General features: G+C 69.9%; 47 protein-coding genes (1 of these 47 running past the window's edge). 24 read left to right on the forward strand and 23 right to left on the reverse strand.

The genetic code is table 11. From position 1 onward, the window contains the following. The first annotated feature begins 365 nt into the window (after positions 1-365). The 3 genes from ACWGSK_RS00005 (at position 366) to ACWGSK_RS00015 (ending at position 5,449) form a co-directional block, all read left to right on the forward strand. Positions 366-1,733, forward strand: a complete 1,368-nt coding sequence (locus ACWGSK_RS00005) for a DUF222 domain-containing protein (RefSeq protein WP_452454787.1) — start codon at positions 366-368, stop codon at positions 1,731-1,733. 1,023 nt (positions 1,734-2,756) lie between these two features. Further along, positions 2,757-3,158 carry a DnaJ family domain-containing protein gene (locus ACWGSK_RS00010; protein WP_358506289.1) on the forward strand — a complete coding sequence of 134 codons (402 nt, stop codon included), beginning with the start codon at positions 2,757-2,759 and terminating at the stop codon, positions 3,156-3,158. 116 nt (positions 3,159-3,274) lie between these two features. Further along, complete coding sequence (locus ACWGSK_RS00015; protein ID WP_452454788.1) at positions 3,275-5,449, forward strand: tetratricopeptide repeat protein; 2,175 nt, start codon at positions 3,275-3,277, stop codon at positions 5,447-5,449. On the opposite strand, the gene ACWGSK_RS00020 is transcribed toward ACWGSK_RS00015, so the two are convergent. Both ACWGSK_RS00020 and xylB read right to left on the reverse strand, forming a co-directional pair. Next, the gene (locus ACWGSK_RS00020; RefSeq protein ID WP_452454789.1) at positions 5,450-7,147 is read right to left on the reverse strand and encodes a hypothetical protein; all 1,698 of its coding nucleotides are present in this window, start codon (positions 7,145-7,147) and stop codon (positions 5,450-5,452) included. It lies immediately after the preceding gene. Positions 7,148-7,233: 86 nt separating this feature from the next. Continuing rightward, positions 7,234-8,625 (reverse strand): xylulokinase, encoded by a 1,392-nt coding sequence (gene xylB / locus ACWGSK_RS00025; RefSeq protein ID WP_358506301.1) that lies wholly within the window; start codon positions 8,623-8,625, stop codon positions 7,234-7,236. Between the two features lie 168 nt (positions 8,626-8,793). Here xylB and ACWGSK_RS00030 point away from each other — a divergent pair, with 168 nt between their 5' ends. From ACWGSK_RS00030 to ACWGSK_RS00040, 3 genes are all read left to right on the forward strand, one after another. Continuing rightward, a complete protein-coding gene (locus tag ACWGSK_RS00030) occupies positions 8,794-9,195 on the forward strand; it encodes a hypothetical protein (protein WP_452454790.1) in 402 nt (133 codons plus the stop codon). Between the two features lie 234 nt (positions 9,196-9,429). Then, on the forward strand, positions 9,430-9,972 hold the full coding sequence (locus tag ACWGSK_RS00035) for a cysteine dioxygenase (protein WP_452454791.1): 543 nt from the start codon (positions 9,430-9,432) through the stop codon (positions 9,970-9,972). After that, positions 9,969-10,370, forward strand: a complete 402-nt coding sequence (locus tag ACWGSK_RS00040; protein ID WP_452454792.1) for a rhodanese-like domain-containing protein — start codon at positions 9,969-9,971, stop codon at positions 10,368-10,370. Before ACWGSK_RS00035 ends, ACWGSK_RS00040 begins: the two co-directional genes overlap by 4 nt. Positions 10,371-10,692: 322 nt before the next feature. Here ACWGSK_RS00040 and ACWGSK_RS00045 read toward each other — a convergent pair whose 3' ends face one another. Continuing rightward, positions 10,693-11,235 (reverse strand): winged helix-turn-helix domain-containing protein, encoded by a 543-nt coding sequence (locus ACWGSK_RS00045; RefSeq protein WP_452454793.1) that lies wholly within the window; start codon positions 11,233-11,235, stop codon positions 10,693-10,695. 240 nt (positions 11,236-11,475) lie between these two features. Between ACWGSK_RS00045 and ACWGSK_RS00050 the strand changes: the two genes are divergently transcribed. The 4 genes from ACWGSK_RS00050 to ACWGSK_RS00065 all read left to right on the forward strand — a co-directional run bounded on the left by ACWGSK_RS00050 (position 11,476) and on the right by ACWGSK_RS00065 (position 15,340). Further along, positions 11,476-12,336 (forward strand): MetQ/NlpA family ABC transporter substrate-binding protein, encoded by an 861-nt coding sequence (locus ACWGSK_RS00050; protein WP_452454794.1) that lies wholly within the window; start codon positions 11,476-11,478, stop codon positions 12,334-12,336. Positions 12,337-12,517: 181 nt separating this feature from the next. Then, positions 12,518-13,567 carry an ABC transporter substrate-binding protein gene (locus ACWGSK_RS00055; RefSeq protein ID WP_358506319.1) on the forward strand — a complete coding sequence of 350 codons (1,050 nt, stop codon included), beginning with the start codon at positions 12,518-12,520 and terminating at the stop codon, positions 13,565-13,567. A 137-nt stretch (positions 13,568-13,704) separates the two neighbouring features. Beyond that, positions 13,705-14,475 carry an ABC transporter ATP-binding protein gene (locus ACWGSK_RS00060; protein WP_452454795.1) on the forward strand — a complete coding sequence of 257 codons (771 nt, stop codon included), beginning with the start codon at positions 13,705-13,707 and terminating at the stop codon, positions 14,473-14,475. Beyond that, a complete protein-coding gene (locus ACWGSK_RS00065; protein ID WP_358506325.1) occupies positions 14,468-15,340 on the forward strand; it encodes an ABC transporter permease in 873 nt (290 codons plus the stop codon). The genes ACWGSK_RS00060 and ACWGSK_RS00065 overlap by 8 nt, the downstream gene beginning before the upstream one ends. Positions 15,341-15,393: 53 nt before the next feature. Here the strand turns inward: ACWGSK_RS00065 and ACWGSK_RS00070 are convergent, their stop codons facing one another. The 4 genes from ACWGSK_RS00070 to ACWGSK_RS00085 form a co-directional block, all read right to left on the reverse strand. Next, on the reverse strand, positions 15,394-16,554 hold the full coding sequence (locus ACWGSK_RS00070; RefSeq protein WP_452454796.1) for an iron-containing alcohol dehydrogenase: 1,161 nt from the start codon (positions 16,552-16,554) through the stop codon (positions 15,394-15,396). 199 nt (positions 16,555-16,753) lie between these two features. Beyond that, the gene (locus ACWGSK_RS00075; protein WP_067606094.1) at positions 16,754-17,347 is read right to left on the reverse strand and encodes a Dps family protein; all 594 of its coding nucleotides are present in this window, start codon (positions 17,345-17,347) and stop codon (positions 16,754-16,756) included. A 139-nt stretch (positions 17,348-17,486) separates the two neighbouring features. Next, positions 17,487-18,698, reverse strand: a complete 1,212-nt coding sequence (locus ACWGSK_RS00080; protein WP_358506331.1) for a cytochrome P450 family protein — start codon at positions 18,696-18,698, stop codon at positions 17,487-17,489. A 96-nt stretch (positions 18,699-18,794) separates the two neighbouring features. After that, the gene (locus ACWGSK_RS00085; RefSeq protein ID WP_452454797.1) at positions 18,795-19,952 is read right to left on the reverse strand and encodes a PucR family transcriptional regulator; all 1,158 of its coding nucleotides are present in this window, start codon (positions 19,950-19,952) and stop codon (positions 18,795-18,797) included. Between the two features lie 225 nt (positions 19,953-20,177). On the opposite strand from ACWGSK_RS00085, the gene ACWGSK_RS00090 reads away from it, so the two are divergent. After that, positions 20,178-21,002, forward strand: a complete 825-nt coding sequence (locus tag ACWGSK_RS00090) for an aldo/keto reductase (RefSeq protein ID WP_452454798.1) — start codon at positions 20,178-20,180, stop codon at positions 21,000-21,002. 11 nt (positions 21,003-21,013) lie between these two features. On the opposite strand, the gene ACWGSK_RS00095 is transcribed toward ACWGSK_RS00090, so the two are convergent. After that, positions 21,014-21,169, reverse strand: a complete 156-nt coding sequence (locus tag ACWGSK_RS00095) for a hypothetical protein (protein ID WP_452454799.1) — start codon at positions 21,167-21,169, stop codon at positions 21,014-21,016. After that, positions 21,166-22,083 carry a DMT family transporter gene (locus ACWGSK_RS00100; RefSeq protein ID WP_452454800.1) on the reverse strand — a complete coding sequence of 306 codons (918 nt, stop codon included), beginning with the start codon at positions 22,081-22,083 and terminating at the stop codon, positions 21,166-21,168. Before ACWGSK_RS00100 ends, ACWGSK_RS00095 begins: the two co-directional genes overlap by 4 nt. Before the next feature lie 68 nt (positions 22,084-22,151). On the opposite strand from ACWGSK_RS00100, the gene ACWGSK_RS00105 reads away from it, so the two are divergent. Next, on the forward strand, positions 22,152-22,751 hold the full coding sequence (locus ACWGSK_RS00105; RefSeq protein ID WP_358506343.1) for a TetR/AcrR family transcriptional regulator: 600 nt from the start codon (positions 22,152-22,154) through the stop codon (positions 22,749-22,751). Here the strand turns inward: ACWGSK_RS00105 and ACWGSK_RS00110 are convergent. Further along, a complete protein-coding gene (locus ACWGSK_RS00110; protein ID WP_358506346.1) occupies positions 22,742-23,620 on the reverse strand; it encodes a sulfotransferase family protein in 879 nt (292 codons plus the stop codon). The two genes, ACWGSK_RS00105 and ACWGSK_RS00110, sit on opposite strands and share 10 nt — an antisense overlap. Positions 23,621-23,785: 165 nt before the next feature. Here ACWGSK_RS00110 and ACWGSK_RS00115 point away from each other — a divergent pair, with 165 nt between their 5' ends. Next, positions 23,786-24,592 carry an SIR2 family NAD-dependent protein deacylase gene (locus ACWGSK_RS00115; protein ID WP_452454801.1) on the forward strand — a complete coding sequence of 269 codons (807 nt, stop codon included), beginning with the start codon at positions 23,786-23,788 and terminating at the stop codon, positions 24,590-24,592. A 31-nt stretch (positions 24,593-24,623) separates the two neighbouring features. Here ACWGSK_RS00115 and ACWGSK_RS00120 read toward each other — a convergent pair whose 3' ends face one another. From ACWGSK_RS00120 to yczE, 5 genes are all read right to left on the reverse strand, one after another. After that, positions 24,624-27,884 (reverse strand): NACHT domain-containing protein, encoded by a 3,261-nt coding sequence (locus tag ACWGSK_RS00120; protein ID WP_452454802.1) that lies wholly within the window; start codon positions 27,882-27,884, stop codon positions 24,624-24,626. 133 nt (positions 27,885-28,017) lie between these two features. Continuing rightward, positions 28,018-28,692, reverse strand: coding sequence for a uracil-DNA glycosylase (locus ACWGSK_RS00125; protein ID WP_452454803.1), 675 nt, complete (start codon positions 28,690-28,692; stop codon positions 28,018-28,020). A gap of 100 nt (positions 28,693-28,792) precedes the next feature. Further along, positions 28,793-30,415 carry a protein kinase domain-containing protein gene (locus ACWGSK_RS00130; protein ID WP_452454804.1) on the reverse strand — a complete coding sequence of 541 codons (1,623 nt, stop codon included), beginning with the start codon at positions 30,413-30,415 and terminating at the stop codon, positions 28,793-28,795. 203 nt (positions 30,416-30,618) lie between these two features. Then, entirely contained in the window at positions 30,619-32,424 is a 1,806-nt protein-coding gene (locus ACWGSK_RS00135) for a glycoside hydrolase family 15 protein (protein WP_358506568.1), read from the reverse strand. A gap of 381 nt (positions 32,425-32,805) precedes the next feature. Continuing rightward, positions 32,806-33,483, reverse strand: coding sequence for a membrane protein YczE (gene yczE, locus ACWGSK_RS00140; RefSeq protein ID WP_358506360.1), 678 nt, complete (start codon positions 33,481-33,483; stop codon positions 32,806-32,808). 155 nt (positions 33,484-33,638) lie between these two features. Here yczE and yczR point away from each other — a divergent pair, with 155 nt between their 5' ends. Beyond that, on the forward strand, positions 33,639-35,099 hold the full coding sequence (gene yczR, locus ACWGSK_RS00145; protein ID WP_358506363.1) for a MocR-like transcription factor YczR: 1,461 nt from the start codon (positions 33,639-33,641) through the stop codon (positions 35,097-35,099). Positions 35,100-35,127: 28 nt separating this feature from the next. Here yczR and ACWGSK_RS00150 read toward each other — a convergent pair whose 3' ends face one another. Next, positions 35,128-36,117, reverse strand: a complete 990-nt coding sequence (locus ACWGSK_RS00150; protein WP_358506365.1) for an aminoglycoside phosphotransferase family protein — start codon at positions 36,115-36,117, stop codon at positions 35,128-35,130. A 24-nt stretch (positions 36,118-36,141) separates the two neighbouring features. Next, the gene (locus ACWGSK_RS00155) at positions 36,142-36,963 is read right to left on the reverse strand and encodes an alpha/beta hydrolase (protein WP_452454805.1); all 822 of its coding nucleotides are present in this window, start codon (positions 36,961-36,963) and stop codon (positions 36,142-36,144) included. A gap of 356 nt (positions 36,964-37,319) precedes the next feature. On the opposite strand from ACWGSK_RS00155, the gene moaA reads away from it, so the two are divergent. The 5 genes from moaA to ACWGSK_RS00180 all read left to right on the forward strand — a co-directional run bounded on the left by moaA (position 37,320) and on the right by ACWGSK_RS00180 (position 47,387). Continuing rightward, complete coding sequence (gene moaA / locus ACWGSK_RS00160; protein ID WP_452454806.1) at positions 37,320-38,327, forward strand: GTP 3',8-cyclase MoaA; 1,008 nt, start codon at positions 37,320-37,322, stop codon at positions 38,325-38,327. Positions 38,328-38,447: 120 nt separating this feature from the next. After that, the gene (locus ACWGSK_RS00165) at positions 38,448-39,635 is read left to right on the forward strand and encodes an RtcB family protein (protein ID WP_452454807.1); all 1,188 of its coding nucleotides are present in this window, start codon (positions 38,448-38,450) and stop codon (positions 39,633-39,635) included. Between the two features lie 21 nt (positions 39,636-39,656). After that, complete coding sequence (gene mobA, locus ACWGSK_RS00170) at positions 39,657-40,238, forward strand: molybdenum cofactor guanylyltransferase (RefSeq protein WP_452454808.1); 582 nt, start codon at positions 39,657-39,659, stop codon at positions 40,236-40,238. A gap of 70 nt (positions 40,239-40,308) precedes the next feature. After that, positions 40,309-43,758, forward strand: a complete 3,450-nt coding sequence (locus tag ACWGSK_RS00175) for a HEAT repeat domain-containing protein (RefSeq protein WP_452454809.1) — start codon at positions 40,309-40,311, stop codon at positions 43,756-43,758. A gap of 161 nt (positions 43,759-43,919) precedes the next feature. Beyond that, positions 43,920-47,387: a hypothetical protein gene (locus ACWGSK_RS00180; RefSeq protein WP_452454810.1), complete on the forward strand. Its 3,468-nt coding sequence runs from the start codon at positions 43,920-43,922 to the stop codon at positions 47,385-47,387. Positions 47,388-47,447: 60 nt separating this feature from the next. Here the strand turns inward: ACWGSK_RS00180 and ACWGSK_RS00185 are convergent, their stop codons facing one another. Next, positions 47,448-47,660: a hypothetical protein gene (locus ACWGSK_RS00185; RefSeq protein WP_358506385.1), complete on the reverse strand. Its 213-nt coding sequence runs from the start codon at positions 47,658-47,660 to the stop codon at positions 47,448-47,450. A 550-nt stretch (positions 47,661-48,210) separates the two neighbouring features. Here ACWGSK_RS00185 and ACWGSK_RS00190 point away from each other — a divergent pair. Then, entirely contained in the window at positions 48,211-48,420 is a 210-nt protein-coding gene (locus ACWGSK_RS00190; RefSeq protein WP_358506388.1) for a dodecin, read from the forward strand. An 81-nt stretch (positions 48,421-48,501) separates the two neighbouring features. Here the strand turns inward: ACWGSK_RS00190 and ACWGSK_RS00195 are convergent, their stop codons facing one another. From ACWGSK_RS00195 to ACWGSK_RS00205, 3 genes are all read right to left on the reverse strand, one after another. Continuing rightward, the gene (locus ACWGSK_RS00195; RefSeq protein ID WP_452454811.1) at positions 48,502-49,284 is read right to left on the reverse strand and encodes a hypothetical protein; all 783 of its coding nucleotides are present in this window, start codon (positions 49,282-49,284) and stop codon (positions 48,502-48,504) included. A gap of 193 nt (positions 49,285-49,477) precedes the next feature. Then, positions 49,478-50,230: a cell wall anchor protein gene (locus ACWGSK_RS00200; protein ID WP_358506394.1), complete on the reverse strand. Its 753-nt coding sequence runs from the start codon at positions 50,228-50,230 to the stop codon at positions 49,478-49,480. A 95-nt stretch (positions 50,231-50,325) separates the two neighbouring features. Then, positions 50,326-51,864 carry an LCP family protein gene (locus ACWGSK_RS00205; protein WP_358506397.1) on the reverse strand — a complete coding sequence of 513 codons (1,539 nt, stop codon included), beginning with the start codon at positions 51,862-51,864 and terminating at the stop codon, positions 50,326-50,328. Between the two features lie 466 nt (positions 51,865-52,330). Between ACWGSK_RS00205 and ACWGSK_RS00210 the strand changes: the two genes are divergently transcribed. The 3 genes from ACWGSK_RS00210 to ACWGSK_RS00220 all read left to right on the forward strand — a co-directional run bounded on the left by ACWGSK_RS00210 (position 52,331) and on the right by ACWGSK_RS00220 (position 55,107). Continuing rightward, positions 52,331-53,239 carry an Lrp/AsnC family transcriptional regulator gene (locus ACWGSK_RS00210; RefSeq protein ID WP_358506400.1) on the forward strand — a complete coding sequence of 303 codons (909 nt, stop codon included), beginning with the start codon at positions 52,331-52,333 and terminating at the stop codon, positions 53,237-53,239. Between the two features lie 73 nt (positions 53,240-53,312). Further along, positions 53,313-54,194, forward strand: a complete 882-nt coding sequence (gene folP / locus ACWGSK_RS00215) for a dihydropteroate synthase (RefSeq protein WP_452455175.1) — start codon at positions 53,313-53,315, stop codon at positions 54,192-54,194. Between the two features lie 181 nt (positions 54,195-54,375). Next, on the forward strand, positions 54,376-55,107 hold the full coding sequence (locus tag ACWGSK_RS00220) for an RraA family protein (RefSeq protein WP_452455176.1): 732 nt from the start codon (positions 54,376-54,378) through the stop codon (positions 55,105-55,107). 15 nt (positions 55,108-55,122) lie between these two features. Here the strand turns inward: ACWGSK_RS00220 and ACWGSK_RS00225 are convergent, their stop codons facing one another. Further along, on the reverse strand, positions 55,123-55,824 hold the full coding sequence (locus ACWGSK_RS00225) for a FadR/GntR family transcriptional regulator (RefSeq protein ID WP_358506403.1): 702 nt from the start codon (positions 55,822-55,824) through the stop codon (positions 55,123-55,125). 189 nt (positions 55,825-56,013) lie between these two features. On the opposite strand from ACWGSK_RS00225, the gene ACWGSK_RS00230 reads away from it, so the two are divergent. Further along, a complete protein-coding gene (locus tag ACWGSK_RS00230; protein ID WP_452454812.1) occupies positions 56,014-57,270 on the forward strand; it encodes a CynX/NimT family MFS transporter in 1,257 nt (418 codons plus the stop codon). Here ACWGSK_RS00230 and ACWGSK_RS00235 read toward each other — a convergent pair. Beyond that, positions 57,267-57,671: the 3' portion of a response regulator transcription factor gene (locus ACWGSK_RS00235; protein ID WP_452454813.1), read on the reverse strand. The gene runs 198 nt beyond the window's last position; only the last 405 of its 603 coding nucleotides appear in the window; its start codon lies beyond the right edge, outside the window; it ends in the stop codon at positions 57,267-57,269. The two genes, ACWGSK_RS00230 and ACWGSK_RS00235, sit on opposite strands and share 4 nt — an antisense overlap.

Here is a 57,671-nt window from a genome sequence, read left to right on the forward strand (position 1 = left end):
CGCCCGGTCCGGCCGTAGCCGGCCGGATCCCTTCCCGCCCGTCTGGCTTTCTCGTGGGCCGCGTCGCCATTACGTGACGGGTCCGGTCACGAAGGACCCGCTACAGGTCGGGTGAGTGGTGGGGCGCGTCCCCGCGGTAGCCGGCTCTGGTCTTTTCAGCGATGATCTTGCTCGTAGCGCCATGTTGGGCGCCCAACATGGCGCTACGGACAAGATCAAAACCCGGATCCGCTTCGATTCCGGGCTGTGGATAACCAAGAATGGCCACCCCATCTATGGTAGGCGCATTCGCCGCCCTGGAAATAGGTTGAATATACCCGCCGGTAAGCCTGCCATTTTCTGGGGTGTTCGCATATAATCAGAGTATGAGCTTTCCTCCCCACGCGCCGCGCCCGGCCGGGAACACCCCGGTCGATCAGGCGATGGTGGGTGCGCGGGAGATGGCGGTGGAATTCTCCGGCCGGGATATCCCGTTCGGGTGTGAAACCGAGACGCTCGCCCAGTTTCGCCGGCTCAATGGGGAAGTCGACCGGATCCGCTACGGGATGTTGCCCGCCCTGGCCCGGATGGAGGCCACCGGCGCCTTGTTGGAAGAGGGTGGCCAGCGCAGTATCCAGGCGTGGATCACCCACCAGTGGGGGACCTCTCCGGCCGAGGCCAAGAGCCTTGCCACCCTCGCCCGAGCGTTGTACCAGCAGCAGCTGCCCCTGGTGGAAGAAGCGTTTGGGAAGCAGACTCTGTCTTTGGGTGAGGCGTGCGCGATCGCGACCTCCACCGAAAAGGCCACCACCGAATGGGCGAAGGTCCTGGAAACGGCGGATGAGGAATTCCGTGCCCAGCGTCCTTCGGTGGAGGGGTTTCGGGCCCGGTTGGAATACGGGCTGATCGCCTATAAGCAGGAGTGCCCGCAGGCTTCGGTGCGCCAGTTGCGGGACGCGGCGAAATGGTTCGTCGCCCGCCTGGACCCGGAAAAGGCCGACCGGGACTACGATGAAACGTTCGAGAACCGGGGCGCCCAGTTCTCGCCCACGTTCGAGTCCGGGTTTTTGCTGCGGATGTGGGGGCCGGGGGCCGATAACGAACTGATCCAGGCCGCCCTGGAGGCTTACACGCAGCCGTATGGGCCGGAGAACGCGGCGATGCCGAAGCATCAGCGCACTTATGACGCGATGATGCGGATCTTCGAGACCGCTCTGACCCACCGGGGTTGCTCCAGCCTGAGCCGCCAGCCGTTGGCGACCCTCAACATCACCGTCCCGCTGAAGCGCTTCCTCGGAGACGGCACCGCAGAGCCGGCCGTCACCGAGGATGGTGTGGTGTTGCCCGATCAGATGGTGGCCCGCCTGACCCCCCACAGCTGGCTGCGCCGGTTCGTGACCGACGCCCAGGGCCGGACTCTGTTGGATGTGGGGCGTAAGCAGCGGTGCGCTCCGGACCCGGTCCGCCAAGCGGCCGGGTTCAAGAAGTCCTACTGCGAGTGGCACGAGGGCTGTGATGTGCCGCGTAGCTGGTCGCAGTACGACCACATCGTCCCCTTCTCCCACGGCGGGGCCACCAGCGCCGACAACATGCAGATCCTGTGCTCGACCCACAACAGGCTCAAGCACCGGTTACAGGCCAAGGTGAACCGGCAGATCTGGGAACACCACCACGCCCAGAACCGCCAAGAAGCAGGAAAGGAAGCCGGGTCCGGGGATGGGGAAGGAGAGCCAGCCCCAGCCACCGCCCCCTAACCACCGCGTACTTCCGCCAGGTGGAACACCACCCCGACGAGACCACCCCCGGTTGGGTGTCAGACCCCAAGGGCCCTATGCCCTGTGGGGATATCAGCATGCCCAGGGGCAGAAACACCGCGACCCCCACCCGGAGCCACATTCCGGGGCTGGAGTGGCTCCCATCGGGGGTGTCGGCACGACTCCCACCCCCGGTACTGGCTCCCGCCCCAGGTACCGGCCCACCCGCACCACCAACCCCATGTTGTCTCTTCATCATGATGATCTTGTCCGTAGCGCCATGTTGGGCGCCCAACATGGCGCTACGAGCAAGATCATCAGGGAGAGAGCTTCACCAGAGGTGGCTACCGCGGGGACGCGGCCCGCCCCGTGCCTCACCTGTAGCGGGTCCTTCGTGACCGGACCCGTCACGTAGTGGCGACGCGCTCAACGAGGACACCAGAGGGAAGGGAAGGGATCCGGCCGGCCACGGCCGGACCGGGCCCCGGGGGCCCGAAGGGCCCGGGGCCGTTGGGACCTCAACCACTCTCTCCCCCTTCCCCGATAGCCGCCAAACCGCCGCCCGCACCGCACGGGTCAAGGCCACTAACCCCATCGTCACAGAACCCGACATCGCCTTGACGCGTGCGGTGCGGGCGGCAACAATCACGCGGCGGGGAAGGAGGGAGAACCACCCGAACAACGCCCAACAACCCCCAGGACCCCGACCCGAGGCGCCCCACCAGCCACCCGAACAACGCCCAACAACCCCCAGGACCCCGACCCGAGGCGCCCCACCAGCCACCCGAACAACGCCCAACAACCTCAAGGTTCTCGACCCGAGGCGCCCCACCCATTCCCATCCGGACAAACCCCACCGACACCCCCACCGGTACGGATCGGTGCGGATCGGCTCGGGTCCGGCGCGTGCCGGGGATTTTTCCGGGGGCCATGTCGATCGTCCACTTCCACAAGGCAGGATGGTCTTGTGGGACGGCCCATACGGACGTGTACTCGCATGCTCACCCTGGAGGAGGCGGTTCAATGACGAAACGCAAGCCCACCGGTATGGAATTCGAGTCCTGGATCGATGTCCAGATCCGTGAGGCTCAGGAAAAGGGAGAGTTCGACGATCTTCCCGGTGCCGGCAAGCCCATTCCCGACATCGACCGCCCCTATGACGAGAACTGGTGGATCAAGCGCAAGCTCAAGCAGGAGAACGTCTCGCTGCTGCCGCCCACTCTGCGACTGCGCAAGGAAGCCGAGGACACCCTGATCGAGGCGCGCAAGGCCCGGACGGAGAAGCGGGTCAGGGAACTCCTGGAAGGCTTGAACAAGAAGATCCGGGCGATGAACACGAACGCGCCCCCGGGGCCGCCGCTCAACCTGATGCCCTATGACGTCGACGAGTTCCTTCGCGACAAGTGGGAGGGCCCTGGAGCCTGATCCCTCCCAGGTGCGAGTGGCCGACTGCGGCCGGCGGGGCCACCCGAACGGTCGGATGGGGCATGGCTGGATAGTCTTCCGGTACCCCAGCAGTCGCGCACCGTGAGGTGGACCCGTTGAGCGTCGAAACCCCCAGGGACAGCACGTCCAACAACGCCCGGGATGTCTTCGGAACGTTGTTCCAGGCGCGTGACATCACGGTCCACTACATCAACGGTGCCATCTCTGACGTCACTGATGTCTCCGACGACTCCGAACGCGCCTTCGATCTCCTGGTGCCTCCCTCCTATGTGGACCGGGATGAACCTCGGGCCGACGCGCAACGGATCATCGACGAGGACCCGAGTGCCTCGACCATGCTCACGGTGTCCAGCAGGATCCAGGGCGGGGGCACGACCGCCTTCGGCCTGAAACTCCTGCACGACGGTTTCGAGCGGGATCGTGCCCGTTTTCCCGGCGGCCACGTCCTGGTGGACCTGGTCCGGGAGGATCCGTGGATGGCCGTGGGCCGCCTGTTGCGTCTCATGGACATTGCGGAGGAGGACATTCCGGCCACCCTGGAGTGGCGTGTCCAGAAGCTGCACCAGAGCCCGCGATGGCGGAGCGGGATCGCCGTGATGGTGGATTCTCCGGGCAACTTCACCGACGTCCGCCTCTTCCTGGCGACCTCACCGGGAAGTCTCACCGTGGTCACCGGACCCCAGAACTTCGACCTGAGGACGCTGGGCCGTGACGACAGGAGGCTCCTGCGCCACGTTCAATGGCGCTCCATCCAGCTGGACGCCTTGTCGGACGAGGACGCCACGACGATGTTCCGCCTGCGGTCGGACCTGGCACCCTCCCGGCCACGGGAATGGGCGATGGTCGCCGACTTCGTGGCCGCGGCCGGAGGCAATCCCGGGCTCATCGCGGACTACGCCTTCGATGTCCACGTCGAACGCCAGTGCGGGGCACCGGACCCACTCGCCACCGCGCACCGGAACCACTTCGGTTCGGACGCCGTCCCGGGGCGGCGTCCGCGTGATCGTGTGGACTTCGCGGGACTCGATGATGGGCAACGTGCCTTGGCGGTCCGACTGGCCGGCCTCCCCGACGTCGATTTCGGTTTCGATCTGGCCGAGGCCCTCATGGCCGACTCCGCGAGACCGGAGGACGTGCGTGCGGGGCTGGGAATCCTGACGGAGAGGGGCGTCCTCGACACCGTCGTGACCGGCTCCGAACCCAGGTACCGCTTCATCACGCGCAGTATGCGGTCGACCTTCACCCCTGACACGGAGAAACCCTTGGACACCCCCCGGCGCACCCTCACCCACTACTACGAGATCGGTTACGCCGCGCACCGAAAGCTGATGCCGGGTCGCTGGCTCCAGGTCGAACTCGACGGCCGTTCGGCCTTCCCCGACGGCGCGCGGGCCGCTCGCTCCTTCGGGAGCATCGACGAGGCCCGACAGGCGCTGACCCCCGAACGTCAGACCCTGGTCAAGGTCGTGATCGACGCCGTGGCCGCGGGCCACTTCGCGATGGCCGCGGAACTGTGCGAGGTCCTGTGGCCCTTCTGGTTCCACTCCGGCTGGTTCACCGACATGGTCGATGCGCAGGCGCCCGTATTGCGGGCGACCCTGGACACCCACCACCTCGAACCCGCTCGGCTCTCCCGCCTGTGCGTGCAGACGGCCATCGCCTATCGCCGGGACCGGAACCCCACGGACGCGCGCCTTCAAGCGGAGCGGGCCCTGAAACTCGCCCAGGGCGAGCACCCGCTGGTGGTCCTCACCGCCCACGACGCGCTCGGGGACGTCGAGACCGACGCTGAAGAGTACGACGCCGCGATCGGGCACTTCGCCGAGGCCCGCCGCATCGCCGAAGGTCTGGACCCCGTCGATCTCAGGGCACTGCACATCATGGAACGCAAGGAGGGCGTCGCCCACCGGCGGGCGGGACGTCCGGCAGAGGCGGAGTCCCTGCTCCTGCACGCGAGAGGGCTGCTCGCCGAGGGCGACCACCAGAACCACGCCCGAACCGGCACGGCCCTGGGCGACCTGCGTCGGGACCAGGGCCGGGTCGAGGAGGCCCTGGAATCGTACGATGGCGCGATCGATCGCCACCGTCTCCTTGGTGACCTGCGCCGGGTCGGAGACGTGTACGTGCTGCGAGCCGACGTGAACCGGGTGCGGGACACCGTGGCCTCCCGATCGGACCTGGAGCGTGCGTTGGAGGCGTACGAGGCGGCGAACGCCGAGCGCGACGCGGCCGATGTCCGCGAGCGACTCGCCGTATGGTCCTTGGGTTGATCATCCTTCGCTCGATGCTCGGATGGTGAAGCTCGCCTCGTGCTCGCCCAGCAGGACGAGGAGTGATCCCTCGGGGGCTTCACCCTCGACCCATTGATGCCAGTACGCCGAGGCGGCGGTGGTGGGATCGTGTCGGTGTCCGGGGTCGTCCGCCACCAGCCTGATCCGTGTGCCGTCACGGTCGACGAGCAGGCAGTCGGGGCCGTCCGCGGCGACCGCGAGGTGGGCCCGAGGGTGATCGGACAACCTTGCCCGCAGCACTGCCCAGGAGGTACCCCCACCGGGGCTCCCCGAGTCGGGGCCGCAGAGGAGCAGGCAGGCGGCTTCGCTCCACCGGGCCTGGGTCTCGTCCGTATGGGTGACCAAGTGGGGGCGGTCCAGGAAGAGCCGTTCCCTGGTGATGGATTCGACGGGGTGGCGGCGCACCCGGAGCCCGGAACCCTCCTCTTGGACTGTGCTCCACAGTGGTGCGTGGTCGGTGGCGTCGGGCCAACCCCGTCGATAGGGGATGGGGACGTCGGCGGGGAGGGTCCGTACCGGGCGCTCGGGTTCGGGTAGATCCAGGAGCCGGTAGAAGGTCTCGCGCAGGATCCGTCCGGAGCCGCCGGGTTGGGAGTTGAGCCGGTCGGTGAAGGCCGCGAACCGGTCGGGTTTGTGGTCGGCGGCGTCGGCGAGGATCTGCGGGAGCAGGGGGAGGTCGGCGCGTAACCGGGTGGCGGAGCGGCCGAATCGGGCGATGGGGGAGAACGGATCCATCTCGGTGTCGGGAAAGGCCCCGAGCATGGTGTGGGTACCCAGGGACGCCCCATAGGCGGTGACGGATCCGTGGTCGCCGATGACGTGGTCGGCGGCCACGAGCGCGGCCTGCCAGCCCTGGCGGGGCGGAAGTACGCGCAGACCGGCGCGTTCGGCCTCGGCGAGCCAGGAACGTACCTGGTGGTGACCGTGGCCGTGCCAGGTGTTGGGGTGCAGGGCGAGGGCGACGCGGTACTCGTCGACGGGCAGTTCGGCGAGCAACCGGTTCAGGAGTTCGGGCCGGGAGCCGAGGAGGGAACCAGGCCCCCAGGTGGAGCTGACCACGACCAGTTTCCGGTGCCCGGTTTCGAGGTGGTCGCGGTAGCGGTCACGCCAGGGGAGTCCGGCCAGGATGCGGTCGTGGGAGGGGTCTCCGGCGATGAGCGCGGCGTTCACGGCCTCGGGGCAGCTCCGGCGGAGACGGTCGAGCTGTTCGGGGTGGGACAACACGAGCGTTCCGGGAACGAGGGTCCCGTCCCGCAGGAGGGTGGCCGGACCGAGCCCGAAGGCCGCTTTCCGCTTTCCGCTTTCCGCTTTCCCTATCTTATTGTACCCCGCGCCATGAGAGAAAACAATCAAAGGCGCGTTTATCAGGTGTAGGTCATCGCCGTAACTGGCCGCGATCGCCAGGTCGAATTCCTCCTCCAGTGCCTGTTCCCAGGGTGCGACGAGAGCACCGATGTCATCGAGGAATTCGGTGACGCCCTCGCGGAAGTTGGAGGTTCTGGCCCGGGTGAAGACGAGCTGGATCCTCGGGTCGGAATCGAACAGCGGAAGGACGTCGAGAAGCCTCGTCAGGGTGGTGACGGTGTGGGCCACGACGAGGATTCGGCGGGCGTCGGGATAGGTGGACCAGTTCGGCGCCGATCCGATCGGTACCCGCAACCGTTCCTCGACCGACATGCATGCTCCCGCAGCTCGAAAGTCCGGAGTGCCCCGGAACACGATGGAACAGCGTACCGAACCCGTGTTCCGGGGCCTTCGCGGGCCTATACCCCGTGAACGGTGTGCCGGAAGTGCGCGTAGCGTTCACGCAGTTCCGTTCCGGCCTCGGAGTTGTACGTGGACGACTCCTCCGGTGCGCCCAGGGTCCACACCGGCGGTGATTCCTCGCCGGACAGCGCCCAGGCGGCCTGGCGGGCGGCGCCCAACGCCACGTACTCGGCGGCCGGTGGAACCACCACGGGCGCGCCCAGGACGATGGGGGCGATGGCGCGGACCGCGGCCGACCGGGCGCCTCCGCCCACCAGCAGCACCCGTTCGGTGGGCACACCCTGCCCGGAGAGGGCGGCCAACCCGTCGGCGAGTCCGCACAACATCCCCTCCACGGCGGCGCGGGCGATGTTGGCGGGGGTCATGTTGTCCCTGCGCAGGCCGTGCAGGGATCCGGTGGCCTCGGGGAGTTCCGGGGTGCGCTCACCGTCCAGGTAGGGCAGCAACACCACGCCATCCGACCCCGGGCGCGCTCCCAACGCGAGGTGGTCGAGCCCGGCCAGGTCGGTGCCGAGCATCGCGGCGGCCGAGCTCAGTACCCGGGCGGCGTTGAGGGTGCACACCAATGGCAGGTGGCCGCCGGTGGCGTCGGCGAAACCGCACACCGTTCCGGTGGGGTCGTGGGTGGGGCGGTCGTGGGCGGCGAACACGGTGCCGCTGGTGCCCAGGGACACCACCACGTCGCCGGGGCGCACGCCCAGGCCGAGGGCGGCCCCCATGTTGTCTCCGGTGCCGGGCGCGATGAGCGCGCCCTCGGGGGTGTGGCCCACGGTCTCGGCGGGGGCGGCCACGCGGGGGACCTCCAGTTCCCGGCCGAACCCGCGCACCAGCAGGTCGGTGCGGTAGGTGTTCTCGGCGGGGGACCAGTAGCCGGTGCCGGAGGCGTCGCCGCGGTCGGTGGTGGGTGCCCGGCGGGCGCCGCCGAGCCGCCAGGTCAGCCAGTCGTGGGGGAGCATGACACCGTGCGCGCGGGCGGCGAGCTCGGGTTCGTGTTCGGCGAACCAACGCAGCTTGCCGACGGTGAAGCTGGCCACCGGCACGTTTCCCACGGCGTCGGCCCAGGCCTTGGGGCCGCCCAGTTCCTGGACCAGGTCGTGGGTCGCCCCGGCGGAGCGGGCGTCGTTCCACAGCAGGGCGGGGCGGATGACCTCCCCGTCCTCGTCGACCACGACCATGCCGTGTTGTTGACCGGCCACGGAGACCGCGGCGACGTCGTCGAGCAGCCCGGAGGAGGCCTCGCTCAGGGCGCTCCACCAGTGGCGGGGGTGGGTCTCGGTGCCGTCGGGGTGTGGGGCGCGTCCCTCGCGCACCACCTTGCCGGTGGTGCTGTCACAGACCACGACCTTGCAGGACTGTGTCGAACTGTCGATTCCGGCGACGAGTGCCATGTTCGCTCCGTGTGGGTGAGGGGGTCCTGGCCGGGGCTCGGCGGGCTCATTCTCGCACTCTGGTGACCCCTCTCACAGTCCGGGGTGCGCCTCGATGAATCACTTGCCCGAGCAGGTGGGCGTCAATAAAATTGAGTCCAGACAACTCAACGCGATGGGAGTGGTCCGATGCGCGTCACCGACGTCTTCGAAGGGGCCGAGCACACCCTGTGGGCGCAGCTCGCCGTGGATCCGGTCGTCCGGGTCGACAGTGGGCGTCGCGGCGCCGACCTCGTGGTCGAGGTCGAGCTTGCCCCGGGTGTGGATCCCGGTGGGGTCCTCGTGCTGCGAGAGGATCGTGCTCTGACGCTGGTGAACGCCTCCGATCGCGCGGTGTTGTACCGGATCCCCCTGGAGACCGCCGTGGGTCGCCCTGTTCGACGCGACCTCCCGGGTGGGCTGCTCCTCACCGCACCCTTGGCCGGCCCGGCCCCGGTCTCCGTGGCCCCTGGAGTGCGCCCGCCCGTCGGACGTCTGCGCGCCGCCCTGACCCGCCTGTACGACCGTCTTCGGGGATTTCTCCGGGTATGACGAGGGTGCCCCCGATCGAGCGGGGGCACCCTCCTTCCCGAGGTGGGGCGGACGTGAGGCCCGTCGAGTGCAATTGCCAACTAAACCTGTAGGGAATGTGGTTTACTGGCGTGCATGGAAGCTGGCGCACCATCACACCTTCGGCCCTGGTGGCGGCCGTTCACCTTCGATGAGCGCTGTCGGTGACAGGAGTCCCCGGATCACCACCGACAGCACGAGAAGGCGACAAGGACCATGACCATCAACGACATCGCCGCGCCCACGCCGCTCACCCTGGACCGCCTGTCCGGGTTGACCGCGAAGGTCGCGGAGGAGGTCCGCCAGGGGCTCCACGAGATCCACTTCGACGCCGAGAATCGGTGGTCGGTCCGGCTGCACGCCGACGACTACACCGACGTCTGGCTCATCTCCTGGACCCCCGACCAGTCCACCCGACTGCACGACCACGCCGGTTCGCTGGGCGCGCTCACCATCGTCACCGGCGAGCTGGTGGAGTACTACTGGGACGCCGGACCGCGCGAGCGCACCCTGGCCGAACCCGGGGGCGGTCGCTTCCCCCTCGGTCACGTGCACGACGTCGTCAACGCCTCCGACGGTCCGGCCGTGAGCGTCCACGCCTACTCGCCGCCGCTGACCGCCATGCACTACTACGAGATCACCGACCAGGGCTCGCTGCGGCGTACCGACAGCATCCTCACCACCGCGCCCGAATCGGGCGTCCCCACCCTGGAGACCGTCCCCTCCGAGGAGGCCGCGACGGGGGAGGGGCGGCGATGAGCGGGCCTTCGGTCAGCGCCATCGAACGGCTCCTCAACGAAAAGCGCGCCCGCCTGAAGCGGCTCGACCCGTACCGGGCCCATGTCGCCCAGTGTGAGGGCGCCCTGCTGGTGGACACGCGCCCCGTCATCGATCGGGAGACCGAGGGGGAGATCCCCGGCGCCCTGGTGATCGACCGCAACGTCTTGGAATGGCGTTTGGACCCCACCAGCCCCGACCGAGTGCCCGAAGCCGACTCCGCCGACCGCCGCATCGTGCTGTTCTGCAACGAGGGCTACGCCTCCAGTCTGGCCGCGGTCCAGCTCCAGGAGCTGGGGCTGGCCCACGCCACCGACCTGGACGGTGGTTTTCGCGCCTGGCGTGCCGCCGGCCTGCCGGTGACCGATCCACGCGGCTGACCCGCACCGTTTCCCGAAGGCCCGCGACGGCGTGACCCGCGTCGTCGCGGGGTCCGGCTCGACCCATACCCTTTAACTCTACTAAATAAGTAGGTTTAATCGAGTTGGGTCGACGCCTCCCCGCCACCCCCGTCACCCCAGGGCGCATCGACGCCCGGAGATCGAGAAGGACATGAGCGAGACACCCTCCACCCCCACACCCGAAAGCGCCCCCGCGCGGTCGGGGTTCCGACTCGGCGAGGACTGGGCCGCCACCATCACCGGCCTCGTCCTGCTCGGCCTGGGCCTGGTCGTCGTTCTAGGGTTGGCCGCCACCACCCGGTCAGTCCCCCCGCTCCGGCGCCGACGCCCGGGGGCCGCGATAGATGTACCCGACCTTGCGGACCGTGGCGATGCGTTCTCCGGCCGGTCCCAGCTTCCGGCGCAGTCGGTGGATGTGCACGTCGATGGTGCGCGAGTGCAGGTCCCGACTCACACCCCAGACCCGTTCGAGGAGTTCGGAGCGGGTGACCGCGCGGCCGGGGGCGGCGGTCAGGCAGTCCAGCAGCTCGTACTCCTGGTAGGTCAGGTCGATCTCTTGGCCTTGGACCCAGACCCGACGGGCGTTGCGGTCCAGCAACAGGACACCGTCGGTCGCCTCGGCGGTGGGATGCGCCCGGGGATGGGGTTCGTCCACGACGACCCCATAGACCAGCATGTACCGGCCGCTCTCGGGCAGGGGTAGGACGCCGAGCAGGGAGTGTTCCCCTTCGGGGGCCGTGACCTTCGGGGGGTGGCCCTCGGGGGAGCGGACGGCGGTCAGGGGTGGCCGCGTGAGGGTGGAGCGACCGTTGGTTCCGGGTGTGGCGGTGCGTGCGCTGAGCATGATTCCATGATGCGCCGTATTTCCCTTAATATCTACCTGATTAATAGGTAATCTCTGGGCTGTGGCCAAGGCCACGTTTCGGTCGGCGTTAATCGGATTATTCCTACCATGTAGGTTGGATAGGGTCTGATCGGCTCGTAGGCGCACCAAAGGGGCGTCCGAGTACACCGCGTCCAGGCCCGTCCCGGCCTCGGCCACCCCCCGCGATCCTCCATCCCACGATCACGAAGGAGCGCACTCATGCGCACGACCTCGATCCTCATCGGCGCGGCCGCCCTGACTCTCGCGGTCGCGGCCTGCGGTGCCCCCAGTGAGCAGGCCGCCGAGTCCACCGAGGACGGCCAGGCACCGCTCCGGATCGGTGTCAACCCCGTTCCGCACGGTGACGTCCTCGCCTTCATCGACGAGAACCTCGCCGAGGAGGCCGGGCTGGACCTCGACATCGTGGAGATCGCCGACTACAACACGCCCAACGCCCAGTTGGTCGACGGCGACCTGGACGCGAACTACTTCCAGCACCGCTCGTTCCTGAACGAGTGGCTGGAGAACGGCCCCGAGGCCGACCTCACCTACATCACCGACGTGCACATCGAGCGCCTGGGGCTGTACTCCGAGAGCGTGGAGAGCATCGACGACCTGCCCGAGGGCGCCGAGGTCGCGGTTCCCAACGACCCGGCCAACCTCAACCGAGCCCTGGGCATTCTTGAGACCGAGGGTCTGATCACCGTCGACCCGGAGGCCGGTGAGACCGCCACGGAGAAGGACATCACCGACAACCCGAACGACCTGACGATCACGCCGCTGGAGGCCGCCCAGCTTCCGCGCTCGATCACCGACGTCGACGCCGCGGTCGTCAACGGCAACTACGCCATCGAGGCCGACCTCGCCGAGGAGTCCAACCTCCTGGCCTGGGAGCCCGAGGGTGACGACTACGTCGAGAAGTACGCCAACGGCCTGGTGGCCTTGGACGAGAACGTCGACGACGAGCGGGTCCAGCTGCTGGCCGAGCTGCTCCACGACGAGCAGGTCCTGGAGTACATCCAGCAGGCCTGGCAGGGCGTCGTCCTGGCCGTCGACGCCGAGGGTCGGCCGGTCGAGTAACCGCGCGCCGTACGCCGTTCGGGGCGGTGGAGTCCTTCGACTCCACCGCCCTTTCGCGTGCCAGGGGCCGGATCCGAAGTGGCGCAGGTCACATGGGGGAATGGCGCCCTTCCTTCCCATTAATCCTACTCATTAAGTAGGATTTCCTTGTCCGGTCGACCCCACGACAGAAGAGGGCCCCATGAGCATGCGAACCTCCGCGCTTTCGACCGCCGCCGCGGCACTGGCGATCGGGCTGGTCGCGACCGGCTGCGGGGGCTCCGACGCCGACGCGGGCGGAGACGCCGACACCCTCACCCTCGGCTACTTTCCGAACGTCACCCACGCGCCCGCCCTGGTGGGTGTGGAGAACGGGACCTTCGACGAGGCGCTCGGCGACGTCGATCTGTCCACCCAGACCTTCAACGCCGGCCCGGACGCGATCAACGCGCTCTTCTCCGGCGAGATCGACGCGACCTTCATCGGTCCCAACCCGACGATCAACGGCTGGTCCCAGTCCGGCGGCACCGCGCTGCACGTCATAGCCGGCTCCACCTCCCAGGGTGCCGGTCTGGTGGTGCGCGAGGGCATCGACGACGTCGAGGACCTGCCCGGCCACACCATCTCCACGCCCCAGCTGGGCAACACCCAGGACGTGGCGTTGCGCTGGTTCGCCGAGGAGCAGGGGTGGGACATCGACACCGAGGGCGGTGGCGAGTTGTCCATCCTGCCGCAGGAGAACGCCGAGATCATCAACGCCTTCGAGCTCGGTGAGATCGACGGCGCGTGGGTGCCCGAGCCGCATCTGAGTCGGCTGATCCTGGAGCACGACGCCGAGTTGCTCGTCGACGAGAAGGACCTGTGGCCGGACACCGGCGGTGAGTTCGTCACCACCAACCTGATCGTCAACGCCGAATTCCTGGAGGAGAACCCCGATACCGTCCGGGACCTGCTGCGGGGCCACGTCGAGACGATCGACTGGATGAACGACAACTCCGAGGAGGCCCAGGAGGTGACCCTGGCCCACCTGGAGGCCCTCACCGGCGGAGACCTCTCCCCGGAGGTCGTCGCCTCCGCCTTCGACAACGTCTCGTTCACCGCCGACCCCATCTCTGCCTCGCTGCGAGGCGGAGCCGAGCACGCCGAGGCCGTCGGTCTGCTCGACCCGGTGGAGCTGGAGGGGATCTACTCGCTCGAAGCGCTCAACGAGATCCTCGCCGAGGAAGGACACGACGAGGTCGAGGGCTTCTAGCGCTTCCACAAAACCTACTTATTAAGTAGAGTTTTTCCGTGCCGCTTCAGACCTCGAACCCCCGACACGCGGGTCCGCCCGAACCCACCGAGAGCCGCCTCGGCCGCCCCGGTGGGCCTGGAAGGCGAAGGGAAACAATGAGCACCATCACCGAGACCCGCACCGACACCAACGCCGTGCGGATCGACGACATCTCCAAGGTGTTCGGGCGCGGCGGTGGCGCCGTCACCGCCATCGACGGGATGTCCGTCCAGGTAGAGGAGGGCGAGTTCCTGGCCATCCTGGGCGCCTCCGGATGCGGCAAGAGCACCCTGCTCTCCCTCGTCGCCGGACTGGAGGACCCCACCACCGGCAGCGTGGACGTGGGTGAACACCGTGTGGCCATGATGTTCCAGGAGGCCGCGCTCTTCCCCTGGCTCACCGTCGGCGCCAACATCGAGATCCCCATGAAGGTCAACAAGGTTCCCAAGGCCGAACGTCGCAAGCGTGTGGCCGAACTCCTGGACCTGGTGCGTCTGACCGGACTGGAGCGCAAGCGCCCGCACGAACTCTCCGGCGGCATGCGCCAGCGCGTGGCCCTGGCCCGAGCCCTGGCCCAGGACGCCGACGTCCTGCTCATGGACGAACCCTTCGGCGCGCTGGACGCCATGACCCGCGACATCCTCCACGACGAACTGGAACGGATCTGGCGGGAGAAGTCCCTGACCATCATGTTCGTCACCCACAACGTGCGTGAGGCGGTGCGCCTGGGCGACCGGGTCGTGCTGTTGTCCAGCCGTCCCGGGCGCGTCATCTCCGATTTCGAGGTGAAGGGTGAACGCCCCCGCCGCATCGACTCCGCCCTGATCGCCGAACAGGCCGCCGCCATCACCGACCGACTCCGTGAGGAGGTCTCACGCCATGCCTGAGACCCAGGACAGGGACACCGCCGTCCAAGGCCTGGACGCCCTCGAACTACAGCCCAAGCGTGGCAGCGACGAACGGAGCGTGGCCGAGACCGCGGGCAGGATCTGGGCGGCCACCTGGCCCAAGCTCGCCGCCGTCGCCTTGGTGCTGTTGGCCTGGCAGGCCGTGGTGTGGAGCGGCTGGCGTACCGAATGGGTCTTCCCCGGGCCCGACCGCGTCCTGCCCACCCTCTTCGGGGAGATCACCACCCCCGAGTTCTGGGAGGCCGTACGGGTCACCATGCGGCGGGCCTTCATCGGCTTCGCTCTGGCCCTGGCCGTGGGTGTGGTCGTCGGCCTGGCCGTGTCGCAGTTCAAGCCGTTGCGGGTGGCGATCGGCTCGCTCATCACCGGCCTGCAAACGATGCCGTCGATCGTGTGGTTCCCCTTCGCGATGCTGCTGTACGGCATCAGCGAGTCCGCGATCATGTTCGTGATCGTCCTGGGCGCGGCGCCCTCGATCGCGGGTGGTCTCACCTCGGGTATCGACTACGTGCAGCCGTCGCTGCTGCGCGCCGGCAAGGTCATGGGGTTGCGCGGGGCACAGCGGTACCGGCTGCTGATCATCCCCGCCGCGCTGCCGATGTTCGTCACCGGGCTCAAACAGGGATGGGCGTTCGCCTGGCGCTCCCTGATGGCGGGAGAGCTGCTGGTGATCATCAACCAGCAGAACTCGATCGGGTGGGCGCTGAGTCAGGCGCGCCAGCTCAACGACGCCGAACGACTGCTCAGCTACATCATCATCGTGCTGGCGATCGGGATCCTCATCGACGTGTTCTTCAACTGGGCCGACCGTTCTCTGCGCCGCAGGTGGGGCATCACCCGGTAGCGGGGCCGAAGGATAAGGGGGCCGCACCACGCGTGCGCGGCCCCCTCTCCCGATCAGCCGTAGACGGCGTGGTACAGCTCCACGACCTCCTCGGCGGTGGGCACCCGCGGATTGTTCCCCGGCGAACCCGACGCCAACGCCTGCCGTGCCATCAACGGCGCCAGCTCCCACCAACGCTCGGCGTCGATCCCGTGGGCGCGCGGGGAGGGCACCCCCAACTCCTCGTTGAGCAGTCGCAGCTCCCACACCAGCGCCCCGGTGGCCTCACCGTCCGTGCTGCCCGGCGCGGCCATTCCCATCGCCCGTGCGCAGTCGGCGTAGCGCTCAGGCGCCGCGCCCACCGAGAACTCCGTGACCGTCGGCAACAGCATCGCGTTGGACAATCCGTGCGCCACCTTGAAGTGCGCGCCGATCGGTCGACTCATCCCGTGCACCAGGGCCACGCTGGAGTTGGAGAAGGCCATACCGGCCTGCGTCGCGCCCGCCATGACCGCCTCCCGGGCGGCCCGGTCCGCGGGGTCGGCGTACGCCGAGCGCAGGTGGGCGAAGAGCGTGCGCATCGCGTCCCGGGCCAGACCGTCCGAGATCGGGTTGGCCTTGGTGCTCACGTACGCCTCGATGGCGTGGGTCAAGGCGTCCACCCCGGTGTCGGCGGTCAGCCGGGCCGGCATCTCCAAGGTCAGTTCGAAGTCCACGAGTGCCGCCCGCGGCAGCATCGCCAGCCCCGCGCACAGCATCTTCTCGTCGGTCTCCGCGTCGGTGATGATGCTGTAGCGGGTCGACTCCGAACCCGTGCCCGCGGTGGTCGGGACCGCGATCACCGGAAGGGCGGGCGCGTCGGTGACCACCGGGGCCTTGTAGTCGCGCATACGGCCACCGTGCGAGCCGAGCAGGGCGACGGCCTTGGCGGTGTCGATGGGGCTACCGCCGCCCACCCCCACCAACGAGTCGAAATCGCCCTCCCGCAACGCCCGCACCCCCGCGTCCACCACCTCGGTGGTGGGGTCGGGCACGGTCTCGGTGAACACCCCCGGCGAGATCCCGGCCCGTTCCAGCCGGCTCAGGATCTCGTGGAAGAAGGGTCGGGAGGCGACGAAGGGGTCGGTCACCAACAGGGGACGGGACAGGCCGAATGAGTCCAGGACCTCGGCCAACTCGGACGAGGCCCCCGCACCCACGCGTAGAACACGGGGCAGGGCCAGGGAAGCGGACACGTCGAGTACCTCCGGGGGATCGGGAGTACGGGCTTGGTACCCCGACCGAAAGCTCCGACGAGGCACGGATCAACGTCCCGGTACCTACCCTCTCGACCCGTTCGATTCCTCCCGGACGCGGTCCGTTTCCGGACCGCGACCTCGCCTCGACCCGGGGCCGGGCACCGCTATGGCGCCCGGCCCCGGTGGTCCGTGTGGATCAGCCGCTCACCAGCGGGGTGTCCACCAGGTGTTCGGCCACGAACCACGCCTCCAGCTCGTTGGTGCGGATCACGTCCGAGACCAGCACGTCGTTGGTGCCGTCGTCACCCAACTCCTGCACGCGCGCGGCCGCGTCGTGGGCCTCCTCCAGGATGGTCTCGTGGGCCTCCAACAGACGGGAGAGCATCGCCGGGACCTCCTCGGCCCCGTTCGGTGGACGTGGGATCCTCGTGATCTCCGCGACGTGTCGGGGGTCGCCCACCGCCACACCGCCCAGGGTCTGGACGCGCTCGGCGACGGTGTCGATCAGCTCCAACTGCTCGTCGGCGTGCTTGTCCATGAGCAGGTGCAGCTGGTAGAAGGTCTGACCGCGCATCAACCAGTGGTGCTTCTTGTAGAGGTCGTGCAGGATGCGGGTGTCGCACAGGACCTGGTTGAGTCGCTGGCACGAGTACATCCGGGTGTCGTAGGACAACCCGACCGGAAGTTGGCGGACCGTCCCGAACTGCTGGATCTCCTCGCCCCGCTGATGGAGCCACGGCTGGCTGCTGCGCGGCTTGGGCGTGTTCGTGCGCTGATCGGAGGTCGTCACGACCGATTCCCCCTTGCGAGTAGGTGGCGGAACGCGGTTGGACGCGTCCCGCCTGCCAGTCTCGGCCACCGACCGTTGTCACGGGAGAAACAGCACCCCATGGCAGGGCAAGACTTCACCCGGCCGGCCGGAACACGGTCTACCGGCCCGGGTCGAAGGTCACCGGCAGCGCGAACAGCCCGTGCATGATCATGCTCGGCCACCAGCGCAGCTCGGATTCGGGGACGGAGAGCCGTAGCCCGGGCAGACGGTCCAGGACCGCGCCCACCGCGACCCGCGCCTCCATCCGCGCCAGGCGAGCCCCGATGCAAAAGTGCGCCCCGTGCCCGAAGGCGAGGTGGGAGGAGCCACGTTCGAGGTCGAAGGTGTCGGGGTCCTCGTACTGTTGCGGGTCGCGCCCGGCGGCCAACAGCGACACCAGAACGGGTTCGCCCGCCTCCAGGCGCACCCCGCCCACGGTGGTGGGCCGGGCGGGGAAGCGCCAGGTCGCGTTCTGCAACGGGCTCTCCAGCCGCAACGATTCCTCGATCGCCGGGTCCAGCAGGGAACGGTCCTCGCGGACGCGTTCCAACCGGTCGGGATGGCGCAACAGGGTCAGCAGCATGTTGCCGATCAGCGCCACGGTCGTCTCGTGTCCGGCCACCAGCAACAGGAACGCGGTGGAGGTCACCTCGTCGCGAGTGAGGTCCCCGGCGCGGTGCGCCTGTACGAGGTCGTTGAGCAGGTCGTCGGTGGGCTCGGCCAGTCGGGCGTCCACCAACGACCCCAGGTAGGAGTCGAACCAGTCGGTCGTCGCGGCGATCGCCTCGACCTCTTCGTAGGACGAGGAATCGATCACCGCGGCCTGACGGTGGAACTCGGGCCGGTCCGCCTCGGGCACCCCGAGGATGTCGCAGATGATCGCGATCGGTAGCGGGTAGGCCAGGTCGCGCACCAGGTCGGGGTCGGGGGAGGCGACCAACGCGTCCAACAGCCGGGCGGTGACCCGTTCGGCGCTCTCCTCCAGTGCCCGCACGCGCCTGGGTGTGAAGGCGGCGCTCGCCGCCCGACGCAGCCGGGTGTGATCGGGGGCGTCCACGTTCACCATGCTGCGCCGCAGGCTGTCCCGGTGGTCGTAGGGCAGACCCAACCCGGCCTCGAACCAGGTCCGCTCACCCGCCAACGGGTCCTTGAGCATCTCGGGGTCGGCGAGCACGTCGCGGGCGTCACCGTAGCGGGTCACCACCCACGCCCACGCGCCGCCGGGCAGGTCCACCCGGTGTACCGGCCGGTTCTCGCGCAACCACCGGTAGGCGGGGTGCGGGTCGGCCTCGAACTCGGGGCCGTGCAGGGGCGGAGGGGTGGTGGTCATCGTGGGCCTTCCTCGGACGGGGGGCGGTATTGCCGCACGGTTCCTACCCATCCGTCCCGCCTTCCGCACCCGGGTTCCGGCCAGGGCACGGCGGGCTCAGGGCGCGATGGCGCAGGCCGTCTCCAACACGAATCGCGACCAGGGACGGTGCGGATCATGACCGGTCAGTTCACGGACCCGACGCAGTCGGTAGCGCAGGGTCTGGGCGTGCACGTGCAGCTCGTCGGCGGCGGTGGTGGCCGCCCCGGACCGGAAATAGGCGCCCAACGTCTCCAACAGGTGCCGGTGTTCGAGGTTGAGCAGTGGGCCCAGGACCGTGCGGCGCACCGTGGCCGGGGCGACGCCGCCACCGTTGAGCAGGGCGAGCACACAGGCGTCGGCCTCACGGAGCAGACCGTCGTCGCCCAGGGCGTGGGGTGGCGCGGTCTCCAGGGCGCCGTCCGCCAGCCGGTAGGCCGCCGACATGTCGCCGAGCGCGCGTGGCGCCAACGCGCATCCCCGTAGGCCCCGTTCCACCATCGCGGCGATCACGCGCGCGGCGTCCTGGGCCGCGACCAGTACCACCACCCGGCCCGAACGCGTGGTCACCAGCGGGTCCGCGCCGGTCACCTCCCGCAACAGGTCCAGGCCGGTCGCCACGGTCGCGCCCGACTCCCCGTCGGGTTCGACCACCACCAACGTCGCCGGGTCGGGTGGCGCGATGCCCAACGTGCGCGCCCGGTCGCGGATCGCGCCGGGGGAGGACTGGCGGCCGATGAGCAGGTCGTCGAGCAGGGCGCGGCGGGCCCGTTCCCGGTCGGCGTCGAGACGGTCGGCGGCCTCGACGTGGCCCTGGGATAGGCTCTCGGAGATCTGGTCGAGGGAGGTCAACCAGAGTTCGCCCAGAGCGAACACGTCGTCGGTGTCGAGCCGATCGCCCGCCCGCTCCCGGATGATCCGCACCGCGGCGGCCGAACCCACCCGGTGCGCGCGCACCACCGCGCCGATGGACCGGCCGTCGGCGGCGCGTGTCCGCCCGATGCCACGCAGCCGCTCCACGTCCTCCTCCGCAAGCCGGTCCGCGCCGCGCACCCATAGCTCCATCGAACGGGTGACCAACCACGACGTGATCGCCCGGACCTCCGCCAGCTGCGAGGTGTGCAGCGCCCGGTAGGCGGGCACCTGCGCGTACACCTCGGTGACGATCCGCTCGACCAGCGCGCCACGGTCCCGCCCGAGTTCCGCGCTGACCCGAAGCCGGTCCTCTTGTCCCATTCGTCCCCTCCCGGGTTCGGGCGGGCAGACTATCGCCCCCCCGCGCGGGAGTGGCCGGGTCCGGCCATCCGGGTGAAAAGCCCGGCCGACAGCGGCGCAGCCTCAGGTCCGCACCAGCGCCGACGTGGCAGTATGCGCACAGTGGTCGAACAGACCACGAATACGGGAGCAAGAAGGACGACGTACACGGCGATCGGCCGGTCGGACCGACGGGGGATGAGGACGATGACGGTTCCCACCATCACACTGAACAACGGGCTTCGCATGCCACAAATGGGCTTCGGCGTGTGGCAGGTACCCGATGACGCCGTGACCGCGGCGGTCATGGAAGCCTTGGCCGTCGGGTACCGCAGTATCGACACCGCGGCCTCCTACGGCAACGAGGCCGGTGTGGGGGAGGCACTGCGCCGTTCCGGGCTGGCGCGGGACGACGTGTTCGTCACCACCAAGGTCGCCAATCCCGACCACGGCTACGACCCCACCCTGCGCGCCTTCGACGCCAGCGCCGAACGTCTGGGGACGGACGTGGTCGATCTCTACCTCGTGCACTGGCCACAACCCGGGCACGACCGGTACGTGTCCACGTGGAAGGCGCTGGAACGCCTCTACTCCGAGGGCCGGGCACGTTCGATCGGGGTGTGCAATTTCAACCGCCCACACCTGGAACGTGTCCTGAGGGAGGGCGGAATCGCCCCCATGGTCAACCAGATCGAGTTGCACCCGCTACTGGCCCAGGCCGAACTGCGCGCCTTCGACGACGAGCACAACATCGTCACCGAGGCGTGGAGTCCCTTGGGCTCGGGACGGTTGCTGGACCATCCGCTCATCGTGGAGATCGCCCGGGAACTGGGACGGACCACCGCGCAGATCCTGCTGCGGTGGCACATCCAACTGGGCAACGTGGTCATTCCCAAGTCGGTCACGCCCGAGCGCATCCGCTCCAACTTCGAGGTGTTCGACTTCGAGTTGTCGCGGGAGGCGATGGAACGCATCGAGGGACTCGACGAGGGGCGTCGCTTCGGTCCCGACCCCGAGACCCTGGAGAGTTGAGGGGGCCGAGGTCAGCGCAGCTCGCGCACCCTGCGGGCGCCGGCCAGCATGGCCTCGGTTCCGTTGCGACGAGTCCGCGCGACGTATACGGCGCCACCGACGAAGATCGAGAGGAAGATCCCGACCACGACGATCAGGGCCAGGACGGACAGCACAGTAGAGATCATGCACTCATCGTAGCCGTACCCGATCGCACCAGCCATACCGCCATCAGGCACACGCCCAGGCCGGCCAGGGCGCCGGGGCCCACGGGGTCGCCGAACATCCACCAGGTCCACAACATCGTGGTGGGCGGGGTGAGGTAGAGCAGCGCCGAGACCCGGGCCACGCCGGTGCGCGCCAGGTTGACCCAGTACAACCCGTACCCGCCCAGGGTGGACAGCACCACCACCCAGAGCACCGCCGCCCAGAACCCCGGTTCCATGGGTGGGGCGAGGGTTCCGGTGACCGAGGCCAGACCCATGAACAGCACCGCGCTGACCGTGCACTGCACGGCCAACGCCTCGATCAGGTTCCCGCCGGGCCGGGTCCGACGCTCCACCAGGGTGGCCGTCACCAACGACAGCATCGCCCCCAACGGCAACAGGTAGGCCCACCAAGGGGCGGCTTGCGCGCCCAACAGGTCGGAGCCCACCGCCAACCCCACGCCGCCCAGTCCCACGGCCAGTCCCAGGACCTGCCGGCCGCGCACCGATTCGCCCAACAGGGGGATGGCCAGGGCCGTGGCCACCATCGGTTGCAGCGCGGCGACCAACGCGCTCGTACCGGCCGACACCCCGTGTTCGGCGGCGGCCACCACGCCGTACAGGAAACCGGCCTGCGCGAGTAGCCCGATGAGGGCGTGCAGGGCCAGGTCGCGACGGCGCACGCGCGAGCCCCGCCATAGGCACCAGGCGACCAACGCCGCGGCCACCAGGAGGAACCGCCAGGCCAGCAGGGTCGTGGAGGACGCGTACCGGGTGCCGAGCTCGGCTCCGACGAAACCCGAGCTCCACATCACCACCAACCCCACCGCGAGCAGCGGTGTGACCAGGTCGGTGCGGCGGGACGGGGCGCGGGGCGCGGTGGTGGAGAGACTCATGCCATGGAGGTAAACACACCGGTCGGTATACTCACCATGTAGTCGCCGGACCCGATCAGGGAGACGTCATGCACACCATCGAACAGCGCCCGCTCACACCCGCCGCCCGTCGGGTCCTGGAGGTCGCCTCCGAGCTCTTCTACAGCCGGGGCGTCAACGTCGTGGGCATGGAACTGATCGCCGAGGAGGCCGGAGTCACCAAGAAGACCATCTACGACCGCTTCGGGTCCAAGCAGCGCCTGGTCGTCGCCTACCTGCGCGCCCGCGACCTACGGTGGCGCGACTTCCTCACCTCACGGGTGGAGGCGCACGATCCGCCCATCGACCGGATCGTCGCCACCTTCGCCGCCTTGGACGAGTGGATGGACCGGGAGAACGAGCGCGGCTGCGCCATGGTCAACGCCTACGCCGAACTCTCCGACCCCGAACACCCCGGTCGCGCCGTGGCCCAAGAGCAGAAGCACTGGCTGCGGGACCTGTACCGGACCCTGGTCGCGCGGACCGGAGCCGGAGAGCCCGACGCCTTGGCCGACACCCTCGTCATGCTCCACGAAGGAGCGGTGGTCGCCCGCAACGTCACCGGGATCGCCGACGCCGCGCCCACCGCGAAGGAGGCCGCCCGGATCCTGCTCCGCGCACATGGGGCGGACGGCCCCGATCAGAGGTAACCCAGACGGGACAGCTCGTTGCGGGCCACCTCGTGCACGTCACCGTGGTCCCGGCGGGACAACCGCTCCTTCCACGAGCCCACCCCCGAGTCGTCGCTCAGCAGCTCGCCGGCCGACACCCGCGCCCCGGTGAACTCCCTCAGCTTCTCGGCGGTCTGCACCTCGCCGCCGCGCACGTCCTCGTACCGCAAAGTCAACAGTTGGTCTGGGCCGATCTCCCGGCGCAACCCGGCGGACATGCGCAACGCGCCCCGCCACCGCATCGCGCACTTGGTCGCCGTCGATCCCTCGGTGAACCGCTCCAGGTCCGACTCCTCGTCCAACCCGAAGAAGTGGTTGGGGAACTCGTGCTCCAACTTCATGAAACTGGGCTTGAGCCAGGCCAACGACAGCTCGTCCTCCAACATGTCCGCGACGACGTCACGGCCATCGCGGATGATCTGCACGAACAGGGCGTCGGAGAAGGCCGCGTGCAGGGCGCCGGCGCTGTAGAGCAGGTCGGGGCTGGCGTCGCCGTAACGGCGCACCCTGGAGCTGTGCTCACACGGCTCGGAGGCCGTGTTCGCGGGCACCCGGGCATACGGGCCCGGACACTTCGGGCAGGTCAGGGGGGTGAGCTGCCAGGCCTCCGCGTAGGCCTCCCGGAACAGGCTCGCGGTCGCCGAGGCCTTCTCCGAGGCGAGGGAGGGGCGTCTGGCCACCGCGTACACGGTGTTGAGCACCCCGGAGGAACCGGCTCCCACATGGAAGCCGGGCGCGCGGGACAGGGCACGGGCGATCAGCGGAACCCCGGAGTGAGGGGCGCCCAGCACGAACACCGGGCGTTGGACCTTGGTCCCGTTGACCACGAGAATGTAGGACTGCTTCATGATTGTGTGCATTTTGGCACCCTTTGCCCCCCTCGTGCGCATCGGTGGGGCAATGCGACCACCCGCCCCACACGTACCCGAGAGTACGACGTCGGCTTCCGCCCGGGCCCGCGGCTCGTGGCGGGCCGTGCGGAAGGGGGATCACGGGCGTTGTAAGAATGGAGTATGGCCTCGATGACCGACGACACCGCGAGCTTCGCCGACCCCGAGGGGTTCGAGCACGCCGCCGAACTCCTCACGTCCGCGCGACGCATCACCGTCCTGACCGGCGCGGGGGTGTCCACCGACTCCGGAATCCCCGACTACCGCGGTCCCCAGGGGTTGTGGACCAACGATCCCGACGCCCAGGCGTTGTCGGACATCGACTGCTACATGGGCGACATCGACGTGCGCCGCGAGGTCTGGTCGTCGCGCCGCGCCCACAGCGTGTGGAAGGCAGAACCCAACGACGCGCACCGCGCCCTGGCCGACCTGTCCGCGTCGGGCAGGTTGCGCGCCCTCATCACCCAGAACATCGACGGCCTGCACCAGCGCGCGGGGGTCCCCGACGAGCAGGTCATCGAGGTGCACGGCACGATGCTCCGGGTGATGTGCATGGAATGCGGGCTGCGCACCCCCAGCCCCGCCGTGCTCGCCCGCCTGGACGAGGAGTCCGATCCCCGATGTGTGGAGTGCGGAGGGATCCAAAAGTCCGACACCATCTCCTTCGGCCAGCGATTGAACCCCGAGGTCATCGAGAGCGCCGCCGAGGCCGCCCGCGACTCCGACGTGTTCTTGGCCATCGGTACGTCCCTGACCGTGCACCCGGTCGCGGGGCTGTGCGACGTCGCCATGATGTCCCGCTCCGCCCTGTGCGTCATCAACGCCGAACCGACCCCCTACGACGACTACGCCGGCGCGGTCCTGCACGACCCCATCGGCCGGGTCGTCCCCGCCCTGGTCAAAAGGGTCCTGGCGGACCAGGTGCACTGACCACGGAGCGCCGGTCCGTCGAACGAACTCCTCACCATCCGGAGGAACCCCACCACGCACCGGAAACGTCGGCGTCCTCCGCGGGTTCCTGCGATACCGGGGAAGACGGGTACGACACCGGGGGCAGTGGCGGGTACCGGAAGGTCCCCGCGGAGGGTGGGGCGGGGCTCGGCGCGTCGAATCCGTCCCGCTCCGCGTCCCTTTCCATGAACCTGAAGATCTCACCGCGCAGTCGACGGAGCGACTCCATGACCTCCGGTGTCTCGGCGGAGCGGTTCCCCGCCTCCCGGAGGGCGTCCTGGGCCATCCGGGCCAGGGTCTGGCGCTGTTCACCGTGCCGGGGCTCGGGCCAGGAACGCAGGTCCTCCAAGGCCTGTCGCAGGACGGTCAGGGTGACCCCGCCGGCGTCGAAGGCGAGCAACCGCCGATAGCGGGTGAGCCGTTCGTCGACCTGCTCCGCGGAAAGACCGTCGAGCGGCTCCAGGCGCAGCCGCAACACGTCGTGGGCCACCTCCCAGACCCCCTCCTCCCCGGGGTCCTTGGCCACGAATCTCCCCAGTTCGTGGGAGACGTGCTTCAAGTAGGGGGAGAGGGTCAGCGCCAACCGGGAACCGGTTCCGTTGACCCGCAGCGTCAGGGAACGCAGGAATCGGTGCGCGACCGTTCCCGCCGGGATCTCGATCTCGTACGGATTGATGTAGGACGGGGCCGCGTGGGCTTCGTGGCGCAGTTCGAAACCCGTGCACTCGCCGAGGTTGACCGGGCCGCCCCTCTCGCGTTCCAGGACCGAGACGGGGTCCTGGCTCTCCCAGAACCCCAGGTGTCGGACCCGCACCGTCTCCAGGATCCCGAACCACTGTGAGGCGGGCAGTAGACGCCACAGACCCACCATGCGGCGCCAGGTCTGGCGTGGGTCCGGCACGTCGTGGTAGAGCTCCGTCAGCGGAACCGGCTCCTCGGTGAGCAGAACCAACAGGGTGATCAGGTTCGCCGTGTAGCACGCCTCCCGGGTGGCGATCGGCAGCCGCTTGGGTTCGTACTCGGCGAAGGAACGGTTGGGGGCGGGGAAGGGTGCCTCGCGGAACAGGTCGATCAACAGCTCCCGCAGGTCGTCTCCGAGCCCGGGATCCTCCCGCACACGGGCTTGGAGCATCTCGTCCAGGAAGGACACCACCTTGTCCCGTCCGGCGAAGGCGGCGAAGGAGGACAGGGCGTAGAGCTCGCCGTCGTCCAACCGGGACGCCCGGTTCCGTCGGCGCGTGGCCCGGCTCCGATCCTCGGCGAGTTCCTCCAGTACCGCCACCACCAGGCGGGCCACCAGGTACTCGCCGAAGGTCGCGTGCAGGAACTCGAAGGCGCTGCTGGTGCCCTCCGCGGTTTGGGCGCGGTCCTCGTGGACGAAGAAGAACCGGCCCAGCACCTGGTGGGCGGGGGCGATGGTGCCGTGCAGGCCCGTGTCCTCGGGGCGTTCGGCCGCCTCGGGCATCAGAACGGACAGGTCGTATTCCAACTCCTCGGCGCGCACGCTCTGCAGGCCGCGGGCGAACATCGCCATCGCGACGACCTCCAGGCGGCGTAGCTCGTCCTCCACCGCCTCCTCGCGGGCCCGTCCGCCCAGGCGGGCGCGGTGCTTTTCCACCTCGCGTTTGGCGAACATCGTCAACAGGCGTTCGTACAGCTCGCCGTGGGAGAGCGTCTCTGAGTCCCGGCGCAGCGCGTTGCCGTGCGCGTCGTAGATGAGCAGCATCAACATCAACAGCGGCTGTTCCGCCAGCTCTCGGTAGTGGAGAAGGGACCGGGCCTCCAACGGCAGCAGGCCCTTGCGCTCGAACGCCTCGGCGTTGGCCTGGTTCCACACCCGCAAGAGCTGTTCGATCTGGCCGTCGTCGAAGGGCTCCAACCTGATGACCGTGGTCAGTGACGGAAACCGGGTCCGTTCGGTCACCAGGGTGCGGCTGGTGACCATCACGACCACCGGTTGCCCCAGTGCCTCCTGTTGTTGCTGGAACTCCTGGACGCGTTCCAGGTAGTCGGAGCGGTCCACGCCGGTGGCCTGGAGGAGTTCGTCGAACCCGTCCAGGATGATCACCGGCAGGGCGCCGTCGGCGTCGTCGGCCAGGTCCCGCCAGGAGATCGAGGTGTGCAGGTCGGCGTTGAGCCCTTCCTCGATCTGGGTGTGCAGGGGCGCGTTCGGGCTGACCGAGCGCAGCTCCACCCGGATGGGCAGGAAGTCCTCGGGGGGTAGCTGGGCGGCGAGCATCTCGGTGAACTTGGACTTGCCCGCGCCCGGATGCCCCAGGACCACCACCGGGTACTCGGTGGCGCGCGGATGCGTGATCAACGAGGCCACCAGGGTCTGGAGGTCGTCCTGGACGGGGAACTCCCGCCACCAGCGGTCGAGGGCGGGGGAGCTGCCGCTGTTGATCAGGGTGATGCGCCCGCGCGGGGGGATGTAGGCCTCGCGTAGCGAGGGCAGGGAAAGCCCGGAGGGGACTTCGTCCGACCGGAGCACGGGACGGTTGAGCACCGCCTGGTAGGAGGCGGAGAGCTCCCGTCGACGCCGCGAGACGGGGCGGTCCGAACCGATCCGGGTCAGCTGTTCGTGCAGGTCGGCCAGGCCGGTGCCGATCTCCCTCCGGTCGCGTTCGCGTTCGGACGTGTGCAGCCACATGGCGAACTCGGGGATGTCGGCCCCCAACCGCAGGATCCCCTCCTTGAACCGGGCCGAGGCATGGCGGGCCAGGGACCGTTGGAACCTCTCCTTCAGTGGGTGATCCGGGGTGAACCCGTTCCGTTCGGCCACGGCGAGTCCGAACACGAAGGACGTGAAGTCGCCCGTGGCGCCGGTCCGCTCCAGAGGCCAGTCGATCCCCGCGCGGCCCGACCCCGAGTGGGTGAAGGGGAACAGGACGCGGGTGCCCTGGCTCAGGTGCCGCCCCAACAGCGTGTACTGCTCCTCGGCGGTGATCTCCAGTTCGTCGATCCCGAACGGTAGGCCGACCTCCTCGAAGGCCTCCTCGGCCCCTTCGAAGAACGAGGTGATCACCAGGACCTGGTAGGCGGCCGAGATCTTCTCCGTTCGCGACATCCGGCTCTGGCCCTTGAGCTTGTCTCGGATGCCCTCCAGGGCCTTGCGTCCCTTGCCCACCAGCGCGCCGCGCACCCCGAACAGGTCCGGGACGCCTATCAGCCCCAACCCGCCGTCGGCGAGTTTCTCCGCCAGGTCCAGGACCTCGGAGTCGTTCTCGCCGAGGGTCCGAAGCGCGTCTTCGTAGCCGAGTCTTCTCGCCATAGCCGGGGGTGGCCTTTCCGGGTTCGAGGGGGTGGAACGCGGCGGACCCGGCGCCGGGGGAGGCACCGAGTCCGTGGGCTGGTTCGTGTTCGAGGGTGGAATTTGCGTGAGGGCTCCCAGGGGATGGGAGTGCCTAGGGCAGCCGCCAGTTCACCGGTTCGGCGCCTTGTTCGGCCAACAACGCGTTGGTCCTGCTGAACGGCCTGGAACCGAAGAAACCGTTGCGCGCCGACATCGGGCTGGGGTGGGCGGACTCCACGCAGGGGACCCCGGGCATCAGTGGCCGCAGGTTTCGGGCGTCGCGTCCCCACAGGATGGACACGAGCGGCCGGCCGCGGTCGGCCAGGGCGCGGATGGCCTGTTCGGTGACGGCCTCCCAGCCCTTGCCTCGGTGCGAACCGGGGTTGCCCGGAGCCACGCTGAGCACACGGTTGAGCAGCAGGACACCTTGCTCGGTCCAGGGAGTGAGGTCGCCGTTGGAGGGCATCGGCACGCCGAGGTCCTCACCCATCTCCTTGTAGATGTTGCGCAGGCTCGCGGGCAGACGCACGTCGGGGGCCACGGAGAAGCTGAGCCCCACGGCGTTGCCCGGGGTGGGGTAGGGGTCCTGACCCACCAGGAGGACGCGCACCTGGTCGAAGGGCTGCTGGAAGGCGCGTAGGACGTGGTCGCCCGCGGGCAGATAGGTGCGCCCGGCGGCCACTTCCTGACGGAGGAAGTCGCCCATCGCGGCGATCTGTGGGGCGACCGGCTCCAGCGCCTTCGCCCAGCCGCTGTCCATGATCTCGTTCAGGTCCCTGGATGACATGGCCAGAACACTAGTGCCCACCACCGACACCCGCGTCCGATTCCGCCGATCGATGGTGGTTTTCGCACGATCGCCACGGAACCCTTGGGGCCTCGAAGGATCAGGGGGTGTGGGCGCGCCAGAGGGTGAGGTGGGTGCGAATGCCACGAGTGCTCTCGGCCTCTTCCCCGTGGACGCGGACGTGGTCGGCGAGCAGCGCCTCGTACTCGCGCACCGCCTCCGCCGGGCGGCCGTCGTAGCCCAGGTAGGCGGCGCGGTAGTGGCGGGCGCGCAGGGTCACCGGGGCGTCCGCGCCGCGCAGTCGGGCAAGGTCCGGGATCAGCGTGCCGAGCAGGTCCACCGCGCGGCCCGACTCGCCGGCCTCGCCCACCTCGAACCCCAGGTACAGGCGTGCGGTGAGCACCTTGGTCGAGTCGGGTCCACCGACCGCGACCAGGTCGGGTAGGAGCGCTTCCAGGGTGCGGGCGGCCAGGACGTGGTCGCCCGCCCGGCCCGCGTTGGTGGCCAGGTAGTAGCGGGCCGCCAGGGTCTCGGGGTGGCGCGTCCCGTAGACCCGGATCAGGTCGGGCAGGAGCGTCTCGAACCCGGTGACCGCCTCGCCGTGGTCGCCGCCCTTGCCGGTGGCGTACGCCTCCCGACGGCGGGCGCGCAGCGTGTCCGGGTGGTCGGCCCCGTACACCGCTCGCAGCAGCGGGATCAGGGTGCGCAGCTCCTCGGCGGCGGTGTCGAAGTCGCCCTCGTCGACACGGTCCCTGGCGGCGTCCACCAACTCCGTGAGCCGGATCGGGTACGCGTCGCCGCTGATCTCCGGCTGTTGCCCCTGCTGTGCGCGGGGCGGGGTGGGCGTCGGCTTGGTGACCGGGATCGGAGCGGACCGGTACGGCAGGTGCGGGGCCAGACGGTCACGCACCTCCTCGGCCCCGGCCGGGCGTTGCTCGGGCTTCTTGGCGAGCATCTGCGTCACCAGTTCGGACAGCGCCGGCGGGATCTCCGGGCGCAGCGCGCAGGGTCGCCGGGGCTTCTGGTTCAGGTGCATGCGCAGCACCGTGAGCGGGCGGTCACTGTGGAACGGGGGCTCACCGGTCAGCATCTGGTACAGGATGGCGCCCAGCGAATACAGGTCCCCGGCCCGGTCCACACGGTCCCCGCGCACCTGCTCGGGGGGCATGTACAGCGGGGTACCGATCACCTGTCCCGTCCGGGTGATGCGGTCGTTCTGGGTCGCCGCGACCACCGCCGCGATACCGAAGTCCAGTACCTTCAGCCCGGGCCCGTCGGGGCCGTCCTCGATCACCATGAGGTTGCCCGGTTTGACGTCCCGGTGGACGATCCCGGCGGCGTGCGCCGCGCTCAACCCCGCCGCGGCCTGCGACACCAGCGACGCCGTCAGGTCGATCGGTATCGGGCCGTTGTCCTTGATCATCTCCGACAACGGACGTCCCGGCACCAGTTCCATCACCGTGAACACCACGCCCCCGGCGTCGTGACCGAAGTCGTGCAGGATCACCACGTTGGGATGCCCCGCCAGGCGTGCGGTCAGCCGTGCCTCGCGGCGGAATCGGGCCGCGACCTCGTCGGAGTCCGCGCGTCCGGGCTGGATCAGCTTCACCGCGACCGGTCGATCCAACAACTCGTCCACGGCCTGCCAGACCTGGCCCATCCCGCCCGCGCCCAGCTTGGACAGAAGGCGGTATCGGCCGCCCAGGACCCTCTCCTCAGGCACGCGTGACCCCCTGCGATCGGACTGAAAAACCCTCGCCCCTGACCGATGGCGGTCACGATGGCCTACGGGGCGTAAGCGTACAACCGCTCCCGATACGGTGTTCGAGGTGTCCGCGGGCACCTGAGGCCCGACTCGCACGTCGGACCGACGACGAACGCCCCCGCGCGCCGAGCGTACGAGGGCGTTCCGTTCCGCCGAGATCGCTACTCCGCGCGCCAGCCGCCCTGGCGGTCCTCTAGGTTCAGCGCCGTGGTCACCAACGGCACGTGGCTGAAGGCCTGTGGGAAGTTGCCGACCTGCCGCCCCGAGCGCGGGTCCCACTCCTCGGCCAGCAGACCCACGTCGTTGCGCAAGGACAGCAACCGCTCGAACAACTGCCTGGCCTCGTCCTGGCGGCCGATGGACAGCAGCGCGTTGGCCATCCAGAAGCTGCACGCCAGGAAGGCGCCCTCGTCACCGGGCAGTTGGTCGGCGGAGTCCTCCAGGTCGGTGCGGTAACGCAGCACGAACCCGTCCACCATCAGGTCCTTTCGGACCGCGTCGATGGTGCCGATGACCCGGGGGTCGTCGTAGGGCAGGAACCCGACCTCGGGGATGAGCAGCAGGGCGGCGTCCAGCTCCTTGCTGCCGTAGTACTGGGTGAAGGTGTTGCGCTGCGGGTCGTAGCCGTATTCGCACACCTCGGCGTGGATGGTGTCGCGCAGCGCCGTCCATCGTTCGATGGGCCCTTCCTTGCCGAACTCCTCGATGCTGCGCACGGCGCGGTCGGCCGCCACCCACGCCATCACCTTGGAGTGCACGAAGTGCTGCCGTGGTCCACGTACCTCCCACAGGCCCTCGTCGGGTTCGTCCCAGCACCACTCCAGGTAGTTGACCAGGGACCTCTGCAACCCCCACAGGTGGTCGCCGCCACGGATCCCGGATCGTCTGGCCAGGTGCAGCACGTCCATGACCTCGCCGTACACGTCGAGCTGGTACTGGCCCACGGCGGCGTTGCCGATCCGTACCGGGCTGGAATCCTCATAGCCCGGCAGCCAGTCGGCCTCCCACTCGGTGAGCCGTCGTTCGCCCCGGATGCCGTACATGATCTGCATCAGCTGGGGTTCGCCCGCGACCGCGCGGACCAGCCACTCGCGCCAGGCCTGCGCCTCGTCCTTGTACCCGGAACGGATGAGGGCTTCCAACGTGATGGTGGCGTCGCGCAGCCAGCAGTACCGGTAGTCCCAGTTGCGGACCCCGCCGATGTCCTCGGGCAGGGAGGTGGTGGGCGCGGCGACGATACCGCCAGTGGGCTGGTAGGTGAGGGCCTTGAGCACGATGAGGGAACGCACCACCGCCTCCCGGTAGGGGCCCTCGTACCTGCACTGGCTGACCCACTGTTCCCAGAAGCGCTCGGTGCGCGAGAGCGCCTTCTCGGCGTCCAGGTGGTCGGACTCCTCGACCTGGGAGGGGTGCCAGGTCATCACGAAGGGGATCCGCTGGCCCTCGTTGACGGTGAAGGTGGCGTCGTGGGTGAAGTTGTGCCCCTTGAGGTGGACGGGGCTGCTGAGCCAGACGGCGTCGGGGCCGGCGATGGCGACCAGTTCGGAGCCGGTCCGGTGCACCCAGGGGACGACGTGCCCGTAGTCGAAGCGGATGCGCATCGCCGTGCTCATCTCCACCGTGCCGCGCACACCCTCCACGATTCGCACGATGTGCGGGGCGCCGCCGCGCGGTGGCATGAAGTCGATGACCCGTACCGTGCCGGTCTCGGTGTCCCATTCCTGTTCGAGGATGAGGGTGCCGCCCCGGTAGCGGCGCCGGTCGGCGTGGGTGGTGCCACCGGTGGGGCGCAGGCTCCACAGGCCGTTCTGTTCGTCGCCCAACAGGGCGGCGAAGCAGGCGGAGGAGTCGAAGTCGGGCAGACAGGCCCAGTCGATGGAACCGTCGCGACCGACCAGCACGGCTGTCTGCATGTCGCCGATCACTGCGTAGTCTTCAATCCGGCCGGGCACGCGGCACACCCCCATCACGTCGTCACGAGTATGCGGTAGGCGCTGATGTCCCCGACCGAACGAGGGGCATCGCGCCGTCGCGAATCGCGGTGCGCACGTCCGTGCGCACGCCCCCTCGGGGTTTCGTCGCCCGACCTCTCCATGGGTCGGGGCGCTGTTCGGGCCACAGTTCCCCCGGTCGTCCGTCGCCGCCTCACCCGGTTATGTGCCCAAGTGAGGGCAGCCGAAAAGAACGGTGGGAGAAAGTGTCGATCCCGACCCTCGCCGTTTACCGCGATCCCCATCTTCCACGCTCCACGGGGTCGTCGCCACCCTTGGGTGCACGTGCATATGCCGGTGCGCGGAAGTATGAGGTGGAATGGGGAGTTTTTCCGTGGAGAAGTTATGTCGTGGTGATCATCGAGGTGTCTGCTCCGGATTCCCCTCGCCGTGGGAGGTCGGCTCCGGCATTCGCATCATCGGCAGGAACACCTGTGCCAGTGGGCCGATGGCCACCATGAACACCACTGTGCCGATCCCCACGGTGCCGCCCAGCAGGAAACCGGCCAGCGCCACGGTCAGTTCGATGAGTGTGCGGGCCAGGCGAACGGAGAGCCCGCGCGCGGCCAACCCGGTCATGAGTCCGTCCCGGGGCCCGGGCCCCAGTCCCACCCCGATGTAGCAGCCGGTCCCCACCGCGCACACCAGTACGCCCCCCACCAGGAGCGTCACCCGCCAGAACATGAGGTCGGTGGTGGGCAGCAGCCACAGGGACAGGTCCGTGGAAAGCCCGATCACGACCACGTTGCTCAGCGTGCCGACCCCGGCCTTCTGGCGCAGCGGGATCCACAGCAGCATCAACAGCGCGCCGATGATCACGCTCCAGGTGCCGATCGTCAGCCCCGTCTGCAGGGACAGGCCCTGGTGCAGCACGTCCCAGGGCGTGGCGCCCAGGTCGGAGCGGATCAGCATGGCTCCGCTGAGCCCGAACAGGTACAGGCCCAGGTAGAGCTGGACCAGGCGGCGCAGACGCGGACGCGGCAGCGCGGGGGTGATCAGGATCCTGGACGCCAGGGTGCGGACCGTACTGGACACGGCCTTCCTTTCAAAGTCATCTCAAGCAAGTCATCCTGTCATTGGATGACAATCAACCAGGGGGAGCCACATCGGTATCGTGGACCAAGAAATCCCGGAAATGAAGAGCCAATCAGGACAAGTGGTCTGATTCAGACCCACCGAGGTGGACCCCTTTGGTAAAACCGCGCAGCGACCGTCCCGGAACCGGAGGCGGAACCCGACGGATCAACGGGCGTCTGCTCGCCCGTCTCATCGGCGAGGCGCCCGTCGAACGCCCCTACTACCTTGCCATCGCCCACGCCATCAGTGGCCTGGTCCTGGACGGTCGTGTGCCCACCCACACCCGCCTGCCGGCCGAACGCGACCTGGCCACCGCCCTGGGGCTGAGCCGCAACACCGTCACCGCCGCCTACGCCTGGCTGCGCGACAACGGCTACCTCGACAGCAGGCAGGGCGCCGGAAGCTGGACGGTCCTGCCCGACTCCGGAAGCCACGAACCCTCCACGTTCGCGCCGGCCACCGAGCACATCGACCTCGGGGTGGCCGCCCCGCCCGCCGTGGCGGGACTGCGCGAGGCCTCCTTCCACGCCTCGGAACAGCTCGCCGCGCACGTCGCCGGCATGGGCTACTACCCCTATGGGTTGCCCGAACTACGCCACGCCATCGCCCGTCGCTACGTCGAGCGCGGACTGCCCACCACACCCGAACAGATCTTCGTCACCAACGGCGCCCAACAGGGCATCACCCTGGCCATGGACCTACTGGTCCAGGAGGGCGACCAGGTGCTGCTGGAGTCGCCCACCTACCCGCATGGGCCGGACGCCGCACGCCGCAACGGGGCGCGCATCCGCACCACGGGGGTGACCCCGCAGGGATGGGACATGGAGTACCTGGTGGACGCGTTCCGCCAGTGGAAACCGGCCGTGGCGTACACGGTCGCCGACTTCCACAACCCCACCGGCGCGCTGATGGACGACGACGAACGAGGCGTCCTGGTCCGGGAGGCGCGTCGCGCCAACACCCACCTCATCGTCGACGAGTCCGCCGCGGAACTGGCCATCGACTCCGGTGACCTGCCCGCCCCGGTGGCCGCCCACGACATCGACGGGCGGGTGCTGACCGTGGGGTCGGTGGCCAAACTGTTCTGGGGTGGGCTGCGGGTGGGCTGGGTGCGCGCCACTCCACCGATGGTGACCCGGCTGATGCAGGTGCGCCAACGCTTCGACCTGGCCGGTTCGGTGCACGACCAGCTCACCGCCACCCACCTGCTCGCGGACGTGTTGCGCATCCGCGCCGAACGCAGTCGGGAGTTGCGCCGCAACCGGGACGCCCTCCTGCGCGCCCTGCGCGAGCGGCTGCCCGACTGGCGGCCGAGCGTGCCCGGGGGAGGACTCGTGCTGTGGGCGACGCTGCCACAGCCGGTGGCGAGCGCACTGTCCACCACCGCGATCCGGCACGGGGTCCACCCGGCGGCCGGGCCGGTCTTCGGCGCGGACGGGACCCTGGAGCGGTACCTGCGCCTGGCCTACACCCGCCCGCCTGAGGTCATGGTCGACGCGGTGGACCGCCTGGCCGCCGCCTACGCCGAGATCCTGGCCCACCCCGCCCAGCCGCGCGGTCGCCTGTACGTGTGAGGGCCGGCCCTTCAAAAGGTCGGATCGGTCAGGGACCGGACCCTTGCCGGGCACCGTCCCCATCGTGAACCGCCACACCCAGTTCCGTCAGCGCCCGCCACCCGACCCGTGCGACCTCGGCCTTCGGTACCGCGGCGAGCGTGATCGCCTTCACCAACCCGATCCCCCTCGCCCGTGCCTCCGTGGCCTCGTCGAGGCCGCCGTAGGCCCGGTAGGCCTCGCCCACGGCGTCGCGCCGCAGCAGCAACCACAGGAAACCCAGGTCCACCGCGGGGTCCCCTCGCGCGATGTCGGACCAGTCGATGATGCCGCCGAACCGGCCCTCGTCGGAGATCACGTTGAACGGGTGCAGGTCGGCGTGGATCCAGACCCGCGGGGCGTCGTCGGGCACCGCGAGCGCCCGCCCCCACAGTTCCTCCACGGCGCCCGGGTCCACCATCGGTCCCCGCCCCGCCCCCACCGAGGGCAGGGTCCGCAAAAACCTTCGGAGCACGGGATCCCGCTCGGCGAGCCGAATGCTCTGCTCGACATCGAACGGGGCGTCGGCGGGCGCGGGCCGGTGGATCTCGGCCAGGGCCCGACCCAGGTCCGGCGCCGCCGACGCCTCCAGGGGGTGTCGTGCCGCGTTCCGGCCGGGAAGCCAGGACGTGACGGCCCAATTCCAGGGGAACTCCTCACCCGGGACACCCGTTCGCACGATCCGCTGCGTGGGGAAGGTCCACCCTTCGCTCAGTTCCCTCACCCACCGGACCTCCACCGCCAACGAGGCGATCGCTTCCCGGTGACGCGGTAGTCGGACCGCGAGGTCCTCACCGAGTCGGAACACGGCCATGTCGAAGCCCTCGACAGGGTCGGTGATCTCGCGATCGGCCAGGTCCGGGTGCTGCTCGCGCAGCAGAGCGCGCACGACCTCCCGCGAGGTCGCCACCTCCGAGGGCGGTGGTGTGAGCGAGGGCATCGAGCGGCCGTACGATTCGTCGTGCCGTCCGGACTCCGACGTCGGCGGTGGGATGGTCATGCGCCTCGGCTCCTCGTTGTGGGATCAGTTCGTGAAGCGGTGGGCGAAGCGGATCACCTCGGCCAGGACCTCGTCGCGGTCGGTCTCGTTGAACACCTCGTGCCGGGCGCCGGGGAAGATCCGCGCGGTGAAGTCCTCACCGGCGAGCCTTTCGATCCCCACCCGAGTGTCGGAGACGGGGACCAGCGCGTCCTCGCTGCCGTGCACCCACAGCATGGGCAGCGAACCCACGGTCCCGGACGCGTTGCCGCGCTCCAGTTCGGTGAGCAGCGCCTCGACCGTGGTGCGCTTGAACGGACCATGCCAGACCAGTTCGTCGGCCAGGTAGGCCCGCCCCACCTCGGGGTCGCGGGACAGGACGGAGGGGTCGATGGGGTCGTCGGGGATCTCCGTGGCGGCGGCGAGCCGTTCGGCCGTGGTCCAACGGCCCAGGACCGGCCCGGACAGCACCAATGCCTGCAACGACTCGGGGTACACCTGGGCGTAGCGGGCGGCGATCATGCCGCCCATGGAGTGGCCGATCAGCACCAAGGGGATCGTGCGGTAGGCGGTGCGCGCCTGGGTGACGACGCGGTGGACGTCCTCCACCACACCCGCGTAGTCGTCGATCAGGACGCGCTCGCCGGAGGACCGTCCGTGTCCGCGGTGGTCGGCGCCGTAGACCACCGCGCCGGCCGCGCAAAGGTCCTCGGCGACCTGGTCGTAGCGGCCCAGGTGTTCGCCATAGCCGTGCACCAGGACGGCCAGCCAGGTGGGTTCACCCGTCGTGGGCGCCCAGGCCCGTGCCGCCAGCTTCGCCGAACCGTCGGGCCCGCCCGCCAGGGCCCACTCGCGTGTACTGATCACCGTGTCCTGCCTCCTTGTCGCCGTGCGGCTCTGGGACGATCGAACCGTCGTCCTCGGTAGAGCATGGGGCATCGGGTACGGCGATGTCATCACCCGTGGTGCCGGTCCGGCCGCCGAGAGGACACATGAAGCGATTCTTCGGAAACGTTCGGACAACGATTCGTGTTGTTCCTTGGGGTGAAGGTCCACACGTGGGCGGAGATCCTGGTGGTCACCGACGAAATGCGGCAAAAGGCGCGATTGATACTACTCACCGTGAAAGTGGATCTTCTACGCTGTTGAGTGGGTATCCCTCGGGTGGGTGCAAATTGGCGTACCGCCTACTCGGCAATTCAGACTGGAGAGGGTGACCGCCTGTGCTGTCCGACTCCTATGGGCGCGTGGCGACCGACCTCAGGGTCTCGCTCACCGACCGCTGCAACCTCAGATGCACCTACTGCATGCCTCCTGAGGGCCTGGAGTGGCTGCCCAAACCGGAACTGCTCACCGACGAGGAACTCCTGCGACTGGTCCGTATCGGGACCACTCGTCTGGGCATCGACGAGGTCCGTTTCACCGGTGGCGAGCCCCTGCTGCGGCGCGGCCTGCCCGGCATCGTCGCCGGCACCACCGATCACGAGCCCCGCCCGCGCACCGCCCTGACCACCAACGGCATCGGGCTCGCCCGGATGGCCCCCGCGCTCGCCGAGGCCGGGCTGGACCGGGTCAACGTCTCCCTCGACACCCTCGACCCCGTCGTGTTCGAGAAGCTCGCCCGACGTCGTCGCCTGGACGACGTCCTGGAGGGGATGGCCGCCGCCGCGGACGCCGGCCTCACCCCCGTCAAGGTCAACACCGTGCTCATGCGCGACATCAACGACCACGAAGCGCCCGACCTGCTGCGTTTTTGCATCGAACGCGGCTACGAACTGCGCTTCATCGAGCAGATGCCGCTGGACGCCCAACACGGCTGGCGGCGTGACAACATGATCACCGCCGACGAGATCCTCGGACGGCTGGAGGCCGAGTTCGACCTCGAAGCCGCCGACGCCGACACCCGGGGCAGCGCCCCGGCCGAGCTGTTCCACGTACGAGGTGCGAACTTCCCCGATGGTCGCACCGCCACCGTCGGCGTCATCGGATCGGTGACCCGACCCTTCTGCGGGGCCTGTGACCGGGTGCGCCTGACCGCCGACGGCCAGATCCGCAACTGCCTGTTCGCCCGCGAGGAGTCGGACCTGCGCACGCCCCTGCGCGAGGGCGCCACCGACGACGAGATCGCCGAGCGCTGGAAGGCCGCCGTGGCGAGCAAACTGCCCGGTCACGGCATCAACGACCCCAGCTTCCTGCAACCGGCCCGCCCGATGTCCGCGATCGGCGGCTGACCCGCCCGCCCCGACCGGCGACCGCGAATATTCGGTTGCCCGCGACCTCCCGTTCTGACTTGATGTCCCGGGGGCGCCGACCGGCGCCCCCGGGGCCGACACGAAAGGGAGGTGGCCCCCATGTCCTACACCGAGGTTCCCGGCGAACGAGTACCGATCCGTATGTGGGCCGACCCGAACGGGGTCGAGTCCGCCGCCATGGAGCAGCTGCGCAACGTCACCCGCATGCCCTGGACCCACGGCCTGGCCGTCATGCCCGACGTCCACTACGGCAAGGGCGCCACGGTGGGTTCGGTGATCGCGATGCGCGACGCCGTCAGCCCCGCCGCGGTCGGCGTCGACATCGGCTGCGGCATGACCGCGGTGCGCACCGGACTGAGGGCCGGGCGCCTGCCCGACAACCTGCGTCCCCTGCGCTCGGCGCTGGAGGCGACCATCCCGGTCGGTTTCCACGCCCACGACGAGCCCGTCGACCCCGCCCGCGTTCCCGGCCTGCGCAGCTCCGGCTGGGACACCTTCTGGGCCGGATTCGACGACCTGGCCGAGGCCGTCCGCCCCCGCAACGAGCGCGCCCGTCGCCAGATGGGCACCCTGGGCGGCGGCAACCACTTCCTCGAAGTGTGTCTGGACGACGACCAGACCGTGTGGCTGGTCCTGCACTCGGGGTCGCGCAACATCGGCAAGGAACTCGCCGACCACCACATCGGCCGGGCCCAGGCGCTGCCGCACAACCAGGACCTGCCCGACCGCGACCTGGCGGTGTTCCTGTCCGGAACCCCGGAGATGGACGCCTACCGGCGCGACCTGTTCTGGGCCCAGGACTACGCGCGTCGGAACCGCGACGTCATGATGGGCCTGGCCTGCCGGGTCCTGGCCGACCAGGTCCCCGGCACCACCTTCGAGCAGTGGATCTCCTGCCACCACAACTACGTGGCCGAGGAGACCTACGACGGGGTGGACGTGCTCGTCACCCGAAAGGGCGCCATCCGCGCCGGTTCGGGCGAGTTCGGCATCATCCCGGGCAGCATGGCGACCGGGACCTACATCGTGAAGGGGCTGGGCAACCCGGCCTCGTTCAACTCCGCCTCCCACGGGGCGGGGCGTCGGATGAGCCGCAACAAGGCGCGCAAGACCTTCACCGAGGCCGACCTGGCCGAACAGACCAAGGGCGTGGAGTGCCGCAAGGACCGGGGCGTCGTGGACGAGATCCCCGCCGCCTACAAGGACCTCGAATCGGTGATCGAGGCCCAGACCGACCTCGTCCAGGTGGCCGCCCACCTGCGCCAGGTCGTCTGCGTCAAGGGCTGAACCGTAGGGCATGCTGGGGACGTGAGCGAGTACCTGGACGCGGTGATCCTGGCCGGGGGAGCGGCGACCCGCATGGGCGGGCTCGACAAACCCGGCCTGACCATCGCCGGACGCACCCTGTTGGAACACGTCGCCGCCACCGTGCGCGCGCACGACCCCGACGCCGGCGTCACCGTGGTCGGACCCGAACGGGACCGGCCACGGGCCGCCTACGTCCGCGAGGACCCGCCGGGCGCCGGCCCGGTGCCCGCCCTGCGTGCCGGTCTGTCTACCGTGCGCGCCCCCTGGTGCGCGCTGCTCGCCGCGGACCTGCCCTACCTGCGCCCCGACCACCTCGCCGCCCTGGCGCGTGCCGCGACCTCCACGAACGGTGCCGTGCTGGTGGACGCCTCGGGACGCGAACAGTGGCTCACCGGCCTGTGGCGCACCGACGTCCTGCGCGAGGCCCTGGCCGCCTACACACGGCGATCGCTCTATGGACTGCTCGGTCCCCTGGAACCCGCGCACGTGCCGCTCTGCGGAGCCCCGGACTCCTTCGACGTGGACACACCCGAGGCCCTCAGCCGAGCACGCGCGGACCTGGAGAAGCCCACCGAGGGCTGAACCCGGTCCCGGTCCCGGCGCCGCGAAACCTCCTTGCGGCCGGTGTCGTGGCACTGCCAAGGTGATCGCCATGCCCGAGGACATCCCCGAGAACGGCCCCGCCCGGCGTCTCCTGGCCGACGTCGTTCCCCTCAACGGGAGAGAGCGCATGCGTCGGCTCGCTCTCTACGCCCGGCAACACCGCCACGGCCCACTGTTGGCCGAGACCGTGTCCGGTCTCGACGCTCTGGACGAGCCGGCTCTGGGCGCGCACCTGGCCTTGGCCGCGCGCGACCCCGCCCTCATCACGCGCTACCTGAACGGTGCGGACCAAGACCTGCGCCGCTCCGTACTGTGCCGGACACCGGGGATGGCTCTGCCGGATCAGACCTTCGAGGCACTGCTGGACGACGCCTCCCACCGGCTGCGCCGCACTCTCTACGTCGTCCTGTACCGGGACCACCGGACCACGGTCGCGGACCGGCTCCTGCCCGTCGTCCGCGAACGCCACGGTGAGCACGAGGCCGCCTCGCTACTGCCCGCCTGTTCCACCCCGACGGTGGACGCGCACCTGGACGAACTGGCCCACCGGGTCGAAGGCTGGTCCCGGTTCGCCCGACGCCACCCGGACCCGTTGCTGAGACGACTGGAACGCGAGAAGGACACGTCTCCGATCACGGGGCAGATCTGGGGCCACCCCTGGTACCGCGTGGCCGGAGCCCTCGCCAAGGCGAGCCCCGAACTCCTCGTTCCGTTCCTGCGCGGGCGCCCCGAGCCGAACCCCACCGACCCGTTCTACGTCCAGGCCCACCGGCTCCTGCACGCGGAAGGTGACGCGCTGCACTACCCGGCCCGTTACCCAGCGTACGCGCGTGACCGTCGCGACGTGGGCGGTCTGATCAAGACCATGCACGACGCCGGCCCCCGGGCCCTGCCGATCCTGCGGGTCATGCGTTACGCGGACCGGGCGCCGATCATCGACCGGTTCGTCGCCGAGGGCGGCGGGGAACGCGCCACCCTGCTCCCCTACCTCGGCCTGTTGCCCGCGGACCGGACGGTGACCGAGGCCAGGCGGATCCTGGATCACCTGGAGCGCTTCCGGGCCGTGCACCCCGACCACACCCACCGAGACGTGGAAGCCCTCGCCCACCTGCCCTTCGACGAGGCCGAACCCGCCCTGTCCCAGGCGGCCGGAGATCCGGACCCGGACCGCCGCGAACACGCCCTGTACTGGCTGGTCGTGGCCGCCGGACGCGATGGGACCGGCGCCTTGGCCCGGGTGCTCGCCACCCGAACGGCGCGGTCCGCCGCCGACCGCGACCAGGTACGACGCTCCCTGCCCCTGGCGCTGGGGGTGCTGCCCCCGACCGCGATGGCCCCCGAAACCCTGCCCGACCTGTACCGCCTGCTCGACGACGACCTCGCCGCGCCCGACACCACCCACGCCACCCGCTGGGCCTTGGGCCACCTTGCGCTGCGGGTCCTGCGCCACCCCATGGCCCGGGACCGGACCGATCTGACCGAATGGGCGCTCACCGTCCTCGCGCGGCTGATCGAACGCCACGGCGGGGACGGTGTCACCGGGTACGGAAGAGGCGCCTACGAGCGCTGGCATCGTCGGCCCACGTTGGGTCGGAGGTGGACCCTCGCCGAGGTGCTCACCCCCGACCGGGCGCGGGACCTGTACGACCGGCTCGCGCCCGCGCTGGCCCGTGCTCGGGCCCGGGGAGACCATGACGGCACCCTGGTCCTGGCCCGCGCTCTGGGGCATCACCTGTACGGGATCCCGCCGTTGCTCGACCACGACCTGCGCGAGGTCGTGGTCGCGGACCCACCCGTCGCCAGGGCGTATGAGGCGGCGGTGCTCCACCTGCGCGGCACCCGTCCGGGAGAGCGCGTCGAACGGCTGTTCCGTGCCGCTCCCGCCACCGTCCTGATCGAGCCGGTCTGGGAGCGCCTGGCCCGGCTGCGTTCCGACCTGGTGGTCGAGGCACTGAGGGAGGCCGCTCGCCTGAGGACGGGCGGTGGACGGCCGCCCCACCGGATCGTCGAGATCCACCATGACCTGATCCGGACCTGGACGTCGGTCGAACACGCCCACGCGGCCGAGTACCTGCGGGGCGTGGTCGAGGACATGGTGGACCACGACCTGATCCCCGCGCGGGCGCTCGACGGACTGAGCGCCCTGCCCGGCGCCATGGACCACCTGCTGCCCTGGGTCGAGGCGGGCGCATGGACGAAGGAGCCCGCGCTGATCCGAACGGCGCGTTCCGATGACCCCGAACGCGCGCTCGGGGTGCTATTGGAGCACGTCGACGAGGGCACCTCCTCCCGTGCGGTCGTGGCGGTGCTCGGCTCCTGCGCTCGGCGGGTCCGGTCCTCCACCCTGGTGGCGAGCCTGGGCGAGGTCCTGGCCCGACCGGGCAAGGTGAGCGTGCGCAAGACCGCCGCTCGGATCCTGGGCCTGGTGCGTCCGACCGGTGGCCTGGAACTCCTCGTGGACCTGCTAGATCAGGAGAATCCGCACCGTGACGTGCGCGCGGCCGTACTGGAGGCGCTCATCGCCGGAAGCGACCACCCGGGGGTCCTGCCCGCACTGGAGGAACGCGTCGCTACCTTCGACGACCCCGTGGCCAGGTCCACCCTGCCGGCGCACCCGCCCTTGGACGTACACCCGGATCTGCGCGCCCGGGTGGCCCGGTTCATGGTGTCCCTTCCCGAGAGCGGCGACCCCGCCATCGACGAGCGCGTCGACGTGTGCGCCCGGATCTCGGGTTGGGCGCTGTGGGACGAGGCTCTCGCCGAGACCCTCGTCGAGGGCCTGAAGGACCTCTCCCGGTCCGACCAACGTGTGCTGCGCCTCTTCGAGGGGCTGCTCCGGGAACACCGTTACCGGGAGCGGCTGCCCGCCGTCGTGGCGGAACTGGCGGAGCTGTGCCCGCCCGTCGGCCGGGAGGTCCCCGTCCGAGGACCGGAGACGGATCGTCGCCCCTCCCTGCCGCGTAGGGCGGTCGCCACCGCCCGGATACTCGCCGAGCGGCTCCGGGGACGGGACGACCCGTACACCGCCGTAGCCGGCCTGGACCACGCCGTGGAGCGGCTGGCCGCGCACCCGGGACTGCGCGCCGAGGCGCTGCTGCTACGCCTGGCCGACCTGCCCACCCTGACCTGGAACCGGAACCGGATCCCGCCCGCGGAGGTGTTCGAGGCCCGGGTCCGAGCCTGGGCCGACCTGGCCGCCCGCCACCCCGGTGACCGGTCGGCCACACCGGAGGCGGCGGTCGCGGACCTGCTCCCGAGCGGGATCGTCCACGGGGTGGGTCCCCGACACCTCGCCGTGCTGCTGCGTCACCTCGTCGCCCCGGCCCAGCGGGACGGCGGCGAGGCGGGCCGTCTGGTCGGTCTGGTCGCCGTCGCGCTCGCCGAACGGGAGGGCCGACGGCAGGACTGGAGCGAGCCGTGGGCACGGCTCATCGCCGACCTGGGCTCATCACCTCACGAGGACGTCCGGGTGGCGGCTTGGCGGGCCGCGTCGCTGTAACACCCTCGCACCGTGGCCGGCCCCGTGACCTGCGGGGCTTGCCTCGGCCCGGGGGAGTGGCCCATGATGTCCGCCATGACGATCAGGAAGGGCGGATGCCGCCCGGGCCGTTGAGCCCCACCACGCCGACGTTCGGGTCGGCCATCGAACTCCTTCACCACGTGAGCCCTCTCTCCAGGCCCGACCGCATGGCCCGACTGGCCCGGTACGCCCTGGAACACTCGGGCACACCCCACCTCACCGCGCTCCTGCGCGAGCTCGACGAACACGGGCACGGCCGCCTCGCCCTGCACATGGCCACGGCCGCCCGAGACCTCGACCTCATCGCCCCTCACCTCGCCGGACCCGATCCGGAACTGCGCCGTGCCGCCCTGCGTGCCGTGCGCACCCTCCCGGTCCCCGACGAGGCCGTCCGACCACTGCTCACCGACGCCTCGGCCGGACTTCGCCGAGCCCTGTACCGCACCCTGTTCACCGCCCGTCGGACCACCTTGGCCGACTCCCTCCTGGACCGGGTCCGCGCGGAGTTCGGTGACCGGGACGCGGCGGCGCTCCTACCGTCGTGTACCCCCGACACGGTCACCCGACGACTGCCCGACCTCGCCCACGCGGTCTCCTCCTGGCGTCGCCTGGCCCGGCGCCACCCCGACACCCTGGCCGACCATCTCGCCGAACGGATCACCGACGAGTTCACCTGGTGGCCCCACCGAAGGGCCTTGGCCGCGCTGGACGAGATCCGCCCCGGCCGGGTCCTGGACATGCTGGAGAACTCGTCGCTGCGGAACCGGAACCTGCGGGTGCCACGCGCCCGCCGGTTGGATCGGACCGACACCCTCGACCCGCACCACGGCGCGCCCCTGGGCCCACGGCTGAACCGGGAGCTGTGGCGCGCGATGCGCCGCAACCCCGGGACGGCCCGATGCGTGCTGCGGTCACTGCCCCCGGAACGGGCCGCGGAACGCATCGAACGGGCCATCGAACGCTTGGGCGATCGATCCCCCGAACCCCTGTTCCCGTTCCTGGACCTGCTGCCACCGGCCCGGGCCGAAGAGATCGCCCGCAACGCCCTGCGCCGCTTCGCGGTCTTCCAGCGCACCAACAGCCGATGCCTGGACGCCCATCGGGACCTGGACGCGATCGTCCACCTGCCCTACGCGGAAGCGGCCCCGCTCCTATCCGAGGCCGCCTCCGCCGGTGACCCGGAGCGAAGGGCGCGAGGGCTGGCCCGCCTGTTGGAGGCCACCGCACGCACCGGTGACCCCGAACTGCTCGCCACCGTCCTGGGTGAGCGGGTCGACCGCCACGGCGCCGACCGTGACCCGGTGTGGCGGGCCCTGCTGCGCTCCCTGGTCCCGATGGAACCGACCCTGTTGTCGCCGTGCCTGGACGCCTTGCATCGATTGGTCCGGGACACGCTCCGCTCACGCGACTCCTCGGCGACCACCCGTCGGGCGTTGCGTGACCTGGTCGCCCGCCTGCTGCGTCATCCCCGGACCCGCCTCGATCCGGCCGTCCAGGACTGGGGAGTGGAGACCTACGCCCGGCTCGTCGAACGGTTCGGCGCGAGGGGATGGGGGGACCCCGATCGGGCGCGCCACAATCGTCCGTGGTGGGCACGGAACCCGCGGAGCGTCTGGTGGCGCGGGACCGAACCCGCCGGCCACCACCATGGTCCCGAACCGCGTCTGGACCAGATCCTGCCGCCCGGCGCGGAGACGATGCTCCTGGAGCGACTCGCTCCGGGCCTGCGAGCGCTCCGACGTCGTGACCCCGAAGCGCTCATCGCCCTGGCCGGTGAGCTCGGCCGTCGGGGCCGGGCCCTGGCACCGCACCTGCGGGAGATCGTGCTGGACGACCCCGCCCACGGCACCGCGGCGAGGGCCGCCGCCCCGTACCTGTCCGGACCTGACCGGGCCGACCGGGCACTGGGGTTGTTCGAGGGGGATCCGCGCACCGCTCGTGTCCCGCGGGTCTGGGAGACGCTGACCCTGCACCACGGCCCGGACACGCTCGACCGGGCCGTGGACGCCGTCCTCGGCCACCCGGATTCCGAGGAACCCACCGATGGACCACGATCCGCCGACGGTTCTTCCTCGCACGAGTGGGAGAACCGGTGGCGCACCGCCGGGGACGATCCGGTATGGGTGCCGCGCGTGGAACGGTTCCTGGCATGGGACTGGCCCGAATCCCTCCGCGCACGTCTGACCGCCCACCTGCGGGCGGTGGTCGTCGACCCCGTATCGACCGTCGAGGAGCGCGAGGCCGCGCTGCGTTCGCTGTGCGCGCTCCCCGGCGGCGAGGCGCACCTGGCCGTCCACCTGGCCGGCGACGACGTCCTGCTGCGCGAGGCCACGATGTCGGCCCTGGGCCGCTCCGCCGACCCCGCGGGCACCCTGGAACGGGTCATATCGCACGCCGATGGTCCGCAGTCCAGGGCCGCCGGGCCGGTGATGTCCCGCTGCGCCCGCTGGACACCGCCCTCCCGGCTGGGGTCGTCGCTGGTGCGGGCGCTCGAAGGACCGGTCAAGGTGACCGTCCGCAAGAGCGCGGCCCGGCTCCTGGCCGCCCACCGGCCCGAGGAGGCCGTGCCCTCCCTGACCCGGGTGCTGCGCCGCGAAGCCGAACATCGCGACGTGACGGCCGCCGTGGCCGCCGCGCTCCTACGGTGCGCCGACGACCCCCGTGCCCTGAGTGCCCTGGCCGAACGCGTGCCCGCCTTCACCGCGGAGGAGATCCAGGTCGCTTTGCTGGGGGTCGACCCGGACCTGCTGGCCCCCGCCGTCCGCGCGCCGGCCGCTCGGATCCTGAACACCCTCCCGGCCCCCGAACGAGGTCATTGGCGAATGACCGGCTGGTGGGCCCGGTGGGATCTATGGGGTGAGCAGACGATCGACGACGTCGTCGACGCCCTCTGCGACCTCGATCGTCCCTTAACGCGGTCGATGGCCGCGTTGCGCCGCCACCTGGACACGGGGCGCGGTGTGGACCGGATCGCGGAAGCCCTGGGACGCCTCCTGGACCAGGTTCCGTCGGCGGCACGGGGGATTCCACCGCGCCGGACCGGCCCGGAACGGTGGGAGAGCGCCCACCGGCGCGTCCAGGAACTGGCGGGGCTGATGAACACCCTGCTGGAACGCACCGATGCGGGACACACGATCGGGGAGGACCAAAGGGACCGGTGCCTGGAGTTGCTCCGGGGCAGAGTCGAGTACCGGAGCGAGACGATCCGTCTGCTTCAGACCGACCTGAACCGGCGGCTACGGGAACAGGACGACCCGTCCGCCGCGACCGTGGTCGACCACCTGTCCGACGTCGCCGGGGTGCTCGCCCTCGGAGGGGTCGCCGGTCCCCGACACATGGATCGCCACGTCGACGGGATCGTTCCACGGTACGGAAACGGCGGGTTGCCGAACGAGACGTCGGCCGCTGTGGTGCGCGGTCTCCTGGCCGTGGCCGCCGCCGACCCGGGGGAACATGGACGGGTCGTGGGAGCCCTGGCGTTGGTGATGGTCGAGCGCTGTGGCGGGGAGACGGGTTGGGCGGATCCCTGGCCGGAACTGCTCACGGCGGTCGGGGCGGTCGGCCACGAGGACCTGCTGCTGCACGCTTGGCACCTGGCCATGGGCTGAGGACGGGGCGTCCGGGCATCACCGCGACGGTGGTCGGACGCCTCCCCTCAGAGGCCCGTGTCAGCCCTCGAACTCGTCCATGGGGACGGTCTCGCGCAGGAAACCGCGCATGTCCAGGAAGTTCGCCAGGTAGTCGCGGTGCTCGTCGCAGGCCACCCACACCTTGCGACGGTCGGGGGTGTGCAGCTTGGGGTTGTTCCACACCAGGGCCCAGTCGGCGGGGGCACGGCAGCCCTTCCGAGAGCAGTGTGCGTCCTTCGTGGTGTCACCCAATGCCGAACCCCAGGAGATCAAGCGGAACCGATGGTCAAGCCACGGCCACGGGCGGGTGGCCACCCGCCCGGGTGTGGACAAAAAGCGACGCCGGGTGGTTACGGGGGCAAACCACCCGGCGTCACATGCGATGTTCCAACGGGGGCTCGGAACATCGCCGCGCGCTCCGACGGGGGACCGAAGCGCTACAACCCAATGTACACCGCCGCCCCCCGGGGTACGTCAAGAGTCAGTTACGACGTTGTCTCGGGAAAGTCCCGTCGACGTAGGGTCTTCAGTCCCAGGTCAGGACTAATCTGACACTTCGCCCCCACTTGTGTCCCTGTGTTCCCCCGAGTCCACCGTGGCACTCGGGTCAATCCGGTCCCACGCGGGACCAAGGCCCCCGGAAAAGGTCGGCAAAGGTCGAGGATCCCCGGTTTCGGAAGGGGATCCGGGACGAATCGGTCATCTCTCACGGCCACGTGTGACCGTGGGGGATCGGGGGGACGCAGGGAACGGGGGCCGCGTCCGCGCCGCCCCCGCAACCGACTACGCAGGGGGTCCACCGATGACCGACCACACCTACCGCGTCACCGAGATCGTCGGCACTTCGCCGGACGGGATCGACCAGGCCATCCGCAACGGCGTCCAACGGGCCTCGGCGACGCTGCGCGGGCTCGACTGGTTCGAGGTCACCCAGGTCCGCGGGCACATCGAGGACGGCCAGGTCGCCCACTTCCAGGTGGGCCTCAAACTCGGTTTCCGGCTGGAGGACTGAACCGGCCCGGACCGGGCCGACGGAAAGGGCTCGCGACCACCGCTACGACCCGAGATCGGTTCGAGCCCTTCCCGGTGAGGGTCAGGCCTCGTCGGGGTCCGGGCCGCGCAGCACGTCCACGTGCACGTGGTCCAGGTGGCGCAGGATCTCGTTGTCGGGGTCGGCCTCGTAGTGGCGCCACCCCAACGACGGGTAGCGGGTGCTCCAGATCTTGTCGTCGAAGATGATCACGTCGACCTGGAAGTCGGGGGCGTGCGCGATGAGCCAGTGCGCCATCAACCACCCTTGGCGGCGGTTGTCCTCGGTGACCGGCCGGTAGAAGATGTCGAGCGCGCGGCCCTCGTAGTGCGCCGACCCCTCACCGTGCCCGGAGTCGTAACCACCGGCCACGTAACCGCCGATGCTGGTGTCGGAGAAGTGCTCCTCCACGCCCGCCTTGAGGGTCTCGGTGCGCGGGGTCATACCGGAGGGCCTCTCCTCCTCGAACTCGACCTCCTCGCCACCGTAACGGCAGGTCAGTGAGGGGCCGGCGTCATCTTCCGGGCCCTCGACGAGCACCCGCATCACCTCGTCCGGGATGTCCTCCACGTCGGGCTGTTCGACCGGGGCGTCGTCGCCCTGGGCGATGACCGCCGCCGCCGTGGTGGCCCGTTGCGCCTGCTCGCGGTCGAGCCGGACCTGGTCGTCGCCGACCCAGACCGAACAGTCCGGTCCCCACGGAGTCGAGACGGGAAAGACCTTCTCCTGGTTGTGCACCACCCACCGGGCGCCGAGGACCGCGACCACGGCGAGCGCGGCCAGGATCGCCGTCGACAGGATCACCCCGTGCCAGCGGCGTCCGGGTGCGGCGGCTCTGTGCGTCATGGACTCTGCCCCTCCACGCCGAGGGCGGGCGACCGGGCGGTCGCCTTCTCGTCCCTGGCGCACGTGTCTGGTGGCCTCGAAGAAGAGGCACTTCGTTTATTGGACACAGTGGCCATTCGAGTCATTCCCGACTGTGGCCTGAATCAAAGTCGGCGGCCCGGGTGAAACCGCCCATGATCACGGCCCCGACCGATCACAGCACCGACCACAGGACGAAGACCCCACCCAGGACGAGGGTGAGGGCCCAGATCCGGTCCATGGTCACACCCTTCCAGCGCAGGGCGTGCACCCCCAGGAAGTCGTAGGCGATGAGCGCCGCCACCCCCGCGGCCGCGAACATGGCCAGGGTGTGCACCCCGGTCGCCGCCAACCCGAGCAGAGTGGCGTCCCACAGGCTCCAGGAACCCTCGACCACCTCCGCCGCGCCGGCCGTCCCGGTCTCGGCCGTGGCCGATCCCGGATCCACCGGTCCGCCTCCCTCCGCCGCCGACATCGCACCGTGCCCGCCATGATCGCCGTGACCACCACCGTCCACGTGGGTGTGCGAGAGCCCGCCCGCCAACACCGGCATCAGCATCAGACCCGCGCCGTGCGCCGAGGCCATCAGGAACGACCAGGCGGTCAGCTGCCACAGCGGAAGCCGCACCTGCCGCCAGTGGAAGTGCCGCCGGGAGAGCAGCATCACCAACCCCACGAGCACGATCACCGCGCCGCCCAGCACCGGGAACAGCACCGAGGCCGTCACCGAACCGGTCACCGTGATCGCCACCGCGGCCACCGCCACACTGCCGGCGTGGCCCACCGCGATCGCCGGCAACGCGCGTAGCACTTGGGCGCGCCCGCCCTCCTGGAGGCCACGGCCGACCGCGAGCAACCAACCCATGCCGGGGTGCAGTCCGTGGAAGGCGCCGAGGGCTACGAGGGTCCAAAGCTGCGCTGCGGTCACGGGGCCAGAGTCACACGCGGTCGAGGCGGTGGCAACGCTCGGTGCGGGACCGGCCGGGACCGGCCACCGCACCGAAGCGGGTTTGGGGCCTCACATCAGGGGCACAGCGCGTCGAGGTCGCTTGCCTCCGCGCCGACCTGGCGCCCCGGGTCGGCCGGAGACTCCTCGTCCAGACCGGTGTAGTCCTGCCACTCGGTCCGCTCCTCCGCGGACTCCTGCCCCGATTCCTCCTCGTCGGAGGCCTCTTCAGAGGGCTCCTCTGAGGACTCGTCCGGCAGCTCGTCGCCCTCGGCACTGCTGTCGATGGCCTCCTGGACCAGATCCTGGATCTCCTCCCAGTCCGGAGCGGCGGTGTTGACCTGGGGTGGGGAGAGCTGGAAGGTGCTCATGGAACCCTCGTCGGTGACCAGGTCGGCCAGCTCGATGAAGGCCGGCACCTTGGACTGGGGGATGTCGGTGGTCAGGGTCCGCTTGGTGGCCCCGGCCAGGCGCCGGTAGCTGGTGAGGACCGTGGAGGGCTCCACCTGCTCGGCGACGTACTTGATCAGACAGCCCTGGCGGCCCATCCGCCCGTAGTCGTCGCTGTTGACCCGGGACCGGCCGTACCAGAGGGCGTCGTGTCCGTTCAGCCGCCGCAGACCCGGCTCCAGCACACCGCCGTGCACGCCATAGGGGATGGGCTCGTCGATGCGCACCTGGATGCCGCCCACGGCGTCGATCAGGTCCCGAAAGCCCATCATGTCGACCATGGCGTAGTAGTCCACGTCCAGGTCCAGGTTGTGCGCGATCACCTTCTTGAGGGTGTCCGCGGCCGGGTCCGGGGCGATGGGGTTCATCGCGAGCTCCTCGGGCTCCTCGGCGATCGTCTGGTAGACGTCGTTGAGCAGCAGGTCGAACCCGTAGGGCTCGGGGTAGCGCTCGGCCAAGGCGCTGTCCTCGGGGAAGTGGACGTCCTCCAGGTTGCGCGGCATGCCCACGAGCACGGTGTCACCTGTGTCGGTGTCCACGCTCGCCACCATCATCGTGTCGGTGCGCGTGCCGTAGCGGTTGTCGCCCGAGTCCGCGCCGATCAGCAGCACGTTGAGCCGCTCGGCCCCGTACCAGGGGTCGGCCGCGTCGTGTGGGGGCAGGTCCTCGCGTTCGGGCGTGCCGAACACCGACCCCAACGTCTCGTAGGCGGTGTACCCGGCGTGCAGCGCCCACGCGGAGGGCACGGCCACGGTCAGGCACAGCAGCAGCACGGTCATGGCGCCGATCATCCGCAGGCCCCGCCCCTTGCCCTCGGGGCGGGTGATCACCCAGGAGTGGACGATCACGCTCATCCACACGACGGCGACGACGAACACCGCGCCCATCGCGCCCAACAACCACATGTCCTGTACGGCCATCCCGGCCAGCACCGTCATGGCGCCGGACTCGTGCGCGCCCAATCGGTAGGCCCACAGTCCCAGGGCGACGATCCCCAGGAGGTAGAGGCCCAGGATCAGGGCGCCCGCCTTGCGTCGCCCCATGCGCAGATGAGCCGCTCCGGGGAAGGGAACCGACACGGCGGTCCACAGCAGCGCCCCACCCGTGCTCGGGCGCCCGCTCCTGGGCTCGGGTGCCTCATCTGGCCGCTCGTCCTCCGCTGCCACCGGCATTCCTCTCACACCAAGGGGCGATCGGGTCCGCCCCGTACTGGTTCATGTGCCCACACCGCGATTCCGGGTGGCGGCCACCTTCGGTTGTGCCTCTTACGGGTTTTACGCCCGTGAACGTCCCCACGGTTCCGACCGCTCACGCCGAAGTCACCGTGCCGGGATCCCATGGTCCCGTGCGTTCTGGGGGCCTTACCCGGGCCCGCCCGTTCAGTGTGGCGCTTTGCGGAGGTTGTATGCACTGCGTACCCGTCTCAAGGGATGTTCTATACAAGTCTGTTATGTGGTCGAGAGGTATCCGATGGGGTTTTGGCAACCCGGCTCGGGCCGGTCAAAGGGGTGAATGAGCCGATTTCTTTGGCGATCCGTAGTACGAGAGGCTCCACAACTGCGATGATCTGGCCGGAGGAGGGGGCGTCGTTCGGGGGAATGGACGACGACATGGGAACGAAAGGCAGGCATCGTGCTCGATGCGGTTGACGCGGCGCTCATGCGCGCGTTGCAGGGGGACGGCAGAGCGACCTTCCAGGCACTGGCCGACGGCGTCGGTCTGTCACGGACCGCGGTGCGCGCTCGCGTGCGGCAACTCGTCCAGTCAGGGGCGATCCGGATCGTCGGCGTATTGCACGCCGGTGTGGTGGGCATGGAGGTCTTGGGCCACGTGTCCTTCCGGATCGGTGGACCGGTCGAACCGGTCCTGGAGGCCCTGGAGGAGCGGGAGGCGGTGACCTTCGCGGCGCAGACCGCGGGGCGCTTCCCCGCGGTGGCGCAGGTGCGCGTGGCCGATGACGCCGCGCTCACCAAGGAGATGGCCCACCTGCGCTCGCTGCCGGGCGTGGAGGGCGCGGAGGTCTTCCGGGCCAACGCGGTGTACAAGGACGCCCACAGCAGTGTGAGGGAGCTCCACGACGTCGAACTGGACGCGCTGGACTGGCGACTGGTCCGCAGACTCCTCAAGGACGGCAGGGCTTCGTACGCGGACCTGGCGCGCCAGGTGGGACTGTCCCAGGCGGCGGCCCGCTCCCGGGTGGTGCGTCTGCTCGAATCCGGGGTGGTGCACGTGACCGCCCTGGTCGATCCCACGGCGGCGGGCTCCAACGAACAGCTCGGATTCGGTCTGCACTGTCGGGGCGACGCCGACGCGCTGGGCAGCGCCCTGGCCAACATGGCCAGGGTCTCCTTCCTGGCCAGCGGGTTCGGGCGCTACGACGTGGTCGGCAGGCTCACCGCCCCCGACCGTTGCCGTCTGGTGGAGGCACTGGAGACCATCCGCTCCACCATGGGCGTCGGTCACGTGGAGACCTGGGAGCACCTGCGGGTGCGCAAGGAACGTCGCGGCGGTGAACGTCCGGAGGCCTGGATTCCGAGCTGAGAGGCCCACACCCGACCCTTCCGGCGCCGGTCCCGGCCGGCCACCGTGTTCGACCATGGCCCAGGATGGAGCCATGGTGACAGGTGGTCCGGCGGTGCCGGAGGGAACAGGGACACTGCGACTGCGTTCGCACACGTACGCGGGGAACCGGTACGCGGTGATGGGGGTGATCAACCGGACCCCCGACTCCTTCTACGATCAGGGCGCGACCTACGCCCTGGAGGCCGCGTTGGCCTCCGCCGACCACGCCGTGGCGGCGGGGGTGGACGTCATCGACGTGGGCGGGGTCAAGGCCGGTTACGGCGCCCCCGTGGACGAGGACGAGGAGATTCGTCGCACGGTCCCGTTCGTACGTGAGTTGCGCGAGCGCCACCCCGACGTGGTGATCTCCGTGGACACCTGGCGCGCGCGGGTGGGACGCGCGTGCGCGGAGGCCGGCGCGGACATGATCAACGACACCTGGGCCGGGGCCGACCCCGACCTGGCGCGGGTGGCCGCGGAGTACGGCACCGGGCTGGTGTGCAGCCACAGTGGTGGCCTGGCCCCGCGCACCGACCCGCACCGGGTCCACTACGACGACGTCGTCGCGGACGTGGTCTCCGGTGTGTGCGCCCTGGCCGAACGAGCGGTCTCCCTGGGTGTGCGGTCCGACGGGGTGATGATCGACCCCACGCACGACTTCGGCAAGAACACCTATCAGTCGTTGGAGCTCACCCGACGGTTGGGCGAACTCGCCGCGACCGGCTGGCCGGTCCTGGTGGCGGTCTCCAACAAGGACTTCGTGGGGGAGACCCTGGGGGTCGGTCTGACCGATCGTGGAGAGGGCACGCTCGCCACGTTGGCGGTCTCGGCACTGGAGGGCGCCCGGGTGTTCCGGGTGCACGACGTGGCGGCGGCGCGGACGGCCCTGGACGCGGTGGCAGCCGTCGGTGCGAGGGGTGGTGCGACCGTGTGAGAACCGGTGATGGTTCCGGCCATCCGTGTAACCACCGGTAACATTTTTACGTGTTTCCCGCCCGTATGGCTTGCGTCACGCTTAAGTTACCCGTGAGTATGGAGGAGGCCGGTTCGAGCCGGCCGCACCGGGCGCGGGTGTAATGGAGGCTGACATGGCGCTTGCGAAGACGTTGACGGCTGTGGGGACGGTGGCACTGGCCCGAAGCGGAGGCCGACCGTTCGGTACCCACCTCTTCTCCGTCTGGCCGGGAGCCGCGTTCGCCGCGACCGCCTTCCCGGTCCGCTGCGCCCCCGGGGACAACCTCGCGCTACACGTGGCCGTCGCCCAGGCCCCACCCGGTTCCGCGCTCATCGTGGACGTCTCGGGTGAACCCGAATACGGCTACGTGGACGAGATCCTCGCCGTGGCCGCCCGTACCAAGGGCATCGTCGGGATCGTCCTTGAGGGATGCGTGCGCGACGTCGCCGCCATCGCCCACTGCGAACTCCCCGTCTTCGGCACGGGGGTCTCGGTCCGCGAGGCCGGGCACGACGCCGGTGGTTCGGTGGGCCGCCAGATCACCATGGAGGCCACCGGCCCCGTACCGCTGTCGGTCCGCCGCGGAGACTGGATCGTCGCCGACGACGACGGGGTGGTCTGCCTGCCGCGCGGCCAGGTCAGCGCCATCATCGCCGACACCATGAGCAGCATCTCCCGCGAACGCGAGATCATCGACGCCGTGAGCGAGGGGGCGAGCACCTTGGACCTGCTCGGCCTGGATCCCTCGCGGGTCACCGGCTGGGAAGAGGCCCCCGACCCGCCGACCGACCTCACCACCCGCCGCGGCCGCCCCCGCGCGCTCAACCCGCGGAAGCGATCGCGTCGCGGCTCCTTCTCGGCGGTCACCGACGTCTACGGCGGGGACCACTGAGAAGACGGTGCGGTGTCAGTCCTCGGTGAGGGACAACAACTCGTCGAGGTAACAGGTGGCCTCACGGGCGGCCCGGATCGGATCCGCGTCGCGAACGGCCTCGGTCAGCTTGCTGTGGTCTATCCCCTCGGTGGCGGAGGAGGGTTGCTCGGCGGCCTCGTCGCTCTGTTCGTAGGCGGTGTGGGCGATGCTCGCGTAGACCACCTGGGCGATGTCGTCGTACAGGTCGATGAGCAGGGTGTTGTGGGTGGCGTTGACCACCGCCCGGTGGAAGGTGAAGTCCGCCTCCACGAACGCGCCCATGTCGCGGCCGAGCCACGCTTCCTCGCGCAGGGCCATGGCCCGATCGATGTCGGCCATGTCCTCCTCGGTGTGGCGCATCGCCGCGAGACGCGCCGCCTCCACCTCCAGGGCGCGCCGGACCTCCAGGTTCTCCCGCACGCGGGAGCGCTCCAGGCGCCTGCGCAGGGCGCCACCGAGCTCGCTGGAGGCGCGTACGAAGGTGCCGGCGCCCTGGCGAATCTCCAACAGGCCCGCGTGGGCCAGGGCGCGAACCGCCTCACGGACGGTGTTGCGGCCGACTTCGAGCTGTTCTGACAGCTCCGATTCGGTGGGGATACGGTCGCCCACACCCCATTCACCGGAGTCGATCTGGGCTCTTAGCTGGCTGATGACCTGGTCGACCAGACCGGTCCGGCGTGTAGAGGCGAGGGGCACGCGTAAACCTCCTAGGGGCGGGTCGCCGGATGACAGGGCCAGCGCACAGGTATGGAACGGTTAAGGAGGGAGCCTAGACCAGATGGGCATGGGAATAGGCCCTCATGGGCAATGCGTTATCCTCATGAAGTACATAGGGTCATCCTACGATTATGTGAGCCGCGTCCCATGAGCGCCACCCCTACGCGCATGACACCTCCCGAAAACACCTCCGCGGCCGGGACCGAAACCGCCTCCGCGCTCCCGCGCAAGGCCTTGGTCCTGGTCGCCGTGGCCATCGCACTGGCCGCACTCAACCTGCGCACCGCCATCACCAGCGTCGGACCCGTCCTGGACGAGGTCACGAGTGGTCTGGGCATGAGCGCGGTGGGCGCCGGCCTGCTCACGACCCTGCCCGTACTGTGTTTCGCGCTCCTGGGCGGGCTCACCCCCACCCTCGCCCGCCGGCTCGGCTCCCACCACCTGCTCGTGTACGCGCTGAGCGCGCTCACCCTCGGCCTCGTCGCCCGGGCCCTGGCACCCGAACCCTGGTTGTTCCTCGCCCTGAGCGTCGTCGCGCTGACCGGTGGCGCGATCGGCAACGTCATCCTCCCCGCCCTGGTCAAGCAGCACTTCCCCCACCGGGTCGGGCTGATGACCACCGTCTACACCACCGGCCTGGCCGTCGGTACCGCCATCGCCGCCGCCGTCACCGTGCCCCTGGAGGAGGCCACCGGTGAGTGGCGTGTGGCCATCGGGGTCTACGCGCTCTTCGGGCTGGTCGCCGTACTGCCCTGGCTGCTGGTCCTGCGCCACGAACCGGTCACGGGCGGGAGTGGCCGCGCGATCGGACCGCGCCGGGTCCTGTCCACCGGCCTGGGCTGGCAGGGGGTGGTGTACTTCGGTACCCAGTCCTCCATCGCCTACATCATGTTCGGCTGGTTCGCCCAGATGCTGCGCGACCAGGGCATGGACGCCCAGTCCGCCGGGGTCATGCTGGCCTACCTGACCGCCCTGGGCATCCCCATGTCCCTGGTGTTGCCCACGCTCATCGTTCGCGTGCGCGACCAACGCCCCTTCGTGGTGCTGTTCGTCGTCGCCTACCTGGCCGGGTTCATCGGCCTGTGGATCTCGCCGCTGTCGGGCACCTGGGTGTGGACCACCCTCATCGGCGTGGGCATGGGCAGCTTCGTCCTGGCCCTGACCATCTTCGCCGTGCGCACCCGCACCGCCGAGGGGACCGCCGCCATGTCCGCCTCCAGCCAGAGCCTCGGCTACCTGCTGGGTGGCGCCGGGCCGTTCCTCTTCGGAATGCTGCACGAGGTCTCGGGCGGCTGGCACGCCCCGATGACCATGATCACCGGCATCGTCGTCATCAACCTCGCCGTGGGCCTGCTGGTGGGACGTCCCCGCTACCTGGAGGACGTCATCGCCGAACGAGAGGCCCGCACCCGACCGACCGGCTAAAGCCAGTCGTGCTCGCGGGCGTAGCGGGCGGCCTGGTGACGCGTCCGGGTCTGCGTCTTGCCCATCGCGCTCGACAGGTAGTTGCGCACCGTGCCCTGGGCCAGGTGCAACCGTCCGGCGATCTCCGCGACCGAATAGCCATCGCCGGTCACCCGCAGCACGTCGACCTCCCGGGCGGTGAGCGGGTTGTCGTCGATGACCGCCAGGGCCGACACGTCCGGGTCGATCCACCGGCGCCCCTCGTGCAGACTCCGCACGACGGAGGCGATGTGCGCCGGGTCCGCCGACTTGCTGACGAACCCCTGTACGCCGAGCTTCAGGGCACGGCGCAGCACTCCGGGACGGGCGTGCCGGGTGAGCATGAGGATCACCTGCTCCGGTAGCTCCCGGCGGATCCGCGC

The organism is Nocardiopsis sp. NPDC055551 (assembly GCF_053619415.1).

Coding starts and splice junctions, on each gene's coding strand:
- ACWGSK_RS00005 (WP_452454787.1), top strand. CDS start 366: ATGAGCTTTCCTCCCCACGCGCCGCGCCCGGCCGGGAACACCCCGGTC.
- ACWGSK_RS00010 (WP_358506289.1), top strand. CDS start 2,757: ATGACGAAACGCAAGCCCACCGGTATGGAATTCGAGTCCTGGATCGAT.
- ACWGSK_RS00020 (WP_452454789.1), bottom strand. CDS start 7,147: ATGTCGGTCGAGGAACGGTTGCGGGTACCGATCGGATCGGCGCCGAAC.
- xylB (WP_358506301.1), bottom strand. CDS start 8,625: ATGGCACTCGTCGCCGGAATCGACAGTTCGACACAGTCCTGCAAGGTC.
- ACWGSK_RS00030 (WP_452454790.1), top strand. CDS start 8,794: ATGCGCGTCACCGACGTCTTCGAAGGGGCCGAGCACACCCTGTGGGCG.
- ACWGSK_RS00035 (WP_452454791.1), top strand. CDS start 9,430: ATGACCATCAACGACATCGCCGCGCCCACGCCGCTCACCCTGGACCGC.
- ACWGSK_RS00040 (WP_452454792.1), top strand. CDS start 9,969: ATGAGCGGGCCTTCGGTCAGCGCCATCGAACGGCTCCTCAACGAAAAG.
- ACWGSK_RS00045 (WP_452454793.1), bottom strand. CDS start 11,235: ATGCTCAGCGCACGCACCGCCACACCCGGAACCAACGGTCGCTCCACC.
- ACWGSK_RS00050 (WP_452454794.1), top strand. CDS start 11,476: ATGCGCACGACCTCGATCCTCATCGGCGCGGCCGCCCTGACTCTCGCG.
- ACWGSK_RS00055 (WP_358506319.1), top strand. CDS start 12,518: ATGAGCATGCGAACCTCCGCGCTTTCGACCGCCGCCGCGGCACTGGCG.
- ACWGSK_RS00060 (WP_452454795.1), top strand. CDS start 13,705: ATGAGCACCATCACCGAGACCCGCACCGACACCAACGCCGTGCGGATC.
- ACWGSK_RS00065 (WP_358506325.1), top strand. CDS start 14,468: ATGCCTGAGACCCAGGACAGGGACACCGCCGTCCAAGGCCTGGACGCC.
- ACWGSK_RS00080 (WP_358506331.1), bottom strand. CDS start 18,698: ATGACCACCACCCCTCCGCCCCTGCACGGCCCCGAGTTCGAGGCCGAC.
- ACWGSK_RS00085 (WP_452454797.1), bottom strand. CDS start 19,952: ATGGGACAAGAGGACCGGCTTCGGGTCAGCGCGGAACTCGGGCGGGAC.
- ACWGSK_RS00090 (WP_452454798.1), top strand. CDS start 20,178: ATGACGGTTCCCACCATCACACTGAACAACGGGCTTCGCATGCCACAA.
- ACWGSK_RS00095 (WP_452454799.1), bottom strand. CDS start 21,169: ATGATCTCTACTGTGCTGTCCGTCCTGGCCCTGATCGTCGTGGTCGGG.
- ACWGSK_RS00100 (WP_452454800.1), bottom strand. CDS start 22,083: ATGAGTCTCTCCACCACCGCGCCCCGCGCCCCGTCCCGCCGCACCGAC.
- ACWGSK_RS00105 (WP_358506343.1), top strand. CDS start 22,152: ATGCACACCATCGAACAGCGCCCGCTCACACCCGCCGCCCGTCGGGTC.
- ACWGSK_RS00110 (WP_358506346.1), bottom strand. CDS start 23,620: ATGAAGCAGTCCTACATTCTCGTGGTCAACGGGACCAAGGTCCAACGC.
- ACWGSK_RS00115 (WP_452454801.1), top strand. CDS start 23,786: ATGGCCTCGATGACCGACGACACCGCGAGCTTCGCCGACCCCGAGGGG.
- ACWGSK_RS00120 (WP_452454802.1), bottom strand. CDS start 27,884: ATGGCGAGAAGACTCGGCTACGAAGACGCGCTTCGGACCCTCGGCGAG.
- ACWGSK_RS00125 (WP_452454803.1), bottom strand. CDS start 28,692: ATGTCATCCAGGGACCTGAACGAGATCATGGACAGCGGCTGGGCGAAG.
- ACWGSK_RS00135 (WP_358506568.1), bottom strand. CDS start 32,424: ATGGGGGTGTGCCGCGTGCCCGGCCGGATTGAAGACTACGCAGTGATC.
- ACWGSK_RS00150 (WP_358506365.1), bottom strand. CDS start 36,117: ATGACCATCCCACCGCCGACGTCGGAGTCCGGACGGCACGACGAATCG.
- ACWGSK_RS00165 (WP_452454807.1), top strand. CDS start 38,448: ATGTCCTACACCGAGGTTCCCGGCGAACGAGTACCGATCCGTATGTGG.
- ACWGSK_RS00175 (WP_452454809.1), top strand. CDS start 40,309: ATGCCCGAGGACATCCCCGAGAACGGCCCCGCCCGGCGTCTCCTGGCC.
- ACWGSK_RS00190 (WP_358506388.1), top strand. CDS start 48,211: ATGACCGACCACACCTACCGCGTCACCGAGATCGTCGGCACTTCGCCG.
- ACWGSK_RS00195 (WP_452454811.1), bottom strand. CDS start 49,284: ATGACGCACAGAGCCGCCGCACCCGGACGCCGCTGGCACGGGGTGATC.
- folP (WP_452455175.1), top strand. CDS start 53,313: ATGGTGACAGGTGGTCCGGCGGTGCCGGAGGGAACAGGGACACTGCGA.
- ACWGSK_RS00230 (WP_452454812.1), top strand. CDS start 56,014: ATGACACCTCCCGAAAACACCTCCGCGGCCGGGACCGAAACCGCCTCC.